This window comes from Faecalibacterium butyricigenerans (assembly GCF_020687345.1).
In the GTDB taxonomy this organism is placed as follows: Bacteria; Bacillota; Clostridia; order Oscillospirales; family Ruminococcaceae; genus Faecalibacterium; species Faecalibacterium butyricigenerans.
In genome coordinates this window covers 1-57,273 of record NZ_JAJEQL010000003.1, presented here as the reverse complement: position 1 = coordinate 57,273, position 57,273 = coordinate 1, and the positions used below count along the sequence as shown (strand labels likewise).

The 57,273-nt window shown below is 62.3% G+C and carries 49 protein-coding genes and 3 tRNA genes (1 of these 52 only partly in view); 24 read left to right on the top strand and 28 right to left on the bottom strand.

Annotated elements, in window-relative coordinates:
- From LKD23_RS02005 to LKD23_RS01985, 5 genes are all read right to left on the bottom strand, one after another.
- Positions 1-338 carry the 5' portion of a M48 family metallopeptidase gene (locus LKD23_RS02005; RefSeq protein WP_227620125.1) on the bottom strand. The gene continues 211 nt to the left of window position 1, outside the view, so 338 of the gene's 549 nt are visible here — the first part of the coding sequence; it begins with the start codon at positions 336-338; its stop codon lies beyond the left edge, outside the window.
- Positions 320-1,243, bottom strand: a complete 924-nt coding sequence (locus LKD23_RS02000) for a DMT family transporter (protein WP_227620124.1) — start codon at positions 1,241-1,243, stop codon at positions 320-322. Before LKD23_RS02000 ends, LKD23_RS02005 begins: the two co-directional genes overlap by 19 nt.
- Positions 1,240-1,773 carry a hypothetical protein gene (locus tag LKD23_RS01995; protein WP_227620123.1) on the bottom strand — a complete coding sequence of 178 codons (534 nt, stop codon included), beginning with the start codon at positions 1,771-1,773 and terminating at the stop codon, positions 1,240-1,242. The genes LKD23_RS02000 and LKD23_RS01995 overlap by 4 nt, the downstream gene beginning before the upstream one ends.
- Before the next feature lie 74 nt (positions 1,774-1,847).
- Positions 1,848-3,116 (bottom strand): glycoside hydrolase family 10-like protein, encoded by a 1,269-nt coding sequence (locus LKD23_RS01990; protein ID WP_227620122.1) that lies wholly within the window; start codon positions 3,114-3,116, stop codon positions 1,848-1,850.
- Positions 3,113-3,607: a conjugal transfer protein TraD gene (locus LKD23_RS01985; RefSeq protein ID WP_227620121.1), complete on the bottom strand. Its 495-nt coding sequence runs from the start codon at positions 3,605-3,607 to the stop codon at positions 3,113-3,115. Before LKD23_RS01985 ends, LKD23_RS01990 begins: the two co-directional genes overlap by 4 nt.
- 134 nt (positions 3,608-3,741) lie before the next feature.
- On the opposite strand from LKD23_RS01985, the gene LKD23_RS01980 reads away from it, so the two are divergent.
- The 7 genes from LKD23_RS01980 (at position 3,742) to LKD23_RS01945 (ending at position 14,442) form a co-directional block, all read left to right on the top strand.
- Positions 3,742-4,161, top strand: a complete 420-nt coding sequence (locus LKD23_RS01980; protein WP_227620120.1) for a hypothetical protein — start codon at positions 3,742-3,744, stop codon at positions 4,159-4,161.
- An 81-nt stretch (positions 4,162-4,242) separates the two neighbouring features.
- Positions 4,243-4,319, top strand: a tRNA-Ile gene (locus LKD23_RS01975).
- Positions 4,320-4,497: 178 nt separating this feature from the next.
- Entirely contained in the window at positions 4,498-6,408 is a 1,911-nt protein-coding gene (locus LKD23_RS01970; protein WP_227620119.1) for a 5'-nucleotidase C-terminal domain-containing protein, read from the top strand.
- Positions 6,409-6,430: 22 nt separating this feature from the next.
- On the top strand, positions 6,431-8,992 hold the full coding sequence (locus LKD23_RS01965) for a hybrid sensor histidine kinase/response regulator (RefSeq protein ID WP_227620118.1): 2,562 nt from the start codon (positions 6,431-6,433) through the stop codon (positions 8,990-8,992).
- A 335-nt stretch (positions 8,993-9,327) separates the two neighbouring features.
- Complete coding sequence (locus LKD23_RS12900; RefSeq protein WP_304999963.1) at positions 9,328-11,052, top strand: diguanylate cyclase domain-containing protein; 1,725 nt, start codon at positions 9,328-9,330, stop codon at positions 11,050-11,052.
- Positions 11,049-11,876: a substrate-binding periplasmic protein gene (locus tag LKD23_RS01950; RefSeq protein ID WP_227620117.1), complete on the top strand. Its 828-nt coding sequence runs from the start codon at positions 11,049-11,051 to the stop codon at positions 11,874-11,876. The genes LKD23_RS12900 and LKD23_RS01950 overlap by 4 nt, the downstream gene beginning before the upstream one ends.
- Positions 11,866-14,442 (top strand): hybrid sensor histidine kinase/response regulator, encoded by a 2,577-nt coding sequence (locus LKD23_RS01945; RefSeq protein ID WP_227620116.1) that lies wholly within the window; start codon positions 11,866-11,868, stop codon positions 14,440-14,442. Before LKD23_RS01950 ends, LKD23_RS01945 begins: the two co-directional genes overlap by 11 nt.
- Positions 14,443-14,550: 108 nt before the next feature.
- Here the strand turns inward: LKD23_RS01945 and LKD23_RS01940 are convergent.
- Together LKD23_RS01940 and LKD23_RS01935 are read right to left on the bottom strand one after the other, a co-directional pair.
- Positions 14,551-14,644: transfer RNA gene (locus LKD23_RS01940), tRNA-Ser, on the bottom strand.
- Between the two features lie 32 nt (positions 14,645-14,676).
- Positions 14,677-14,764 (bottom strand) — tRNA-Ser (locus tag LKD23_RS01935).
- Positions 14,765-14,985: 221 nt separating this feature from the next.
- On the opposite strand from LKD23_RS01935, the gene LKD23_RS01930 reads away from it, so the two are divergent.
- From LKD23_RS01930 to LKD23_RS01910, 5 genes are all read left to right on the top strand, one after another.
- The gene (locus tag LKD23_RS01930; protein WP_227620115.1) at positions 14,986-15,618 is read left to right on the top strand and encodes a LexA family protein; all 633 of its coding nucleotides are present in this window, start codon (positions 14,986-14,988) and stop codon (positions 15,616-15,618) included.
- A 70-nt stretch (positions 15,619-15,688) separates the two neighbouring features.
- The gene (locus LKD23_RS01925) at positions 15,689-17,047 is read left to right on the top strand and encodes a putative DNA modification/repair radical SAM protein (RefSeq protein WP_227620114.1); all 1,359 of its coding nucleotides are present in this window, start codon (positions 15,689-15,691) and stop codon (positions 17,045-17,047) included.
- Positions 17,026-17,814, top strand: a complete 789-nt coding sequence (locus tag LKD23_RS01920; RefSeq protein WP_227620113.1) for a TIGR03915 family putative DNA repair protein — start codon at positions 17,026-17,028, stop codon at positions 17,812-17,814. Before LKD23_RS01925 ends, LKD23_RS01920 begins: the two co-directional genes overlap by 22 nt.
- Positions 17,815-17,946: 132 nt before the next feature.
- Entirely contained in the window at positions 17,947-18,423 is a 477-nt protein-coding gene (locus LKD23_RS01915; RefSeq protein ID WP_227620112.1) for a peptidylprolyl isomerase, read from the top strand.
- A gap of 66 nt (positions 18,424-18,489) precedes the next feature.
- Positions 18,490-19,698 (top strand): MalY/PatB family protein, encoded by a 1,209-nt coding sequence (locus LKD23_RS01910; protein ID WP_227620111.1) that lies wholly within the window; start codon positions 18,490-18,492, stop codon positions 19,696-19,698.
- Positions 19,699-19,760: 62 nt separating this feature from the next.
- On the opposite strand, the gene LKD23_RS01905 is transcribed toward LKD23_RS01910, so the two are convergent.
- From LKD23_RS01905 to LKD23_RS01850, 12 genes are all read right to left on the bottom strand, one after another.
- Complete coding sequence (locus LKD23_RS01905; RefSeq protein WP_227620110.1) at positions 19,761-20,726, bottom strand: helix-turn-helix transcriptional regulator; 966 nt, start codon at positions 20,724-20,726, stop codon at positions 19,761-19,763.
- Between the two features lie 17 nt (positions 20,727-20,743).
- Complete coding sequence (locus tag LKD23_RS01900; protein WP_227620109.1) at positions 20,744-21,604, bottom strand: prephenate dehydrogenase; 861 nt, start codon at positions 21,602-21,604, stop codon at positions 20,744-20,746.
- Positions 21,594-22,871, bottom strand: coding sequence for a 3-phosphoshikimate 1-carboxyvinyltransferase (gene aroA / locus LKD23_RS01895; protein WP_227620108.1), 1,278 nt, complete (start codon positions 22,869-22,871; stop codon positions 21,594-21,596). Before aroA ends, LKD23_RS01900 begins: the two co-directional genes overlap by 11 nt.
- Before the next feature lie 153 nt (positions 22,872-23,024).
- Positions 23,025-24,041: a 3-deoxy-7-phosphoheptulonate synthase gene (aroF, locus tag LKD23_RS01890; RefSeq protein ID WP_227620107.1), complete on the bottom strand. Its 1,017-nt coding sequence runs from the start codon at positions 24,039-24,041 to the stop codon at positions 23,025-23,027.
- A gap of 33 nt (positions 24,042-24,074) precedes the next feature.
- Positions 24,075-24,539: a type II 3-dehydroquinate dehydratase gene (locus tag LKD23_RS01885; RefSeq protein WP_227620106.1), complete on the bottom strand. Its 465-nt coding sequence runs from the start codon at positions 24,537-24,539 to the stop codon at positions 24,075-24,077.
- Positions 24,520-25,782 carry a shikimate kinase gene (locus LKD23_RS01880; protein ID WP_227620105.1) on the bottom strand — a complete coding sequence of 421 codons (1,263 nt, stop codon included), beginning with the start codon at positions 25,780-25,782 and terminating at the stop codon, positions 24,520-24,522. Before LKD23_RS01880 ends, LKD23_RS01885 begins: the two co-directional genes overlap by 20 nt.
- A complete protein-coding gene (gene aroC, locus LKD23_RS01875; protein WP_227620104.1) occupies positions 25,782-26,924 on the bottom strand; it encodes a chorismate synthase in 1,143 nt (380 codons plus the stop codon). Before aroC ends, LKD23_RS01880 begins: the two co-directional genes overlap by 1 nt.
- Before the next feature lie 3 nt (positions 26,925-26,927).
- Positions 26,928-27,971, bottom strand: a complete 1,044-nt coding sequence (gene aroB, locus LKD23_RS01870) for a 3-dehydroquinate synthase (protein ID WP_227620103.1) — start codon at positions 27,969-27,971, stop codon at positions 26,928-26,930.
- Positions 27,968-29,038 carry a bifunctional chorismate mutase/prephenate dehydratase gene (locus LKD23_RS01865; RefSeq protein ID WP_227620190.1) on the bottom strand — a complete coding sequence of 357 codons (1,071 nt, stop codon included), beginning with the start codon at positions 29,036-29,038 and terminating at the stop codon, positions 27,968-27,970. The genes aroB and LKD23_RS01865 overlap by 4 nt, the downstream gene beginning before the upstream one ends.
- Before the next feature lie 193 nt (positions 29,039-29,231).
- The gene (locus LKD23_RS01860) at positions 29,232-29,396 is read right to left on the bottom strand and encodes a hypothetical protein (RefSeq protein WP_227620102.1); all 165 of its coding nucleotides are present in this window, start codon (positions 29,394-29,396) and stop codon (positions 29,232-29,234) included.
- 3 nt (positions 29,397-29,399) lie between these two features.
- On the bottom strand, positions 29,400-30,164 hold the full coding sequence (locus LKD23_RS01855; RefSeq protein ID WP_227620101.1) for a hypothetical protein: 765 nt from the start codon (positions 30,162-30,164) through the stop codon (positions 29,400-29,402).
- A gap of 26 nt (positions 30,165-30,190) precedes the next feature.
- Positions 30,191-30,916 (bottom strand): lysophospholipid acyltransferase family protein, encoded by a 726-nt coding sequence (locus tag LKD23_RS01850; protein WP_227620100.1) that lies wholly within the window; start codon positions 30,914-30,916, stop codon positions 30,191-30,193.
- Between the two features lie 227 nt (positions 30,917-31,143).
- Here LKD23_RS01850 and LKD23_RS01845 point away from each other — a divergent pair, with 227 nt between their 5' ends.
- The 7 genes from LKD23_RS01845 (at position 31,144) to LKD23_RS01815 (ending at position 39,094) form a co-directional block, all read left to right on the top strand.
- On the top strand, positions 31,144-31,974 hold the full coding sequence (locus tag LKD23_RS01845) for a DUF624 domain-containing protein (protein ID WP_227620099.1): 831 nt from the start codon (positions 31,144-31,146) through the stop codon (positions 31,972-31,974).
- Positions 31,975-32,007: 33 nt separating this feature from the next.
- A complete protein-coding gene (locus LKD23_RS01840) occupies positions 32,008-33,375 on the top strand; it encodes a hypothetical protein (RefSeq protein ID WP_227620098.1) in 1,368 nt (455 codons plus the stop codon).
- Between the two features lie 54 nt (positions 33,376-33,429).
- A complete protein-coding gene (locus LKD23_RS01835; protein ID WP_227620097.1) occupies positions 33,430-34,038 on the top strand; it encodes a cytidylate kinase-like family protein in 609 nt (202 codons plus the stop codon).
- Between the two features lie 132 nt (positions 34,039-34,170).
- Positions 34,171-35,574 carry an MATE family efflux transporter gene (locus LKD23_RS01830; protein ID WP_227620096.1) on the top strand — a complete coding sequence of 468 codons (1,404 nt, stop codon included), beginning with the start codon at positions 34,171-34,173 and terminating at the stop codon, positions 35,572-35,574.
- Positions 35,575-35,609: 35 nt separating this feature from the next.
- On the top strand, positions 35,610-36,311 hold the full coding sequence (locus LKD23_RS01825; protein ID WP_227620095.1) for an HdeD family acid-resistance protein: 702 nt from the start codon (positions 35,610-35,612) through the stop codon (positions 36,309-36,311).
- Positions 36,312-36,633: 322 nt separating this feature from the next.
- Complete coding sequence (locus LKD23_RS01820; RefSeq protein WP_227620094.1) at positions 36,634-38,043, top strand: NAD(P)/FAD-dependent oxidoreductase; 1,410 nt, start codon at positions 36,634-36,636, stop codon at positions 38,041-38,043.
- Positions 38,044-38,293: 250 nt separating this feature from the next.
- Positions 38,294-39,094 (top strand): MurR/RpiR family transcriptional regulator, encoded by an 801-nt coding sequence (locus tag LKD23_RS01815; RefSeq protein WP_227620093.1) that lies wholly within the window; start codon positions 38,294-38,296, stop codon positions 39,092-39,094.
- Between the two features lie 57 nt (positions 39,095-39,151).
- Here the strand turns inward: LKD23_RS01815 and LKD23_RS01810 are convergent, their stop codons facing one another.
- Both LKD23_RS01810 and LKD23_RS01805 read right to left on the bottom strand, forming a co-directional pair.
- Entirely contained in the window at positions 39,152-39,790 is a 639-nt protein-coding gene (locus LKD23_RS01810) for a hypothetical protein (protein ID WP_227620092.1), read from the bottom strand.
- A gap of 123 nt (positions 39,791-39,913) precedes the next feature.
- Complete coding sequence (locus LKD23_RS01805) at positions 39,914-41,935, bottom strand: AAA family ATPase (protein WP_227620091.1); 2,022 nt, start codon at positions 41,933-41,935, stop codon at positions 39,914-39,916.
- A gap of 136 nt (positions 41,936-42,071) precedes the next feature.
- Here LKD23_RS01805 and pulA point away from each other — a divergent pair, with 136 nt between their 5' ends.
- Complete coding sequence (gene pulA, locus LKD23_RS01800; protein WP_227620090.1) at positions 42,072-44,021, top strand: type I pullulanase; 1,950 nt, start codon at positions 42,072-42,074, stop codon at positions 44,019-44,021.
- Positions 44,022-44,097: 76 nt separating this feature from the next.
- Here the strand turns inward: pulA and LKD23_RS01795 are convergent, their stop codons facing one another.
- On the bottom strand, positions 44,098-45,516 hold the full coding sequence (locus tag LKD23_RS01795; protein ID WP_227620089.1) for a S1C family serine protease: 1,419 nt from the start codon (positions 45,514-45,516) through the stop codon (positions 44,098-44,100).
- 189 nt (positions 45,517-45,705) lie between these two features.
- Here LKD23_RS01795 and mnmM point away from each other — a divergent pair, with 189 nt between their 5' ends.
- The 3 genes from mnmM (at position 45,706) to LKD23_RS01780 (ending at position 49,569) form a co-directional block, all read left to right on the top strand.
- Positions 45,706-46,563 (top strand): tRNA 5-(aminomethyl)-2-thiouridylate-methyltransferase MnmM, encoded by an 858-nt coding sequence (mnmM, locus tag LKD23_RS01790; protein WP_227620088.1) that lies wholly within the window; start codon positions 45,706-45,708, stop codon positions 46,561-46,563.
- 286 nt (positions 46,564-46,849) lie between these two features.
- The gene (locus LKD23_RS01785) at positions 46,850-48,454 is read left to right on the top strand and encodes a peptide chain release factor 3 (protein ID WP_158395355.1); all 1,605 of its coding nucleotides are present in this window, start codon (positions 46,850-46,852) and stop codon (positions 48,452-48,454) included.
- Between the two features lie 131 nt (positions 48,455-48,585).
- Complete coding sequence (locus tag LKD23_RS01780; protein ID WP_227620087.1) at positions 48,586-49,569, top strand: aldo/keto reductase; 984 nt, start codon at positions 48,586-48,588, stop codon at positions 49,567-49,569.
- Positions 49,570-49,625: 56 nt separating this feature from the next.
- On the opposite strand, the gene LKD23_RS01775 is transcribed toward LKD23_RS01780, so the two are convergent.
- From LKD23_RS01775 to gpr, 6 genes are all read right to left on the bottom strand, one after another.
- Complete coding sequence (locus LKD23_RS01775) at positions 49,626-50,930, bottom strand: murein hydrolase activator EnvC family protein (RefSeq protein WP_227620086.1); 1,305 nt, start codon at positions 50,928-50,930, stop codon at positions 49,626-49,628.
- Positions 50,931-51,121: 191 nt separating this feature from the next.
- Positions 51,122-51,331, bottom strand: a complete 210-nt coding sequence (locus tag LKD23_RS01770; RefSeq protein WP_227620085.1) for a phosphatase — start codon at positions 51,329-51,331, stop codon at positions 51,122-51,124.
- A gap of 142 nt (positions 51,332-51,473) precedes the next feature.
- Complete coding sequence (mutY, locus tag LKD23_RS01765; protein ID WP_227620084.1) at positions 51,474-52,517, bottom strand: A/G-specific adenine glycosylase; 1,044 nt, start codon at positions 52,515-52,517, stop codon at positions 51,474-51,476.
- Between the two features lie 179 nt (positions 52,518-52,696).
- Positions 52,697-54,085: an asparagine--tRNA ligase gene (gene asnS / locus LKD23_RS01760; protein ID WP_227620083.1), complete on the bottom strand. Its 1,389-nt coding sequence runs from the start codon at positions 54,083-54,085 to the stop codon at positions 52,697-52,699.
- Between the two features lie 353 nt (positions 54,086-54,438).
- On the bottom strand, positions 54,439-55,563 hold the full coding sequence (gene spoIIP, locus LKD23_RS01755; RefSeq protein ID WP_227620082.1) for a stage II sporulation protein P: 1,125 nt from the start codon (positions 55,561-55,563) through the stop codon (positions 54,439-54,441).
- 54 nt (positions 55,564-55,617) lie between these two features.
- Positions 55,618-56,397 carry a GPR endopeptidase gene (gene gpr, locus LKD23_RS01750; protein WP_227620081.1) on the bottom strand — a complete coding sequence of 260 codons (780 nt, stop codon included), beginning with the start codon at positions 56,395-56,397 and terminating at the stop codon, positions 55,618-55,620.
- A 178-nt stretch (positions 56,398-56,575) separates the two neighbouring features.
- Between gpr and rpsT the strand changes: the two genes are divergently transcribed.
- Positions 56,576-56,836: a 30S ribosomal protein S20 gene (gene rpsT, locus LKD23_RS01745; protein ID WP_149793985.1), complete on the top strand. Its 261-nt coding sequence runs from the start codon at positions 56,576-56,578 to the stop codon at positions 56,834-56,836.
- Positions 56,837-57,273 lie beyond the last annotated feature (437 nt).

The window sequence follows — 57,273 nt, the reverse complement described above, 5'->3', positions numbered from 1 at the left end:
CTGCGCACCTTGATGGCGGGCTTCTGCCCGTTCAGGACCCCGGCAAAAGCCGGGTAGACCTTATCGCTCATGGCCGTGAAGTGGGCCAGCGCGACATCCTTGTCGGGCAGCGACGCCTGCCGCTTCTCGCGGGCGGCCTGCCGGGCCTGTGCCGCCCGTATCCAGTCCATCTGGCCGATGATATAGTGGTCCGCCGCCTCCGGCGATATGCGCAGAGGGGAGCTGAGGGCCACAGAACCGTCCCGCCGGACATGAAGGTTGAAGTATTTGACCTTCTTCCGCGTCAGCTCGTAGGGGATGCCCCCGGCCACCCGCAGCGTCACGCGCCCTTTTTGCATCCGCGCAGCTCCTCAAGCGGCAGCTGGGACAGCACGACGGCGGCAAAGATGAGGGCGCAGCCCGCACTCTCCCGCAGCGAAAGGCTCTGGTTCAGCAGCAGCCAGCCGCCCAAGGCGCTGAACACGCTTTCCAGACACATGATAAGGCTGGCGATGGCGGGGTTCAGGTTTTTCTGTCCCAAGATCTGGAGCGTATAGCCCGCACCGCTGGACAGTACGCCGCAATAGGCGATGGGCAGGAGATTGGCACCAAATTCCGCCAGCGTCGGCGTCTCAAAGAGAAGCGCCGCCGCCGTGCTCTCCACTGCGACTACGATAAACTGCAAGAGGCTCAGCCTCACGCCGTCCACCAGCGGCGAAAAGTGGTCGATGGACATGATCTGGAAGCTGAACAGCACCGCGCAGGAGAACAGGATCCAGTCGCTGGTCTCGACGCCGCCGAAGCCGTTCTTCATGCAGAGCAGGTAAAGGCCCACCACAGCGATGACCATGCTGGCCCAGAGCTGGGCGCTGCCCTTCCGGCCCAGAAACAGGCCGAACACCGGCACCAGCACGACGTACATGGCCGTCAGGAAGCCCGCCTTGGCCGTGGAGGGGTTGATGGTGATGCCGATCTGCTGGGCCGCAGAGGCTGCGAACAGAAGGGTGCCGCAGACGAGGCCCGCCGTCAGCAGAGTCATCCGCTCCGCTCTTTCCTTGGGCCAGCCGTAGGCCGCGCCCTGCTTTTTGCGCAGGGCATCAAAGGCGGCCATCGTCGGGAGCAGCACGAGGACAGCCAGCCAGCTCCGCCCCGCGAGGAAGGAATAGGCCCCCATGCCGGAGCCTGCGCTCTGGGCCACGAACGCCGTGCCCCAGATGAAGGCGCAGAGCATCAGCATGAGCGAATTTTTCGTCTGTGTCTTCATGCCGCGATGCCCTCCACCTTGAGTCCGCCGTAGAGGTAGTAGCGGCTGGAATCGTAGGAGATGGTCAGCCGGTAGCTGGCCGCCGGGTCCAGCCCGGAGATGACGCAGCGGTAGTTCTGGCCGTCGGTCTTGAAGTAATAGGTGCTGTCGTTGACGTACTGTGCGCCGCCGGCCACCTTCTGCCAGACGGATATTTTATACCGCTGGGTGCCCTCGGCGGTGCCATAGCCAGTGATGGTCAGGCTGCCGCCCGGGACGGTGAAATAGTCGGTCTGGCGGCTCCAGATGCCGTTGAACACAAGATTCAGGCTGCCGTTCACCGCCGCCGAGGCATATTTGGCCGAGCCGTCGGCGATGCCCTCGAGGGTGAGCGGGTCGCTGGTCAGCTCGGCCCAGCGGGTGCTGTCCTCCTCCTGCACCTCCGTGGCGGCGCTGTTCTTCAGGTCCAGCACGGTCTTTCCCGCATACGCCGCCAGCAGCAATACCACCACCGCCAGAACGAGCAGTACGATTCGCTTTGTCTTTTTCATGACTTTTTATCCTCAAAACATTGTTTTTGCACGATTGCTATAGTATACCGCATTTTTATTTTCCATACAAGGCCTTAGCCCACAGTCAGCGCGGCCAGCGCAGCCCGCTCGGCGGCGGCAGGCTCCGGCTGGGCAGGCCGGAAGAGCGAATCGTACCGGTAGAGCGCCCATCCCCCCGCACCGAGACGGCGCAGGTCGCCCACCTGCCGGGCAAGGGCGCTGCCGGTGCACCACTGGCTCAGGCTGTCCTCGTTGGCTCCGCCGTCGCCGCTGCCCACACGGTAGGCCCCCAGCCCGAAATAGAGGGCCGTGGACGCCGCCCGGGGCATGGCCAGCCACTCGGGCACGATGTTCTCGAAGGCGAAGCGGGTGCTGCCGGACCGGAGAGTGTAACCATAGCCCCAATAGACCTGCGGGCAGAGGTAGTCCACCACGGCATCCTCCCCCTCTGCCGTCAGCCATGCCCGGACGTCGCTGTACTGCTCCGAGAGATCGTTGTCGGGGTTGCCCTGCGGGCTGACCCCGAAGCGGAGGGTGGCATCGGCGGCTTTCACGGCGTCGTGGGCCGCCTTGACCAGCGCCGTGACATTCTGCCGCCGCCATTCGTCCAAGTTCCCCGCGCCGCTGGAGGCGAACTGGGCCGCGTCCAGCGCCGGGTCGGTGGTGGGATAGAAATAGTCGTCGAAGTGGATGCCGTCCACGGCATAGTTCTGCACCAGCTCGGCCACGCCCTGCACCACATAGTCCGCCGCCTCGGGGAGGGCCGGGTTCAGGTACAGCCCCTCGCCCACAGCGCAGACCCACTCGGGATGGGTGTTGGCGAGGCTGCTTTCGGCCAGCACGGCGGGCATCTTCGCCGAGGAACGGAGACGGTAGGGGTTGACCCACGCTTCCAGCGAAAGCCCCCGGCTGTGGGCCTCGGTGATGAGGACGTCCAGCGGGTCGAAGCCGGGGTCTTTCCCCTGTTCCCCGGTGCAGACATGGCTCCACGGGAAGAGTCTGCTGCGGTAGAGGGCATCCCCGAAGGGCCGCACCTGCACGATGACGGTGTTCAGCCCGATGGACAGGCAGTTGTCCATCAGCGCCGCTGCCCCGGCCCGGAAGGCTTCTTCCGAGGAAAAATCCATCCCGGCCCATTCCAGATAGCTCACCCAGACAGCCCGCCACTCCCCGGCGGGCAGAGCAGCGTTCGGCTCTGCCTCCGGGGCAGGCACCGACAGGGCCGAGACGGTCTGCCCCCGGCGCAGCATCAGCCCCGCGCCGGCCAGCGCGGCACAGCCTGCCCCCGCCAGAAAGGCCCGCCGCCCGAAGCGGCAGCGGCGCTTTCTCCGCCGCTGCGTCATGCGTCCTCCTGCATCTTGTAGAGGCTCAGTGCTGCCCAGCCCCGGGCGCAGGCCAGCAGCACCCAGAGCAGATTCGTCCAGAAGCCCAGCGCGGCCATGCCGCCGTATTTTGCCATCAGCAGGAAGAGCAGGTGGAGGGCCTCCGCCGCACCCACCAGCTGGAGCTGGCGCTGGACAGCCATCCCCCGCTTGTACTCGGTGCTCAGCAGCAGCGGCCACGCCAGCGCCGAGCAGAGGTAGCCTGCCCAGCCGTTGATCATGTAGCTGACCATCAGCAGAACGAACACACCGGTGAAGTTCCGCTTCTCCCAGCCCGCCGAGCCTTTCTCGGCGGCGAGGAAGAGGGCCGAGATGCCCGCCATCGCAAATGCGATCTGCTCGATGAGTCCGAAGCTGTTCCCGCTCAGGACGGCAAAGCCGTTGAGCATGGAGGCTGCGGCCGAAGCCAGCAGCAGGAAATACCATGTCTTGCGCGTGAATCTGAGTTTCATATCGTCCCTCCCGCCCGCAGAAAGGGCGCAGGCTCCCCATCAGTTTTTGGAATTTTTCAAATATTATAACACAATTTAGGGCGGGTTGTGTTACAATAAGGAAAACATGATTCAAATTCCATCGGAGGACATCCATGAACGCTGTTTTTTCCATCCTGCTTCTGGCCGCCATCCTCGGCTTCATCGTCTTCCTGCTGGCAAAGCAGGACAAAGGCCGCCGCAGCCAGTACGGCCCCAGCGGCCTTTCCGAGTTCCGCACCGACCTGCCGCTGGACGACTGCTTCGACCGGCTCGACCAGCACAGCCCCGACGACCTTTTCGCCTACGAGTGCCGCCGGGAGAACGACGGCGGCTTCACCCTTCACCTGACCCTCCACCAGCCCACCCAGCAGCCGCTGGACACCCTCTACACCCTCCGGCTGGACCCGGGCCGTCAGACCGTCGTGACCCTCATCTTCATCCGGGAGGCCTTCGGCTACAAGGAGCCGCTGTTCCAGCCCGAGATGCTCGATGAGTTCATGCTGGGCAAGCTCGACGCCCGCCGCACGAAATAAATTCGCCCGGAGGGCTTTGCATTTCCGGATTTTTTTGGTATACTTATAGTCAGTCCACACGCGGCAGCGCGCCGCGTTTGCGGGCCAGTAGCTCAGTTGGTCAGAGCTGGCGGCTCATAACCGCTTGGTCGCGGGTTCAAGTCCTGCCTGGCCCACCACAAAGCACGAAGGTTTCGGCCTTCGTGCTTTTCTTTTTGCCCCTCCGAGCTGCTGACGCAAAAGGAGGGCGGAGAGGGCCAAAAGAGGCCGCGCGCGCGTCTTTTTTTGGCAAAAACGCTTGAAACACCTCTATTATAATGATAAACTTAAAAATATTGGAAATGTGAGGAGCATCCTATGATGAACAAAATCTCTCGCCGCTCTTTTTTGCAGGCCGCCGGCGTCGTGGCTGCTGCGGCAGCGCTGACCGCCTGCGGCGGCAAGACCGAGGCTGACAAGGGCAGCAGCCAGAACGGCAAGATCCAGATCACCTTTTACCTGTGGGACCGCTCCATGATGAAAGAGCTTACTCCGTGGCTGGAACAGAAGTTCCCGGAGTATGAGTTCAACTTCATTCAGGGCTTCAACACCATGGACTACTACCGCGACCTGCTGAACCGTGCGGAGCAGCTGCCGGACATCATCACCTGCCGCCGCTTCTCCCTGAACGATGCGGCTCCTCTGGCAGAGTACCTGATGGATCTGAGCACGACCGAGGTTGCAGGCACCTTCTATTCCAGCTACCTGAACAACAATCAGGAGCCGGACGGTGCGATCCGCTGGCTGCCCATGTGCGCCGAGGTGGACGGCACGGCTGCAAATGTCGATCTGTTTGCTCAGTACAATATCCCTCTGCCCACCAACTACGCCGAGTTCGTGGCGGCCATTGATGCCTTTGAGGCTGTCGGCATTAAGGGCTATCAGGCAGACTGGAGATATGACTACACCTGTCTGGAAACCATGCAGGGCTGTGCTATCCCGGAGCTGATGAGTCTGGAGGGCACCACATGGCGCATGAACTACGAGAGCGAGACCGAGGACGGCTCCACCGGTCTGGATGATGTGGTGTGGCCGAAGGTCTTTGAAAAATACGAGCAGTTCCTCAAGGATGTGCGGGTGCAGCCCGGTGACGATCGGTTGGAGTTGAACCCCATTGCCAAGCCTTTCTATGCGCGGCAGACCGCCATGATCCGCACCACGGCAGGCATAGCGGATGTAATGCTCGACCTGCACGGCTTTAACGCATCCATTCTGCCCTATTTCGGCGAGACCGCCAATGATAGCTGGCTGCTGACCTACCCCATGTGTCAGGCAGCAGTTTCCAACACGGTAGCACAGGACGAGGCAAAGCTGGCTGCTGTGCTGAAAGTCCTTGGGGCCGTGTACAGCGCAGAGGGGCAGAGCAAGCTGGCCGCTGGCGGCGCGGTGCTCTCTTATAACAAGGAGGTAAACATCACCTCCTCCACCTCTCTGGAACACGTTGCGGATGTCATCAGCGCAAATCATCTGTATATGCGTCTGGCCTCCACCGAGATCTTCCGCATTTCGGAAGATGTGGGCCACAAGATGATCACCGGCGAATACGATGCCAAGGCCGGATACGAGGCGTTCAACGAGCAGCTTGTCACCCCCAAAGCAGACCCCGAAACCGAGATCCTGTTCACCCAGAATACCGCATACTCCATCGACATGACCGACCACGGCAGCGCTGCGGCTTCCTCGCTGATGACCGCCCTGCGCACCACCTATGATGCGTCTATCGCAATCGGCTACTCGCCGCTGGTGTCCACTTCCATCTACTGCGGCGATTACAGCAAGCAGCAGCTTTTGTGGGTGATGGCAGGAAACTACGCCGTTTCGCAGGGAGAATATACCGGTGCAGAGCTGCGGCAGATGATGGAGTGGCTGGTGAATGTAAAGGACAACGGTGCAAACCCCATCCGGCACCGGAATTATATGCCCGTGACCAGCGGCATGGAATACAAAGTGACCGAATACGAGCAGGGCAAGTTCCGTCTGGAAGAACTCACCGTCAATGGTGCGCCGCTGGACGATACGGCCACCTATACCGTATTTGTGGCGGGCACCGATGTGTGGATAGAGAACGAGGTCTACTGCAGCTGCCCCATGCCGGAAAACCTGAAGACCAAGCGAACGGAATATGCCATTGAAGGGGCAGACAGCCGCTCCTGCCTGAAGGATTCGCTGGCGGTCAGCAAGCAGTTCCCCGCCCCCTCCGAGTATCTGACCATTGTACAGGGAGAATAAGCTCTTGAAGAACGAAACTAAGATGCAACGCTCTGTAAAAAGCCGTATCCTCGCGGTCATAGCAATGCTGCTGCTCGGCATCAGCATTCTGACGAGCCTCGTTGTCTTTACGGATTTTATGGAGCACACCATCTACGAGGAAAGCACTGCACACCTTACCGAGATCTATCATCAGGCAAACCAGACCCTCTACAATAAGGTATCCTTCAACTGGGGCGTCATGCGGATGTGGGCGCCCTATCTGGAAAGTGCGCAAAGCGATGCCGATGTCTGCTCTTTCCTTTCACAGGCAAAGGGAGAATACCATTTTACAGACTTTTTCTTCGTTTCGCGGGATGGCTCCTATGTCACACTGGATGGTGAACGAGGCTATCTTGATCTGGGTCGGACGCTGTCGCAGCTGATTCTGGAGCAGCAGCCTATCGTGGCAAACTCGGTCGTGCCGGACAAGCCGGAGATCATGGTGTTTGCAGTCCCCACGGAAAAAGGCAGCTATCAGGGCTTTGATTACGAAGCCATTGCCATCACCTATAACAACAGGGATCTGGTGGACTCCCTGAAGATCTCTGCCTTTGAAGGGCACGGCAGCACCTTTGCGGTGCTGCCGGATGGCCGTGTGGTACTGGACAGCAGCAGCGCGGACATGAGCGGTGTGCACAATATCCTTGCCCTGCTCAAAAACTCGGCTGGTTTTACGGCAGAACAGGTCGATGCCCTGCAAGATTCTTTTGCTGCCGGGGAGGGCGGCAACCTTGAGTTTTCCATCAATGGCGTCGGCTATTACATGGTTTATGGTTCTGCCGCCTTCCAGAACTGGACGATCCTTGGCATTGCTCCCAAAAGCGTTGTGAACGCCAATATGAACCGGCTGCAATACACCACCATGGCCGTGATGAGCGGTATAACGGGTATGCTGGCTGTTGCCGCTCTGCTGCTGGTGGTGCAGAGCAACCGGCAAAAGCTGCGGAAAAAGGACCAGCAGCTGCTGGCACGCGAGGAGTTGTTCTCGAACCTTTCCCGCAATGTGGACGACGTGTTCCTGATGATCGACACCGAAACCAGCAAGGCGGAATACGTCAGCCCCAATGTCCAGCGCATTCTGGGCCTCTCCCCCGAGGCGGTGCAGGAGGATCTCCACGTTCTATACCCTGCCGGAGACGACAGCGGTGCATCGCGGCTGGAAAGTCTGATGCAGATGGAACAGGGCGTCCAGCAGGAATGGGAATGTGAATTTGTCAATCAGGAGACCGGTGAGCCTCGCTATCTCCATGTGACCGGCTTCCTCAATGATGTGCAGGGCGCAAGAAAGTGCATCGTGGATATGTCCGACCGCACGGGCGAGCACCAGACCACGCTGGCTGTGGAAGCCGCACTGGAAGTAGCCGAAAAGGCCAGCAAAGCCAAGACCGACTTCCTCTCCAATATGTCCCACGACATCCGCACCCCCATGAACGCCATCATCGGCATTACTACCCTGATGAAAAACGAGCTGCACCAGCCGGAAAGGCTGGCCGAACATCTGGGCAAGCTGGAAACTTCCGGTCGGCTGCTGCTGGGCATCATCAACGATATTCTGGACATGAGCCGCATCGAGAGCGGCAAGACCACCCTGAACATCGAAAAAATGAACATTTCCCAGCAGGTCAGCCAGCTGGACAGCATTATCCGGCAGCAGGCCAGCCAGCGCAGCCAGACCTTTACGGTGGAGACCCATATGCAGCACGAAAACGTGCTGGCCGACCCCAACCGTCTGAATCAGGTGCTGATGAACATCCTCTCCAATGCGGTCAAGTATACGCCCCAAGGCGGACACATCCGGTTGGCGGTGGACGAGCTTACCCATACCGAGCACTACGCCAAATACCGGTTCATCGTGCAGGATGACGGCATCGGCATGAGCGCGGCCTACCAGAAGACCCTCTTCGACCCCTTTACCCGGGAGGAGAAATCCGGCACCAACAAGGTGCAGGGCACGGGCCTCGGCATGGCCATCACCAAGAGCATCGTAGACCTGATGGGCGGCACCATCCGGGTGGAGAGCGCCACCGGCAAGGGCACCCGCTTTGAGGTCGTGCTGGAATTTCCCATCGACGCCGAGGCGGACAAGGTGCAGACGGCACCGGCCCTCCCGGAGGAGGCCGAGGCCGTCTCGCCCCTGTCCGGGATGAACTTCCTCTGCGCCGAGGACAACGCCATCAACGCCGAAATTCTGGAGCTGCTGCTGGAGACCAAGGGTGCGCGCTGCACCATCTGCTCCAACGGTCAGGAGATCGTGGACGCTTTCGCCAGCGTCAAGCCCGGCGAGTACGACATGATCCTGATGGACGTGCAGATGCCCGTCATGGATGGCCTCGAAGCCACCCGGCGCATCCGCAGCGGCGAAAATCCGCTGGGACGCACCATCCCCATCCTCGCCATGACCGCCAACGCATTCCTTGAGGATATGCAGAAGAGCCGGGACGCCGGGATGGACGAGCATCTCTCAAAGCCGGTGGACATCAACGCACTGGAGCAGACGGTAAAGCGCTTCCGCGTTACCCCCCCCCCGAAAATAAATAGTGGAATCGCACGGTTTCGCAGATGACCGACACTCACGACCTAGCAGGGCCACCCATTTGCGGCCCAGCTCTTTTTTTGTGAGAGAGCGATCATGATGAATCAAAGTATTGGATGGTATTGCGTATGGAACAACAGCCAAATAAAATCCAGCCTATGTTGCTATCGGCACTTGCCCAATTGAGCACCTGCCTGATCGTCTGGAATTTTCATATTCCAAATCCAAATATCCTGCTTTTTGTTGTTCTTTCTGCTGTGCTCGTGAAATACGGCTATGCAGCAGGAATCGTAAGCGGCCTCATTGCATTCCTATACTCCGCGTTTTTCTTTTCTACCGACCACAGCTTTTTTCTTTACACCTCTTTGAACCTTCAAAAGCTCATCGTGATCGGCCTTGGTATCGCTGCGAACATTCTACTGATCGGTCGCCTGCAATGGCAGTTCGAGCGCTCCAGCATGGAAGAGATGCAGGCCGAAGCCGAGGAAAAGCTTCAAGAAACAACAGAGAGCTACCGTGCAAAACTTTACTACGATGTCCTGACTGGCGCATACAACCGCCGCTACTATGAGGATATCGCATCCCGTATCGTCGGCCCCACAGGCATCGCGCTGATGGATGTGGACGATTTCAAAATCTGCAACGATACCTATGGGCATTACGCCGGTGATATGGCGCTGAAAGCGGTAGCCGCCGCCATCCGCTCCTGCATCCGGGATTCCGACCTGCTCATCCGCTACGGCGGGGACGAGTTCCTGCTGGTGCTGCCCGGCATTCCGAGCGACATCCTGCAAGCCAAGCTGGAGCAGATCAGAGCCGCCGTGCAGCAGGCTACTGTACCCGGTTATTCGCATTTTCGCCTCTCGCTGAGCATCGGCGGAACGATGCAGGCCATCACCGACCCGATGGAGAATGCGGTTCGCCGGGCAGACCGGCTGATGTATCAGGCAAAGTGCCGCAAGAACGCCGTCATGGCGGAGGTTCCGGGGCATAGTCTTGCAGCGCTGGAAAAACTTTTACAGAATAAGTCGCAGATCTTACTTGTGGATGACTCCGCAATGAACCGCATGCTGCTAAAGGAGATCCTGGGCGGCGATTACAGCATTCTTGAAGCAGAAAACGGACAAGAATGCCTGGAAAAAATGCAGGCGGAGGCCGGGAACATCGCACTGGTGCTGCTGGACATCAACATGCCGGTCATGGATGGCTTCGAGGTGCTCAAGGCCATGAACGCCAACCACACCATCGAGGACATCCCGGTCATCATGATCTCCAGCGATGACTCTAACGCTGTAATTCGGAAGTCCTATGAACTAGGCGCGAGTGATTATGTCAATCGACCTTTCGATGCACGCATCGTATACCGCCGCGTGACCAACACCATCAAGCTGTATGCCAAGCAGCGGCGGCTGGTGAAGATGGTGTCCGACCAGATCCGCGCCCGCGAAAATAATACGGATACGCTGGTGGGTGTGCTGAGCCATATCGTAGAATTCCGCAACGGCGAAAGCGGTGCTCATGTGCGGCATATCCGTATCATCACAGAAATGCTGCTCCACCGCCTATTGGAGATCAGCAACAACTACTCGATTTCTGCAGAACAGCAGGATCTGATTCCGCTGGCCTCTACCCTGCACGACATCGGCAAAATCGGGATCGACGAAAAGATCCTCAACAAGCCCGGCAGGCTGACCCCGGAGGAATTTGAGGTCATCAAGACCCACAGTATGCTGGGCGCGGAGATGCTGCAAAAGCTGGAAAATTTCGGCGAGGAGCCGCTGCTGCAGACCGCCTATGAGATCGCCCGCTGGCACCACGAGCGCTGGGATGGCCGGGGCTACCCGGATGGGCTGAAGGGCGACGACATCCCCATCAGCGCACAGCTGGTCGCGCTGGCCGACGCGTACGACGCCCTGACCAGCGAGCGCTGCTATAAAAAGGCTTTCTCCCACGAGAAAGCGGTGCAGATGATCCAGAACGGCGAATGCGGCGTGTTCAACCCGCTGCTGCTGCAATGCCTGACGGACACACAGGACGAACTGAACGAAAAACTGCATCCGCAGATGCAGGAAAAACAGGAGAAGGAATGAAACACAGAATCTCACGCCGTGCCTTTCTGCGCGGGTGCGGGCTGCTGGCGGCCTCTGCGGCCGCCGGGGGCCTGACCTCCTGCGGAGAGACGAAAGCGAAGGACGGCGGCCTCCCCCAGATCGTTGTGGGAAGCGACACCTATCCTCCCTATATTTATCTGAACAACGACGGCGTTCCCGCCGGGATCGATGTGGAGATTGCCACCGAAGCGTTCCGCCGCATGGGGTATTCCACCCGGTTCGAGCCGATCGACTGGGAGCAGAAGACCACCCTCGTGGAGAGCGGTGCCATCGACTGCATCTGGGGCTGCTTTTCCATGGAGGGGCGCGAAGCGCTCTACCACTGGGCCGGACCTTACATGGTGAGCCGTCAGGTGGTCGCCGTGAATGACGACAGCAGCATCCAGTCCCTCAGCGACCTTGCCGGAAAGAGCATCGCCGTCCAGAGCACCGGCAAGCCGGAGGAGCTTTTTCTCAGCGGCTCCGACCCCCGCCTCCCGCAGGGGGTCGATGTGTTCAGCATCGAAGACCGCAGCGTCCAGTATGCGCTGCTGGGCTGCGGCTACGTGGACGCCATCGCCTCCCATGAGACGACCATCCTGCAATATATGAAGGACAACTCCGTGGCGTTCCGCATCCTGTCCGAGCCGCTGCTCGTCACCGGGCTGGGCGTGGCCTTTGCAACGAACGACAGCCGGGGGCTGGACAGCCAGCTGAACGATACCTTTGCGCAGCTGCGCGAAGACGGCACGCTGGAGCAGATCGTCGGCAAATATCTCGAAAACCCTTCGCAGTATCTGGAGGTGGACGCCATTGGAACATAAAAATAAGCCCACTCCGGCTGCGCGGATCTGGGCGCTCTATCTGATCGTCGGCGTGCTCTTCATGGCAGGCGTCGTCTTTTTCTCGAACTGGAAAGCGCTGTGCACAACGGAAGAGCGCTTTTGCCAGATCCTCAATTTTGTCAAATCGCAGTCCACCCGCTACGAAAAATACAACGATACCGTTGCAGCGAAGACCCTTCGCCGCACAGCGGTCTCGGTGCAGGCGCTGGTCGATGACCCCGCGCTGGACTTCTCCGACCCGCAGTGCCTGAAAAAGGAAGCCGAACGGCTCTGGCTCACCGGCATCTCCGTCCTTGACCCGGAGGGCACGCTCCTCTGCGAGTATACCGCGAACGGGATCGGCTATGCCCGGTTTGGCGACCAGCTCAGGACCGATGCCGCTCTGGATGTCTTCCGCTACCCGCAGAAGACCTATATGAAGCGCGTCCTGCTGGAAGACGGGTCTGTCGTGGATGTGACGGCACACCGGGCAGGCAGCGGCGCGGCCATCCTGCTCACCTATCGGTACACTCCGGCGGCGCTTGTCGAAGGGACGGCGCTGTCGGTCCAGAGCATTCTGGATGGCTACCCGGAAGAGACCAGCGGCACCCTGTTCATCGTGCAGAACAATCAGGTCATCGCCTCCAACCGCCCGGAGCTGATCGGGCAGGACACCACGGACAGCCCGACGGTACAGGAGATCCGCAAAGTCGGGGTCGCGGAGATGCTGACCCACACCCGCGGCTGGGACGGCTCCGGCTCCTATTTCGGGATGTACAGCCACGGGCGTACCTTTGACCTCTATGCGTATACAGATGGCAGAACGATCTTCCGTGCGTCCGTCTCCACCATCCTGATGGCACTGGCCGGTTATATCCTGCTCGTGGTCGTCCTTCAAACGCTGCGCAGGCGCTCGGCACAGGAGATGGAGCAGCAGAAAAAGGAGCAGGAGAAGAAGTATCAGGCCCAGCTGGAGGAGCAGAACCGCAAGCTGGAGATCGCGCTCCAGCACGAGGGGGCGGCAAACCGCGCCAAGCGGGAGTTCCTGTTCAACATGAGCCACGACATCCTCACCCCGATGAACGCCATCATCGGCTTCACCTCTCTGGCTGCGACCCACATCGACAACCGGGAGCAGGTGTTGGACTACCTGAAAAAGATCTCCACTTCCAGCCAGCACCTCCTCTCCCTCATCAACGATGTGCTGGATATGAGCCGCATCGAGAGCGGAAAAGTAAAGCTCGAGGAGCGCGCGGTGCATCTGCCGGATCTCGTCCACGATGTACGCTCCATCATCCAGCCCAATGTCTCGGCCAAGCGGCTGTCGCTCTTCATCGACACCATGGATGTGGAGAACGAGGACATCATCACCGACCCGCTGCGGCTGAATCAGGTGTTGCTGAACATTCTGTCCAACGCCATCAAGTTCACCCCCACCGGCGGCACGATCAGCCTCCGCATCGCCCAGAAGAACGATGCGCCCACCGGGCGTGCCCGCTATGAGTTCCGCATCAAGGACAATGGCATCGGCATGAGCGCGGAGTTCCAGAAGCACATCTTTGAGGAGTTCAGCCGGGAGGAAAGCTCCACCGTCAGCGGCATTCAGGGCACCGGCCTCGGAATGTCCATCACCAAGAACATCGTGGACCTGATGGGCGGCACCATCGCCATCGAGAGCGAGCCGGGCAAGGGCAGCGAGTTCATCGTGGACCTCTGCTTTGCACGCTGTGAGCAGAAGGTGGAGCAGCGGCAGCTCCCGCAGCTGGAAGGGTTGCGCGCACTGGTGGCGGACGACGACACCGACACCTGCCTGAGCGTCAGCACCATGCTGTCCAAGATCGGGATGCGGCCGGAGTGGACGATCTCCGGCAAGGAGGCGGTGATCCGCACCAAGTACGCGGTGGAGCGGGGCGATGAATTTAGCGTCTACATCATCGACTGGCTCATCCCCGATATGAACGGCATCGAGATCGTGCGTCAGATCCGCAAGGTGATCGGGCACAACTGCCCCATCATCATCCTGACCGCCTACGATTGGGCCGACATCGAGGAAGAAGCCCGCGCTGCTGGAGTGACCGCCTTCTGCGAGAAGCCGCTGTTCCTTTCCGAGCTGCGCAAGATCCTGTCTGAGCCGTTCTCTGCCGAGGTGTCTCCCCGCCTGCCGGAACCGAAGGCTTCCGCCTTTCAGGGGAAAAAGCTCCTGCTGGTGGAGGACAACGAGCTGAACCGCGAGATCGCAATGGAGTTTCTGACGGAAGCGGGCTTTGTGGTGGATTCTGCCGAGGACGGCGCGATCGCCGTCCAGAAGATGGAGCAGGCCGCGCCCGGCCAGTATGACCTGATCCTGATGGACATCCAGATGCCCAACATGGACGGCTACGAGGCGACGCGGCGGATCCGCGCCCTGCCGGATGCGAAAAAGGCCGGCATCCCCATCTTTGCCATGACGGCGAACGCCTTTGAAGAAGACCGCCAGAACGCGCTGAAGGCCGGCATGAACGGCCACATCGCAAAGCCGCTGGACGTCCCCCGCCTGCTGAGCATCCTTGCCGATGTACTGAAATGACCCTGCGCTCCGGGGCGCAAAAGCAGCCCTCCGCGCTCCGAAGCGCTGCAAAAACCGTATAACAAAGGAAAAAGCCCGATGGTTTCAATGAACCATCGAGCTTTTTCTTGGCGGAGTAGGAGGGATTTGAACCCTCGCGCCGTTGTTTAGACGACCTACGCCCTTAGCAGGGGCGCCTCTTCGGCCTCTTGAGTACTACTCCAGAGCAAAGTGCGTTACACTTATTTAAAAAAATGGCGGAGAGAGTGGGATTCGAACCCACGGTACGTTGCCGTACGGCAGTTTTCAAGACTGCTTCCTTAAACCACTCGGACATCTCTCCTCGTGGGCACTCGCACACGCCGTACCGAATGCCTATTTAATTTACCAGATTTTCGCCGTTCTGTCAAGCCTTAATTTCAACTTTTTCAGACATTCCCGCAGACCCCCGCCCATCGACAACCTTTTTTTGGCGAATCCCTCATTTTTCTCTTTACAAAAACATCTTTTTGTTGTACAATAGAGATGCAAGATTTTAACCTCGGAGTAAAGGAGTGTACGACCATGTCGTTTTCAGAGCTTTTGAAGCAGTGCCGCAAGCAGAAGGGGATCAGTCAGGCGGAGCTGGCATCCAAACTGGGAGTGACCCAGCAGGCCGTCGGCAAGTGGGAAAGCGGCAAATCCTCCCCCGACCCCGCCACGGTGGCCCGCATCGCCGAGATCCTGAGCACCACGGCAGACTTCCTGCTGGGGCTTTACCGCCCGGTGTCCAACGCAGCCACCCCCGAGGAGCGCTTTTTCGGCAACTACGCCGAGAGCCTCATCCCGGTCATCGGCACCGTGAAGGCCGGATACGGCGCGCTGGCCTTTGAGGAGGATTACGGGCAGGAGTACGCCCGCGTCAAGGACCCCTCCAACTATTTCTACCTCGTCGTCCGGGGTGACAGCATGGAGCCGCGCATTCAGGACGGCGACCTCGCCCTCGTCCACAAGCAGGACACGCTGGAAAACGGCGATCTGGGCGTACTGGTCTACGGCGACGAAGGCGAAGGCACCCTCAAGCGGTATATCCAGCGGGGCAACTGCGTCGTGCTGCAGCCCTTCAACCCCGCCTACAACGAGCTGGTCATCAAGGGCGATGACCTGAACCGCCTGCACATCGCAGGCCGTGTGGTCGAGACGAAGGCCAAGTGGTGAGCCTCGCCCCTCTCCCCGGGCATTTCCGTGGGGGTAAGGGGGTCGTATCCCCTTCGGGAGGTGGAGTTTTATGGAACAGTCGCTGATGGACAAGCTCACCATTCTGGCCGACAGTGCAAAATACGACGTCGCCTGCACGTCCAGCGGCGCGTCCCGTGCGGCGAGGGCCGGTACTCTCGGCAGCTGCTACGCGCCGGGCTGCTGCCACGCATTCACCGCAGACGGCCGCTGCGTCAGCCTGCTGAAGGTCCTGATGAGCAACTGCTGTGCTTTTGATTGCAGCTACTGTGTCAACCGGAAGTCCAACGACGTGCCCCGGGCCACCTTTTCGCCCCGGGAGCTGGCCGAGCTGACCATCGAGTTCTACCGCCGCAACTACATCGAGGGGCTTTTCCTGTCCAGCGCCGTGCTGGGCACCCCCGACTACACCACCGAGCGGATGCTCTCCGTCCTGCGGCTGCTGCGGAACGAATACCATTTCGGCGGCTATATCCATGCCAAGACCATCCCCGGCACAAGCCCGGAGCTGATCCGGCAGATGGGCTTCCTCGCCGACCGCCTCAGCGTCAACGTCGAGCTGCCCAGCGAGCAGAGCCTCCATCTCCTCGCCCCCGACAAGGGCCGTCACTCCATCTTCCGGCCCATGAAGCAGATCTCGGTGGCGGGCGAGGAGAGCAAAAAGGAGCTGACCCTCTACCGCCACGCTCCCAAGTTCGCCCCTGCCGGCCAGAGCACCCAGATGATCGTCGGCGCATCGCCCGAGACAGACTACCACATTTTACAGCTCTCCGAGGGGATGTACCAGAAATACGGCCTCAAGCGGGTGTTCTACTCGGCCTACATCCCGGTGTCGGACGACACCCGCCTGCCCGCACTGGACACAAAGCCGCCCCTGCTGCGGGAGCACCGGCTCTATCAGGCCGACTGGCTGCTCCGCTTCTACCAGTTCAGGGCCGACGAGATCTTGGATAAAGACAACCAGAACTTCAACCCCTATCTCGACCCCAAGTGCAACTGGGCCGTCCAGCACTACGGGCTGTTCCCGGTGGACATCAACCGTGCCCCCTTCGAGATGCTGCTGCGGGTGCCGGGCATCGGCCCCAAGAGCGCCCGCCGCATCCGGGAGGCGCGGCGGCTGTCCGACCTCGGCCTCGACGAGCTGAAGCGGATGGGCGTCGTGCTCAAGCGGGCACAGTATTTCATCACCTGCCGGGGCTTTTCGGGGGCGCACCCGGGCCGGGGCAGCGCCGGACGGGAGCGCATCACCCGGGCACTCATCGACCCCAACGTCTTCAGTGCCGGGGCCGAGCAGCTGAGCCTCTTCGCCCCGCCGGCGGTGGACCGGCTCGTTGAACAGGGCGTGCCGCCCCGGGCGGCCCAGCGGATGGTGCGGGAGGAGGCAGTGCAATGTCTGGCGAGAGCGTTGTGACCCCGCCGAAGGCCCGGAAGCTCCACGACGCCGATGTGGTCTACCTCTACGACGGCAGCTTCGAGGGCTTTCTGTGCTGCGTGTTCGAGAGCTTTGTCCAGCACGAGATCCCCTTTGCGGTCTGGACGCCCCAGCGGGAGACGGCCACCCTCTACCCTGTCCGGGACATCGAGACGGACTCCACCAAGGCCCGGCGGGTCTTTTCCAGCCTTGGGAAAAAGCTGGGCCGGGAGACAGAGTACCTCGTTAGCCGGGATTTTCTCTCCGGACAGGAGGAGAAAGAGCTGCTGCTCATCCGCTTTCTGCATCTGGCCTTCGCCCTCGGCCCCGGCACGGTCAAGCGGATGGGCCACCCGGACGTAGCACCCCTTTACGAGATGAAAAAGAGCCTCGACTGGGAGGTGGACAAGTTTCAGGGCTTCGTCCGCTTCGAAGAGCACGACGGGATGCTGGGTGCGGTCATCCACCCCAAAAACTACATCCTCCCCCTGCTGCGGGGGCATTTCTGCGCCCGCTTCCCGGAGGAGGACTTCATGATATACGACGCCGTCCATCAGGCGGTATTACTCTATCAGGGCCACGAGGCCAAGCTCCTCGAGCTGGCCGCACCGCTCACCCTTCCCCCGCCCAGCGCTCGGGAACAGGAGCTTCAGGCGCTCTGGAAGCAGTTCTACGACACGCTGGAGATCAAGGCCCGCCACAGCGAAAAGGGCCGGATGAGCCACTGTCCCAAGCGTTTTTGGCAGGATATGGTGGAAATGCGGTGATTCTTTACAAAAAGGTTGCATCTGCGCCGTTGCGCTCTGCAAAAGGTATGGTATACTAAAGGGGAGCTTCGGCAGAGCATCTGCCGCACCCACCCCGAAACGGGCTATGATAAAAGGAGCATTGTGAAAACTATGGTTCGCATTACTATGGAAGACGGCGGCGTCATCGACATCGAGCTGAACGAGGAAGCTGCCCCCATCACCTGTGAGAATTTCAAGAAGCTGGTCGGTCAGGGCTTCTACAACGGTCTGACCTTCCACCGCGTCATCCCCGGCTTTATGATCCAGGGCGGCTGCCCGCTGGGCAACGGCACCGGCGGCCCCGGCTGGAACATCAAGGGCGAGTTTGCTGCCAACGGCGTCAACAACCCCATCAAGCACACCCGCGGCGTCATCAGCATGGCCCGCAGCATGAACCCCAACAGCGCCGGCAGCCAGTTCTTCATCATGCATGAGGACGCACCCCACCTCGACGGCCAGTATGCCGCCTTTGGCAAGGTCGTCTCCGGCATGGATGTCGTGGACAGGATCGCATCCGTCCCCACCGACTGGAACGATAAACCCAAGACCGCTGTCAAGATGAAGACCGTCGAGCTGCTCGAGGGCTGATCTTCTGCACCTATGGCTTTCTCTTCGGAGGAAGCCTTTTTTTGCATCCACAGGAGGAAGTGCCGCATGAAATACGATTTCACCACCCTGCCCGACCGTCATGGCCGGGATGCCATCGCCGTAGACGGACTGGGCAAGGGCTTTGCGCCCGATGCGCCCCGGCCCGGGTTCGACGCCATCCCCATGTGGGTGGCGGACATGAACTTCGTCTGTCTGCCCACCATCCAGCAGGCCGTCATCGAGCGGGTGCAGCACCCGGCCTTCGGCTACTTCGACCCGACGCCCGAATATTATGACTCCATCATCCGCTGGCAGTCTGTGCGCAACAGCGTCACCGGCCTGACCGCCGAGGCCATCGGCTACGAGAACGGCGTTCTGGGCGGCGTCATCAGCGCGCTGAACTGCGTCTGCTCCCGGGGCGATAAGGTGCTGGTGCACAGCCCCACCTACATCGGCTTCACCCACTGCCTGACCGACAACGGTTATGACATCGTCCACTCCCCGCTGGTGCAGGACGAAGCCGACGTCTGGCGGATGGACTACGCCGACATGGAGAAGCATCTGGCCGAAGAGCACATCCATGCCGCCATCCTGTGCAGCCCCCACAACCCCTGCGGCCGCGTCTGGGAGCGGTGGGAGCTGGAAAAGGCGATGGAATTGTACAAAAAGTATAACGTCTACGTCGTCTCGGACGAGATCTGGTCGGACATCATCCTCTCCGGCCACAGGCACATCCCCACCCAGTCCATCAGTGAGGACGCCCGGATGCGGACTGCCGCCCTCTACGCCCCCTCCAAGACCTTCAACCTCGCCGGTCTCATCGGCAGCTACCACATCGTCTACGACCCGTGGTGGCGCGACCGCATCGCAAAAGAATCCTCCCTCTGCCACTACAACTCCATGAACGTCCTCTCGATGCACGCTCTCATCGGCGCCTACCGCCCCGAGGGCTATGTCTGGGCCGACGAGCTGTGCGAGACCCTGACCGGCAACGTGGACTTCGCCTGCGATTATATCGCCCGGCACTTCAGAGGCGTCCGTGTCGCAAAGCCCGAGGGCACCTATATGCTCTTTGTGGACTGCACCGATTGGTGCGCCGCCCACGGCAAAAGCATTCAGGACGTGGAGAAAGCCTGCTGGGCCGTCGGCGCAGCAGTGCAGGACGGTGTGATGTTCCACGGCCCCTGCCATCTGCGCATCAATCTGGCCTCGCCCCGCGCCCGCATCGAGGAAGCTTTCCGCCGGATGGACCAGTATGTGTTCAACGCGAAGTAAATCAATATAAATTTTATACAGCAAAAGGCCCTGAATCCACGGATTCAGGGCCTTTTGCTGTATTACTCATGTATTTTTGCCAGCCGCTCATTCAGCTTCCGCAGACCGTCCCGCACCTCGGCGGGCGAGACCACTTCGACCTTTCCGCCGAAACCGCAGACCCAGCCATAGAACTGGTCGCTGACGCAGACGGGCACGTCAAAGTGGAAGCTGCCCTTCCCTTCCGGCACAAAGATGGGCGAGGCGCCGAAGCGCTCCCGCATAGCCGATTCGAGGTCAGAAGTACACCGCAGGGTGACGCGGTGCTCCGGCCCGCCGAACATCTGGAAGTGCTTTTTCAGGTAGGAGGGCAGGTCGAAATCGGCAAACTGCTCCCTGCCCCGGCGCGGCTCGTCCAGCACCGTCACCCCGGCCATCTTATCCACCCGGTAATGGCGGATGCCCACCGGCTCCTTCTCGTCCTGATAGGCGATGAGATAGTAGCAGCCGTTCTCCCACGCCATCTGCCACGGGCTGATGGTGTAGGGGGCGGGACGTCCCGCTTTTTTGTAGCGGAAGCGCACCATTTTTCCGGTGTTGATGGCCGCGAAGAGGGCATCCACGCTGTAGGGCAGGTCCTTGTTGTCGCTTTTGGGGCGGCCATCGACATAGACCTGACGCTGGAGCTGGGTGCCCTGATACCGGGAGGCCAGCCCTTCCAGCTTATGGATGAGCTTGTCGCTGGAGGTCTTGGAGATGACCCGGCTGGACTGGACGGCGTCCACCAGAAGCTTCAGTTCGGCCAGTTCGAAGGGCCTCGTCGCCATCCAGTAGCCGCCGCTGCGGCCCCGGCGCAGCCGGATGTCGTAGCCCAGCACATTCAGCGCGTCGATGTCGCTGTAGACGCTCTTGCGCTCACAGAGGATGCCCTGCCGGGCCAGCAGCTCCACCAGCTGGGGCACATTGAGCAGATGTTCCTCATCGGTCTGCTGCTCAAAGATGCGCAGCAGCGCCAGGAGTTTGGATTTTTGTCCTTCCTGCTTGGGCATGGGCGGCCTCCTTTCGGTCACGAGTCCTTCTTGTCGAATGCGGCGCGGCGCTGGGTGGACAGGCGGAACATCTCTTCCAGTTTGTCCCGGTCGTCGGCCACGAGGGCGTCCCGCAGCTGGGCGAGGGCCGCGTCGAACTGGTCGATCTCGGAGATGAGGTTCTCCTTGTTCCAGAGGAACAGCTCAGTCCACATCTTTTCGTTGATGCGGGCGATGCGGGTCAGGTCCCGGAAGGAATCGCCTGTGTACTCGCAGAGCGAGGAGTTGTCGTTGGCGCACATGAGGCTGACGGCGATGGCATGGCAGAGCTGGCTGACGTAGCCGATCATCTTATCGTGCTCCTGCACGGTCAGGGTGCAGATGTGGCGGAAGCCCAGCACCTCAGCCAGCTCTTTCGCCCACTGGACCGCCTCGGGGGTGTTCTTCTCGGTGGGGGTGATGATGAAGTTGGCAGGGGCAAAGTTGACCTCCGCCGCGTGTTCGACGCTGGAGGTCTCACGGCCCGCCATCGGATGGCTGGCGATGAACTCCACCCCTGCCGGGCACATCGCCTGCACCGGCTCCACAAGGCCGGTCTTGACGCCGGAGACATCGGTAAAGATGCAGCCGGGCTTGAGAAGAGAGCCGTACGTCCTGAACCAGTCGATGAGGGCCGTGGGGTACAGACCGAAGATGATGTGGTCGGCCTGTGAGACAAGATCCTCGAAATCGTGGGTCTTGCCGCTGGCGATATAGCCGTGGTCGAGGGCGTATTGTAAATGCCCCTCGCTGCGGTTGATGCCGTCCACATGGAACCCGGCCTTGGAAAGCTCGAGGGCGTATTTGCCGCCCAGCAGGCCGAGGCCCACCACGAGATAACGCTTCGATTTATCCAGCATATTCTACCTCCGCGCCTAACGGCTTGATGGCTTCAAAGAAATGGGGCCAGCTCTTCTGCACGGCCTCCGCGTCGTCGATAGAGAGGGGCAGCCCGGCGGCCAGCGCCAGCACCGTGAGGCTCATGACCACCCGGTGGTCGTTGTGGCCATGGAGGGGCGCGGCGGGGGCGTGGAGCTTCCCTGCGCAGCCGTGGATGGTGATGGTGCCGCCCTCGCTTTCCAGCACGCCGCCGCAGGCCCGCAGCTCGGCTTCCATGGCCGCGATGCGGTCGCTCTCCTTGATGCGGAGGCGCTCGGCGTTGCGGATGGTGGTGGTCCCCTCGCAGAACAGGCCCAGCACCATCAGCACGGGGCCAAGGTCGGGGCAGTCGGCAAGGTCGATGTCGGTGCCGCGCAGGGGAGCTTTCCCGAGCCGGATGCCCTCATCGGTGACGGACAGCTCCGCCCCGCAGCGGCGCAGGATGCCGAGGATGGCCGCATCACCCTGTAAGGTGTCGGCGGACAGGCCCTTGAGGGTCACGCCGCCCTGCACCGCCCCCAGCACCGCCGGGAACGCCGCCTGACTGTAATCTCCCTCCACCGTGTAGTCGCAGGGGGCATACTGCTGCCCGCCCGGGAGGAAGAGGGTGTTCTCGTCCTGCCAGCGGCTCTCGACGCCGAAACGGCGCTGTGCCGCCCGGGTCATCTCGATGTAGCTGCGGCTCTCCACCGGCGGGATGAGATGGAGGGTGCTGTCCCCTGCCAGCAGGGGCAGGGCGAACAGCAGCCCGCTGATGAACTGGCTCGACACATTGCCCGCCAGCTCGTACTCGCCGCTTTTCAGAGCGCCCTCGACGGTCAGGCCCGCCGGGGATGGCTCAAAGCGGAGAGACTGCTCATGATATAACGCCTCGTACACCGACTGGGGCCGCTCCATCAGTCGGCCCCGGCCCACGAAGGTCACCCTCTGCCCGGTGAGGCTGGCGATGGGGATGAGGAAGCGGAGGGTGCTGCCGCTCTCGCAGCAGTCCACCGGGGCTTCGACGGGGAGGAACTGTCCCAGACCCTCTACCACGGCGTTGTCCGGGCCGGTGCGCACTTTGGCGCAGAGCTGTCCGGCGGCGGAGAGGGTGGCCGAGATGTCCTTGCTGAACTCGAGGTTCCCGATGTGAGAAGTACCCTTCGCCAGCGCAGCGCAGAGCACCGCCCGGTGGGCCATGCTCTTGCTGGGCGGCGCAGTGATGGCCCCGCCGATGCCGCCGGGGGCTTGCTTTATCGTTACCAACATAATAATCCTTCCGGCGGCTTGCCCTCTCCGTCATTGCTCACGCAATGCCACCTCTCCCAAAGGGAGAGGCTTTGGCCTCACGGTCACGTTTTTGGCTCTCCCTTTGGGAGAGCTGTCACCGAAGGTGACTGAGAGGGCAAGGCTGCTTCTCATTTACATATCCCTTCCGATGGCCCATGCGACCTGACGGCACTTTGCCATGGCCTGCGCAAAGGCCTCCGGAGTCAGGCACTGCGCACCGTCGCTCCATGCGTGGCGGGGGTCATAATGCACCTCCACCTCGAGGCCGTCGGCACCGGCGGCCACGGCGGCGATCATCATCGGCTCCACAAGGTTCGCCTTGCCGGTGGCGTGGCTGGGATCCACGATGACGGGCAGATGGGTCTTTTCGTGGATGATGGGCACAGCGGAGAGGTCGAGGGTGTTGCGGGTGTACTTTTCAAAGGTACGGATGCCCCGCTCGCAGAGGATGACCTGCTCGTTGCCTCCGGCCATGATGTACTCGGCGCTCATGATCCACTCCTCGATGGTGTTGCAGAGGCCGCGCTTGAGCAGGACGGGCTTATGCATCTTGCCCACGGCCTTGAGCAGCTGGAAGTTCTGCATATTGCGGGCACCGATCTGCACCACGTCCACATACTCCTCGAACTCGGGGATGCGGTCCTCGCTCATCAGCTCGGAGACGATGGGCATACCGGTGGCCTCCCGGGCCTTCACCATGTCAAGGATGCCCTCGGTCTCGAGGCCCTGAAAGGAGTAGGGCGAAGTGCGGGGCTTGTATGCGCCGCCCCGGAAGAGGGTCGCGCCGCCCGCCTTGACGCCCTGCGCGATGCGGAGGGCCTGCTCCGCGCTCTCGATGCTGCACGGGCCTGCCATGACCGCGATCTTCTCCTTGCTGCCGATCTTGACGCCGCCGCAGTCGATGACGGAGTCTGCCGGGTGGAAGAGGCGGTTGGCCCGCTTATAGGGGGCAGAGACGCGGGTGACGTTGTCGATCCAGGGGTTGGCGAGGACGTCCCGCTCGTCGATCTTCGTCGTGTCGCCCACGAGGCCGAAGACATTGTAGTCCTTGCCGGTGATGAGGGTGACGTCGAGGCCCTGCTTTTCAAAGCGGTCCACGATCTTTTCCAGTTCTTCCTTGGGGGTGCCCTTTTTGGTGGAGATGATCATAGAATTTCGTTCCTTTCACTCTTTCTTTTCCGCTCACATGACCAGATGGGTGTGTGCGCTGCCGTCCAGACGAAGCAGCTGGGTCAGATAGGCCGCAGCGTGCAGATAGCCGCTGATGCCCTCACCGATGAAGTGTCCCTGACAGCCGAAGGAGACGATGTCCGTCTTGCGGAACGGCTCATGCTCGTCCGGCTCGCTCAGCAGCACCTCCACGGCAGGCACGCCGCAGAGCCGCAGCGCGTCGAGGATGGCGACGCTGTAGTGGGCATATCCGCCGGGGTTCAGGATGATGCCGTCTGCCCGGCCTGCGGCAGACTGGATCTCATCGATGAGGTCGCCCTCGTGGTTGGACTGAAAAAACTCCACCTCGAGGCCCATCTGGGTGCAGCACAGCTCGAGATAATCCAGCAGACCGTTGTAGTCCAGCTGGCCGGCCACGCCCGGCTCGGTGAAGTGCATCATATTGAGGTTGGGGCCGTTAATGACTAAAAATTTCATCCAGAGCCTCCATTGCGGCGGCCACGGCGTCCTCCACCGTGCCGCTGTTGGGGATGACGGCATCTGCCGCCGCGAGATACAGGGGGCGGCGCTCCGCCTCCATCTGCCTGAGCGCCTCGGGGCTGGACGAGAGAGGCCGTCCGCCGCCCACCGTCAGCGCATCCAGAGGCCGGTCGATAAAGAGCACGACGCCGTTCTGGTGCAGGGCGCGCAGATTTTCGCCCCGCTTGATGATGCCGCCGCCGCAGGAGAGCAGCTGACGGCCCTCTTTTGCAAAGCGGGCGGTCTGGGCCGACTCCCTCGCCCGGAAGCCGTCCTCGCCCTCGGCGGCGAAGATGTCCGGGATGCTGCGGCCGTCGGCCTTCACGATCTCCTCGTCGAGGTCGATGAACCGCTTGCCCAGCTTGTCTGCCAGCAGGCGGCCCACCGTGGACTTGCCGCTGGAGGGCATCCCGATGAGGGCCACATTCAGCATATCGCGGCGGAGCGCGGCAGTGACGCGGCGGATCTCCCCCGCCGCATCGTCGAACTTCCGGCTGAGGAAGTATTCGGCGGCGTACACCGCCTGCGCCACCAGCATCTCGAGGCCTCCCACGGCCACCGGGACGCCGGCCTCCTCGGCCCGCAGGATGAGTTCGGTCTTATCCGGGTTATACACCACGTCCAGCACCGCTTCCAGCCCGGGCATTCGGGCAACGTCCAGACTGCACACCCCTACGTTGGGGTACATCCCGGCGGGGGTGGTGTTGATGACGATCTGTGCGCCGCTGGACACAGCTTCCTCATAGGAGAGCTGGCCCTTGGCGGCGTCGGGCGTCCGGCTGACGGTCAGCACCTTCGCCGCGCCCTTGTCCCGGGCGACGGCACTGGTGGTGTTATGGGTGCCGCCGGTGCCGAGGATGAGGACGGTCCTGCCCGCGAAATCGACGCCGTGGGCGTCACACAGATGGGCAAAACCGAGATAGTCGGTGTTGTAGCCGTAGAGCAGGCCGTTCTTGTTGACGACGGTGTTCACCGCGCCGATGGCCTTGGCCCGGGGGTCGATGTAGGTGCAGTACTCCATCACCAGCCGCTTATAGGGGATGGTGACATTGATGGCCTTGAACTGCCGCTTGGTGAGGAAGGCCCGGGCCTCCTCCTCGGTGGGCAGGGGGCAGAGGTCGTAGCGGTAGCCGCAGAGCATCTCGTGGATGAGCTTCGAGTAGGAGTGGCCCAGCTTCGAGCCGATGAGTCCGTATTCCATCACAGTCCCTCCCTGCGGTAGCTGGTGGGCCGTTCCATCCATGCCGTGCCGTAGCGGGCCGTCAGCAGGTCGCCCACAGCCAGCGCGGCGGCGCAGGTCTGAACGATGGCGGCACGGGGCACGATGCAGGGGTCATGGCGGCCCTGAATGGAGAGGGGTGCATCCTGCTTTGCAAGATAGTCCACCGTCTCCTGTTCCTTGTAGATGCTGGGCGTCGGCTTGACGGCGGTGCGGAAGACCACGGGCATCCCATTGGAGATGCCGCCGTTGACCCCAGCGTTGTGGTTGGTGGCGGTAACGATGGTGTTCCCCTTCATCCGGAAAGCGTCGTTGGCCTCCGAGCCTTTCAGGTCGGCGAAACCGAAGCCGGTGCCGAACTCGATGCCCTTGACGGCAGGCACGGAGAAGGCCATGTGGGAAAGCAGGCTCTCCACGCTGTCAAAGTACGGCTCGCCCACACCGGCAGGCAGGCCGAGGATAGCCGTCTCAAGGATGCCGCCCACGCTGTCGCCCTCCGCCCCGGCGGCGCGGATGGCCGCCTTCATCGGCTCTTCGACGGAGGCATCCAGCAGCGCGAAGCCTTCGCCCTTATTTTCCAGCACGCTGACCTGCGCGGCCAGCGCAGCGGTATCGTCCAGCGCAAAAGGGGTATCGGAGAGGCCGGCACAGCGGGCGATGTGGGTGGTGATGTCGATGCCGGCGCGGCCCAGCGCCCCCAGCACGATGGCTCCGCCCGCCACCAGCGCGGCGGTGATCCGGCCCGAGAAGTGCCCGCCGCCCCGGGCGTCCTGAAAGCCGTGGTATTTGGCATAGGCGGTGTAGTCCGCATGGCCGGGGCGGAGCAGGTCGGCGGTCTTGGCGTAGTCGCCGCTGCGGGTGTTCTGATTTTCGATCATGAGGGCGATGGCTGTGCCGGTGGTGTGGCCGTTCACGACGCCGGAGAGCAGCTGGACCCGGTCGGCCTCCACCCGGGGGGTGGAGAGACCGTCGCCCCGGGCGCGGCGCCTGTCCATACAGGCGGCGATGAACGCCTCGTCCACCGGCACCCCTGCGGCCATGCCGTCCAGCACGCCGCCGATGGCCCGGCCATGGCTCTCGCCGAAGATGGTCAGCGCCAATGCGCTGCCAAAGGTGTTTTTCATGGCTCAGTCCTCCATGCCCAGCAGAGTGCGCAGGCCCTCCACCGGGATGGTCTCGGCACGCCAGCAGCCCAGACCCGGCACCTTGATGACGGTGATCTGTCCGCCCTGCGCCTTCTTGTCGTGGAGCATCTCGGCGTAGACTTTATCCTTATTGTAGGCGGTGCGCAGGGGCAGGCCCAAACGGCGGTAGACCGCCCGGACGCGCTTCTGCAATGCCTTGGATTCGATCATGGGCAGCATCCCCAGCGCCACGCATTCGCCGTGGTAGAGGCCCACGGTGCGGCGTCCCCTGACGCCCTTGACGGCCTCGATGCCGTGGCCGATGGTGTGGCCGAAGTTGAGGGCCTTGCGCATCCCGCGCTCGGTCTCATCCTGCTCCACGATGCTCTTCTTGAAGCGGAGGCTGCGATAGATGATCTCTCCGATCTGCTCGTCGATGTCGCCCTTTTCAAAGATAGCGAACAGCTCCGGGTCGGCCAGAAGGCTCGCCTTCACCGACTCGGCCAGACCGTTGATGTACTGGCGGCGGGGCAGGGTGGCGAGGGTGCTGGGGTCCACGATGACCAGCTTGGGCTGCCAGAAGGAGCCGACGATGTTTTTCGTCTCGCCCAGATCCACCGCCGTCTTGCCGCCGATGGAGGAGTCGATCATGGAGAGCGTGGTGGTGGGGCAGTTGATGAAGTCGATGCCCCGCATATAGATGGAGGCGGCAAAGCCCGCCAGATCGCCCACGACGCCGCCGCCCACGGCGATGACGAGGTCGCCGCGTCCCATATTGAACTCCAGCATCTGGCGCAGGACACTTTCCAGAATCTTCATGCTCTTGCTGGCCTCACCCTGCGGCACGGTGATGATCTTTGCGTCGCGGCACTGGTCGGCCACCCGCTGGGCATACTCTGCCGGGACGCCTGCGTCCGTCACCACCGCCACACGGCGGTCGAGGCGGGCGAACTGGTACAAGTTCTCCAGTGCGCCGTTTTTCAGGATGATGTCATAGCTGCGCTCACCCAGATTCATGGTGAGCTTTGTGCCGATAAATCCACTCATTTCGTATACACTCCTAACAGCCGCACGGTGCGGCAGGTATGATCCAGCTCGCGCAGCAGCGCGGCGGTCTCGTCGTCGGCGGGGTCTCCCACCAGCTCGACGTAAAAATAGTAATCGAAGGGAACATGGGGCAGCGGACGGCTCTTGATGGATTCCATGTCGTAGCCGAACCGGCCGATGACCTGAATGACCTCGGCCAGCTTGCCGGGCTTGTTGTCCAGCGTGAAGAGCAGCGAGAAGCGGTTGCCCCCGGTGGGCTTTTCGCGGCTGAGGACGATGAAGCGGGTGGTGTTGTCGCCGTCGGTGTTGATGCTGGGCACAAGGACCTCCAGCCCGTAGAGGGCAGCGGTCTCCGCGCTGGCGATGGCGGCTTGGGACGGGTCGCCGGACTCTGCCACGAACTTTGCCGCCATGGCCGTATTCGGCATGGCTGTGGCGGGCAGATGGAACTGCTTTAAGAACGTCTCGCTCTGGGCGATGGCCTGCTGGTGGCTGTAGACGTGCCGGAGCTGGGCCAGCTGGGTGCCGGGCAGGACGAGCAGGTTCTGGGAGATGGGCAGGTCATAGACGTCCACCACCCACAGCTCCGGGTAGTTATAGCACAGGTCCAGCACGGCGGAGACATCGCCCGCGTGGCTGTTCTCGAAGGGCACGACGCCGTGGGCGGCGTCCCCCCGCCGGACGGCCTCGAAGACCTCGTCCCATGTCGGGTAGCTCACTGCCTCCGCGTGGGGGAAGAGCGCCCGCAGCGCGATGTGGGCAAAAGCGCCCTCCACGCCCTGATAGGCGGCGCGATTCTCGCCCAGCACCTCCGCCTCGTACTGCTTGGCGACGTCCATCATGTTCTGGACATGATCTCTGTAGTAGGGCCGGAGGGCGGGGTCCTGAATGCGGGCCGCAGCCTTTTCCAGCACCACCGCCTCCCGTGCGGCGTCATAGACCGGCAGGCCGTGGGCCTGCTTGTATTGGGCGACGCTGAGCACGGCGGCCATCCGCCGCTCAAACAGGGCGGCCAGCTGCGCATCCACCGCGTCGATCTCAGCGCGGGCCTGTTCCAGTGTGTCCATCTGTTCCACATCCTTCGGGTAAAATTTCAGCTCCTGTTGGGACGATACCTAGTAAGTATACCATAACCCGGACGAGGAAACAACAAGCGCCACTCCCTTTGAGGGTGGAGAATATTTCAAATCCGGGGCCGTCAACGCGAAGAGATTGCAACAAAAAAGCCCTCTCCGAGGCGGTCGGAGAGGGTCATTTCATTTATCTGTCCTGTTTGCGCAGGTCTTCCCTGCTGCGGGGGGTGCCGAACACCCGGCCATAGGGGTTGTCGAGGTCGGCGGCTTTTAACGGCACCGCCTTTTTCTCGGGCTTTTCGGGGACGCTGATGTGCCCCGCCCTGCCCTTGCGCCGAACGCGGAACCGCATGGCTCAGCCCTCCGGCGCAACGGTGGAGACAGCCCCCGCCGTCAGCTTCTGCCACAGCTCCTCACCTCCGGCGAGGTTGTCGGCGGTGCCGCTGTTCCATGCGCCCCGCATCCCGACGTAGAACTGGGACATATACTCCTGACTGGACCCACTGCGGCTCTGGGTGGTGTCGGGGCCGTAGCTGCCGAGGTCGAGGCCCGCCAGCACGGGGCAGTCGCTCCACTTATAGACCATGTTCCACCAGTCCTCGTCGCTGTCGGCGGCGGGCAGGCTGCCGTCCAGATACCGCAGCGAGCCGGTGCTCTCCTCAAACCCTGCCGGGTCCCAGAGCAGAAAGACGGAGCTCAGGCCGCCCTGCACATCGGCGGCAAGCTTGGTGGTGCCCGCCATGGTCAGGTAGGCGTCGCTCTCGGTCTGGGTCTCGCCCTCGGCGTAATCGAGGGTGTAGACGTTCAGGGTCACGACCACCTTGCCGTCGCCGTTGCGGTCCTCGCCGTAGTCCGCCAGAGCTTCCTGCAAGGCGTTCACGGTGTCCTCGGGCAGGTAGTAGGGGGCCACCACGGCCACGTTGTAGTCGGGCTTGGTGACGAAGAAATACTGCCCGATAAAGTTATAGGCCACAAAAACCACGGCGATGCCGATAAGGATGACCCACTTGAGGTTATAGTCCCACCAGTTGGCCCAGCGCTCCTTGCGGGTATACTGTTTTTCCCTGCGGGGGGCGATGTCCTTCGGGTCGATGTCGCGCTCGTAACGGTAGCTTGCCATGCGGCAGTGTCCTCCCAGTTTTTGTGTTACAGCTGTGCCAGAATGGTCTGGCGGACGGCGGCGGGCAGTTCCTTCTGCTCAGCGCGGCTCATGCCCGCCGTCTGGATGGGCGGCAGCACCCGGATGCGCACCGTGCCGGGCGTCGTCCGGTTGCCGTGGGCCTCGAACAGCCCCCGTGCGCCGGAGATCGCCACCGGCACCACCGGGGTTTCAGTCTTCACAGCGATGCGGAAAGCACCGGCCTTGAACTCGCCGGCGCCGCCCTCCTCGCCCTTGTAGCGGGTGCCCTCGGGGAAGATGATGAAGCTCCTGCCGCTCTCTACGATAGCGGTGGCGTCGTTGAGGGCGCGCACCGAGGCGCGGACGTCATCGCGCTGGACGAAGACACAGCCCAGCAGCTTCATCCAGCGGCTGAGCAGGGGGATCTTTTCCAGCTCCTCCTTGGCGAGGATGCCGTAGGGCCTGTCGAGGCTGGCCAGCAGCAGGGGGATGTCATAATAGCTGCGGTGGTTCGCCACAAAAACGCAGGGTCCCTCTTTCGGGATGTTGTCCAGCCCCTCGACGCTGAGCCGGACGCCGGTGATGTGCAGGATGCCCCGGCTCCAGTGGGGGATGTGCTGCTCCACCAGACGGCGCACCGTCTCGGTGTCGCCGGCGGCCTGTGCACGCTCGGCTTTGCGCAGCACGCCGTAGTGGACGATCATGTAGCCAAACAGATAGGTGAACATCGCAATGGTGCGGAAAATGCTCACAGAGAGATTCCTCCTTTCGGCTGAAAAGCCGTCTCTATTGTAACACACTCCGCCCCAAAAAGGGAGAGGAAACACTTTTTTTACATTTCGGGGGCTTTGCGGCTTGCAAAATCCACAAAATCCGGGTATATTTATAATCAGAAAGCCAGCACAATGGTGTTTTATGCCAAACCATGCTGTGCAATGTGAGCTGTCCCAGAGACAGCGAGAGAGGATATTCACATACCATGAGTCTGTTCCCTTCTGCAAACGATTTCAAGTCCGGGCCGGGCGTGGAAAAGGACGCCCCCCGCAAGACCGGCGTCGGCCGCTTCTTCGAGCTGGTGGGCCGGGATATGAGCGGGATGTTCCTTGCCAACCTGCTCACCTGTCTGGGCTTTCTGCCGGTCATCTGTCTGGTGTACATCGGCTTCCTGATGAACAGCCTGCCGGTCATGGTCCTCAGCGCCGCCGTGGGCGGCATTCTGGCCGGACCGGTGCTGGCGGGGATGTACGACACCGTCCTGCGCGCCCTGCGCGACGAGGCCGGCTACTGGTGGACCACCTACCGCAAGGCCTTCCGGCAGAACTTCAAGGCCAGCATCCTGCCGGGGATGCTCTACTGCGTCGTGGTCACGGTGCAGGTTTTTCTCGTCTACTTCTGCTTCAATATGCTCTACCACGGCACCAACGTCGGCGTGGGGATGTGGGTGGCCACGGTGCTCAACCTCATCCTCTTCCATATGCTCTTCTCCTATCTGTGGCCCCAGATCGTCCTGCTGGACCAGCCCCTCGGCCAGACCCTCAAAAACAGCGTCAACTGCATGATCGCCTTCCTGCCCCACGCGCTGGCGGCGTCCCTCGTGACGGTGCTGTTCTGGGGCCTCGTCATCCTCTGTATGCCGCTGGGCCTTCTGCTCATGCTGGTGTTCGGCTTCTGGTTTCAGGTGGAGATCACCAGCCAGATCGTCTACGGCGACCTCGACCGGGTGTTCCACATCGAGGAGAACATCCGCAAGCTCCACGACGCCGAGTACGAGGCCGAGATGGCCTCGGAGCGCAGCGACGGCGAAGAATAAACAGCGCAATGACGCGGAAAGGGGATGCGTGCAATGGAACAGCGGAACAATCTGGTGCTGCAGGGCACGGAGACGTTTTCCCGCGGGCAGCTCGATAATGTGGCGCTGGACAACGGCAGCGTCGTGCTGGACAGCGTGGCCGGGCGGTATCTGCAATACGGCAGCTATACCACGCCTGAGTTCGCCATGCCGGCCTTCTGTAATCTGAACGTCAGCTGGAACGCCCACGCACCCCAGAACACCATGGTGGAGGTGCGCTGCCGGGTCTACGCAGGCGGCAACTGGACGGGCTGGATGAGCTTCGGAAAGTGGGCGCCCGATTACCCCCGGAGCAGCATCAACGCCCACAGCGACGACGGCCTCATCTTCCTGATGGGCGACACCGTGACCGTGGCCCTGCCCGGCGGCGGCACCGGCGTCCAGCTTCAGGTGAATCTCTCCACCAACGACGACAAAGTCACCCCGGCGCTCCGGCTGCTGTCGGCGGCGGTCCGCCCCCTCGCGTGGGAAAAGCAGGACGGCCACCCCATCAACCGCCGCCTCTACTTACCGGAGTACTGCCTCTCCGCCCACGACCCCAGTTTCGGGCGGGAGATGGACCTGCCGCTGGTGATGGCGGCGCTGATGAACCGCTGGGGCGAGGACATCCTGCCCGAGGAGGTGGCCCACATCATGGCCGACAAGGCCACCGGCAGCACCGGCAACGCCGCCTTTGCGGCGGCCGCAGCGGGCTGCTGCGGCTACCCCTGCTGGCAGGCGTGGATGGATCTGAAAGACCTGCGGGAACAGATCCACGACGGCTGCTCGGTGGCCGTCCGCATCGAGCGCCACATCCGGGGCCAGCGCGACCCGGTGGGCGTCTGGATGGGCCTGCGGGGCTTCGGCCATGACGACGCCGTCCTCGCCGACTTCGTCCTCCTCAACGACCCCACCGCCGACAGCGACGGGGCGGTGAACTGCACGATGGCGGTGACAGACTTTGCCCGCTACTTCACCGGGCGGGCCATCGCCCTCCGCCCTAAGCCCCGGGACATCGAGGCCGACCGGCCCCGGCGCGTCCCCTGCAGCTTCGAGTACAGCACCGAGGACGACTGCTGGTATCTGTCCCTCCGGGGCCAGCGCCAGCTCCTCCCGGCCGAGTTCTCCGGCTGGGCGGCCTGCAGCCCCCACGACGGCGTGGCCCATGCCACCACCGCCCACCGCACCTTCCGGCGGATGGAGCGGACGCGGACGGGGGGGTTCCGCTTCCCGCCCGAGCAGACGGCCAGCGGCGGACGCTGCAGCATCTACATCATCGACCAGACCGGCACCATGCAGTTTGCCGAAGTGCGGCTGCCCACCCCGCCGCCGGCCCCGTCGGCCCCCGAAGCCAACCAAAGCACTCTGTCCCCTGCCCCCTGAGGGGCACACCAGACGCTTTCAATGGATAAATCATCAATATGGGAGGAATACATTATGGCAAAGACGATCATCACTTTGGGCCGTGAGTACTGCACCGGCGGACGCTACATCGCAAAGGACGTGGCGCGCGCACTGGGCATCAAGCTCTACGACAAGGAGCTGATCACCATGGCAGCCAAAAATTCCGGACTGTCCGAGGAGGCCGTGGCCGCCAGCGAGAAGCGGCACACCCACAGCCTGCTCTACAGCCTGTATACGATGGGCAACGACCTTCCTCTGGGCGATCAGGTCTTCATCCTGCAGAGCCGCATCATCAAGCAGCTGGCCGACGAAGGCCCCTGCGTCATCGTGGGCCGCTGCGGCGACTATGTCCTGCGCGACCGCAAGGATGTGCTGCGCGTCTTTGTCTACGCCCCCAAGGAGTGGCGTCTGGCCTACGGCAAGGAGAACAATATGCTGCAGGCCAAGGACGAAAAGGGCATCAAGGATGAGGTCGAGAAGACCGACCGCAACCGCGCAGCCTACTACAATTACTACACTCAGAACCGCTGGGGCGATGCCCACAACTACGATCTGGCCATCAACGCCGCACTGGGCCACGACGCCTGCGTGCAGATGATCCTTGCCGCCGCAGAGGCCAAGGAAAAGTCGATGGAGGGCTAAAGGCCCTGTCTCCCCGGAGAGGTAGAACAAAACAACGATGCTGCGTGGGTAGGGCGCTTTTGCGCTCTGCCCACGTTTGCGGCATAGAAAAAGCACACAACCCCCAAGTTATCAACAGCAAAAGGAGAAACCGTGGAAAACAAGCAGCCCCAGACCGCTCCCGCAGATGTGCGGGAAAACATTATGGGCACGATGGACATCAATCCTCTGCTCATCAAGCTCAGCGTACCGATGATGATATCCATGCTGGTGCAGGCCCTCTACAACGTGGTGGACTCCATCTTCGTGTCCCACGTCAGCGAGAACGCCCTGACCGCCGTTTCGCTGGCGTTCTCATTGCAGAACGTCATGATCGCCGTAGGCGTCGGCACCGGCGTCGGCGTCAACGCCCTGCTCTCCAAGAGCCTTGGCGAAAAGGATCAGGCGCGGGCCAACAAGACCGCCGAAAACGGCATTTTTCTGTCCCTGTGCAGCTACGCCGTCTTCCTCCTCATCGGCCTCACCTGCATGAAGCCCTACTTCTACGCCCAGACCTCGGACATGGACATCGCCCGGCAGGGCATCCTGTATCTGAGCATCTGCTGCGTCCTCAGCCTCGGCCTCTTCACCCAGACCACGGGCGAAAAGCTGCTGGCCGCCACCGGCCGCACCCACCTCAGCATGATCAGCCAGCTGGTGGGCGCTGTGGTGAACATCGTGCTGGACCCCATCTTCATCTTCGGCTACTGCGGCGAGGCCCTGTCCGGCACCACCGGCGCTGCTGTGGCCACCGTCATCGGTCAGTTCTGCGGCGCGGGCATGACGCTGTACTTCAACCTCAACAAAAACCCCGACATCCAGATCAGCTTCCGGGGCTTCCGCCCCAGCGCCAAGGCCATCGGCCGCATCTACACCGTCGGTCTGCCCAGCATCGCCATGCAGTGCGTGGGCAGCGTCATGACCTTCTTCATGAACCAGATCCTGATGGCCTTCTCGGCCACGGCGGTGGCGGTCTTCGGCGTCTATTTCAAGCTGCAGAGCTTCGTCTTCATGCCCATCTTCGGCATGAACAACGGCATGGTGCCCATCATCAGCTACAACTACGGCGCACGCAGGCCGGAGCGGGTCAAAAAGACCATCCGCCTCGCAGTCTTCTACGCCGAGTGCATCATGCTGGTGGGCTTCTGCATCTTCCAGTTCCTGCCGGATAAGCTGCTGAGCCTCTTTGCCGCCAGCGACGCCATGTTGGCCATCGGCATCCCGGCTCTGCGCATCATCTGCCCCCACTTCCTGCTGGCGGGCGCGGGCATCGTGCTCAGCTCGGTGTTTCAGGCACTGGGCAACGGCGTGTTCAGCCTCACCGTCTCCATCTGCCGCCAGCTGGTGGTGCTCATCCCCGCCGCATGGCTGCTGAGCCGCACCGGCGAGGTGAATATGGTCTGGTGGTCCTTCATCATCGCCGAAGTGGTCAGCCTGACCCTGAGCCTCATCTTCATGGCCCGCATCAACCGCACCGTCATCGTCCCGCTCTATGAGGAGCAGGACGCGGCTGTATAAAAACTCCCCTCGTGGACGAAAGGAACGTGAACTCTATGGCAAAAAAGCTGAAGTGGAACCTCATCCTCATGAGCCTGCTCTATCTGGCACTGGGCATCTTTTTGCTGATGGTGCCCGGCACGGCCCTCAACGTGGTCTGCTACGCACTGGGCGGCGTGGTACTGGCCTGCGCAGCCGTGCAGCTGGTGCGCTATTTTGTCGTAGAGCGCGGCGTGTTCCAGAGCCAGCTCACCCTCATCTCGGGCCTCGTCTGTCTGGCGCTGGGCGCGTTCCTCATCATCCGCAGCGACATCGTCGTCCGGGTGCTGCCCATCGTGTTCGGCCTGTTCATCATCTTCGACAGCCTTGGCCGCGTCCAGAACGCCCTTGAGCTGCGCCGGTGTGAGTATTCGAGCTGGAAGGTCTTCCTGCTGCTGGCGGTGCTCAGCGTCATTCTGGGCATCGTGATGGTGGTAGACCCCTTCGGCACGATGGAGACGCTGGTCATGGCCATCGGCCTCATCCTCATCCTCGAGGCCGCCCTCAACCTGCTGAGCGCGCTGTACACCATGCTGGCCGTCCGGCGCTTCATGAAGCTGCACCCCGAGACCCAGTCGATGCTGGAGGCCGTCACTGGCAAGGACCTGAACGGCGACGGCGTCATCGCCCCGGACATCGCCCACGCCGACGCGGAGGCGACCGCCGTGGAGTTGGACCATGTGGACGAGAGCGCCGAGGTGGAGCAGGAGGAGGAATAACTTCAGGCGGCTTGCCCTCTCCGTCTGCTCCCGCTGGTCGCATCCACTGCCCGGGTTGCGGCACCCAGCATCCACAGCGCTTCGCGTGCGTCTTGCTGGCCGCGGCCCCAACAATGATTTCCTGCTTCCGCCACTGGCGGCGGTCATCATTGTTGCTCCCAAAGGGAGAGGCAGAAAGCCTCCCGGCAGGCCAACGGCTCTCCCTTTGGGAGAGCTGGCATTGCGAAGCAATGACTGAGAGGGCAAGCCCGCTGCCCGCAGACCAAACCGTTACCGAAATATAAGCCCCAAACATCATAACACAAAAGGAAAAAAGAGAGCTATGGAAAAGTACGATCTCATCATCGTTGGTGCCGGCCCGGCCGGTATCTTCACCGCCGTGGAGCTGCTGCGCCGCGGCAGCAAGAAGCACATCCTGCTGGTGGAAAAAGGCAAGCCGGTGGAAAAGCGCCACTGCCCCAAGGCAGAGCTTGGCCACTGCGTCAACTGCCGCCCCACCTGCGCCATCACCACCGGCTTCTCCGGCGCAGGCGCATTCTCCGACGGCAAGCTGAGCCTCTCCTATGAGGTCGGCGGCGACCTGCCCAGCCTCATCGGCGAGGAGTTTGCGCAGGAGCTGATCGACTACACCGACAAGATCTACCTCGAGTTCGGCGCAGACCCCCACGTCGAGGGCATCTACACCGGCGAGGACATCAAGGAGATCCGCAAGAACGCCATCCACGCCGGTCTGAAGCTGGTGGACTGCCCCATCCGCCACCTCGGCACCGAGAAGGCACAGGAGCTTTACCTCGCCATCCAGAACTATCTGGCCGACAACGGCGTGGAGATGCTCTTCTCCACCGAGTGTGAGAACATCATCCTCGAGAACGAGGAGTGCAAGGGCGTGCTGCTGCGTCAGGGCAGTGGCGAACCCCGGGCCGTCTACGGCGACACCGTGGTCATCGGCACCGGCCGCCGCGGCGCCGACTGGCTCGAAAAGATCTGCGCCGAGCACCACATCGCCCACAAGCCCGGCACCGTGGACATCGGCGTCCGCGTCGAGTGCCGCAACGAGGTCATGGAAAAGGTGAACAAGGTACTCTATGAGTCCAAGCTCATCGGCTACCCGAAGCCCTGGAAAAACAAAGTGCGCACCTTCTGCCAGAACCCCGGCGGCTTCGTGGCGCAGGAGAACTACGACAACGACCTCGCCGTCGTCAACGGCCACAGCTTCAAGGAGAAAAAGAGCGAGAACACCAACCTCGCCATCCTCGTCTCCCACAACTTCACCGAGCCGTTCAACCAGCCCATCGCCTACGCCCAGAAGGTGGGCGAGCTGACCAATATGCTGGGCGCAGGCCACATCATGGTCCAGCGCTACGGCGACATCCTCGACGGCAAGCGGACATGGCAGAAGGAGCTGGCCCAGTCCAACGTCAAGCCCACCCTGAAGGACGCCGTGGCCGGCGACATCACCGCCGCCATGCCCTACCGCGCCATGACCAACATCATCGAGTTCATCAAGATGCTGGACATGGTCGTGCCCGGCTTTGCCGCCAACGAGACCCTGCTGTACAGCCCCGAGCTGAAGTTCTACTCCAACAAAGTCAAGATGGACGCAAACCTCGACACCAACATCAAGGGCCTGCACTGCCTCGGCGACTCCTCCGGCTGGACCCGCGGCCTGATGATGGCCTCCGTCATGGGCGTGCTGATGGGCCGCAAGCTGGCCGAGAAGGAAGGCTGCTGAGCTGCCATTCTGCACTAAGCTGCGCTGAATATTTGTTTCCCGACGCCCCTCCGCCCCCTGCGGAGGGGCGTTTTTGCGTCCGTTTTCAACAAAACCGTATGGAATACAAAAGCGGTCATAAAAAGTCCATCTCCGCCATATAAAAATTTTATTGGAAATTGAATTGATTTTCTTGGTCAAAACTGCTACAATCTTAGAAAGAAGTCTAGGCGGAATTGTATCTTGCGCATAATGCAAGGAGGGATCACTTATGTGCGAAGCCCCCGGAAGCGTAGTAACTCTGCTCTGTTCCGGCATCCAGCTTTACAGCGCCGAGCGGCGTATTGCGGACTGCATTCTTGCAGATGTAAAGCGGGCGTCCATGTGTACGTCGGCCGAGCTGGCCCGTCTAAGCAGTTCGTCCGAGGCCACCATCACCCGGCTGTGCCACAAGCTGGGCTTCGAGAACTACCGCAAATTCCAGCTGGCGCTGGCGCGGGATGCCATGGAGCAGCAGGAGACCGCCCGGCGCACCCGGGAGGAAGGGCAGGACGAGCTGCGTCAGGCCCTGCTGGACATTCAGGCCAACCGGGAAGAGGAGCTGCGGGCCACCATTCAGGCCATCGACACCCGGCAGCTGCGGCGGGTGCTCTCGCTGCTGCGCAGCTGCGAGGTCATCGAGGTGGTGTCTGAGGGCAGAAGCCTTCCGGTGGCGCTGGATGCATCCATCCGGTTCGGTCATCTGGGCAAGCGGTGCGTCGCCAGCGCCCTCCACGAAAAGACGCTGGCTTTTGCGCAGACGCTGACCCCGAAAGACCTCCTCATGGCGTTCTCCACCTCCGGGCGGGATACCGGGCTGGAAGAGGTGATCTCTGCCGCCAAGGTGAGGGGTGCGCCGGTGCTGCTCATCACCTGCGACAGCCACAGCCCGCTGGCCCATCTGTCCGACTATGTGATGACCGCCTCCAACCGCGAACAGCGGCTCATCGAGGGCAGCCACGCAGCGTCCCTCCTCTCGCCGAACATCCTCGTGGAGGTGCTCTATTATCTGCTCCGGATGGAGAAAGCGTGAAATGAAAAAGGCAGAGCCTCGGGCCGATGGCCCGAGGCTCTGCTGTTGTTTTGGGGTTTATTCTGTGGTCGCGTCAGAAGATGGGTCGCCAGAGGCGTTATCGTCACCCTTATTCGGATAATGAGCGGCAACTCTGCTGGGAATCCGGAGCATCGACACCATGCACTCTTTGCCGCCGATGACACCCTCAATGACGCATACACCGGCATCGCTCGGCCATCTTTCCGGAGCCTGTTCCCAAATATAGCTGCGAATCTCGCACTGATCGCTCGCCAATACCGCTGCGATCAAAGCCGTTTTGCCCTGATTGAAAAGGTCAGTCCGATACGTCTCATTCACAGATGCACAGCTGACACAGTAGAAATAGCCTTCCTTCAGCGTGACGCTACTCATCCACCCTTTCCGAGTATTTTCGTCCGCATTCTCGATAATAGCCGAGAATGCCTCTCGAAGCGCCATGCCGTTATATTCACTCTTGCCAATCTGAGAGTTCACATAAGCCAGTACAGCCTGTGCCGCAGTCTCCATTGACCGCTCCTCTGTTGCCTGATAACCCGCCGCCGTGTAGAGGTCGAGGATATAGTCTGTGACAGTATCCTTCGTCAGCGGCCCTGCACTACCGGAACAGGCCGTCAGAACGGACAGTGCCAGCACACCGGCCAGCAGAACAGCGACTAATTTTTTTGCCATCTTCATTGCAACTCCTCCATGATTCCGGGTCTCCCCGTTTTTCCATATTTTACCCCCCCTACGTGTTTTGTCAATCCTCAGACGCAAAAAACCCCGGGCCGTCGGCCCGGGGTCTTTTGCGGTATTTTCTTATTCCTCTTCCAGCTCCAGATCGCCGGGCAGGATGACGTCCAGCGCGGCGGCTGGCTCGGCCACGAGGCGGCGGCTCTGGTGGAAGATGGCCTTTTCCAGCGTGTTGCGGGCGAGGCGTCCGTTGCCCGCCGTGCGGGCGTCCTGCGCCTGACGGCGCTGGTAGTAGCCCAGAAGCGGCGCATTGCAGCTCTCGTCCAGCTGGTAGCCCCTGCCCTCGGCCAGCCGGTGTGTGATGTCCAGCAGCTCGGCGGCGGTGTAGTCCGGGAACTCGATCCGGTTCGGGAAGCGGCTGGCAAGGCCGCTGTTGGCGGTGAGGAAGTGTTCCATCTCCCGCGTATAGCCCGCGAGGATGACCACCAGCTCGTCCCGATGGTCCTCCATCCCCTTCACCAGCGTGTCGATGGCCTCGAGGCCGAAGCTGTCCTGCTCGCCCCGGTAGAGGCTGTAGGCCTCGTCGATGAAGAGGACGCCGCCCAGCGCGCTCTCGATGACGCTGTTGGTCAGGGGGGCGGTGTGGCCGGTGTACCGGCCCACGAGGTCGCCCCGGCTCACCTCCACCAGCTGCCCGCCCTTGAGGGCACCGATGGCTTTGAGGTACTTTGCCACCAGCCGGGCGATGGTGGTCTTGCCGGTGCCGGGGTTGCCGGTGAAGATCATGTGCATCGAGAGGCTGGCGGTCCTGCGTCCCGCCGCCGCCCGGCGCTGCTGCACCTCGAGGTTGTCGGCGAGGCCGAAGACGTATTCCTTCACCGGCCCGAGGCCCACGAGGCTGTTCAGCTCTTTTTTGATCTCCTCCACCGCGCCGGTGTAGGCGGCGGGCAGCAGGTCGAAGAGCTTCTGCGCTTCGCCGCCGTTGAGGGCGAAGTCGATGCCCCCCTCCCGGGCAGTCAGGGACACCGTGCCGGTGAGGGCCGCGTCGGTCTGCAAACAATACTCGCTGAGGGCGCGGAACATCCGGTCACAGCAGGCGGTCAGCCCCGCCACGCCCTGCTGCGGGCTGCACTGGTCGGCCACATAGTCCCGCACGTCCGCCCCTGCCGCGAGGGTCAGCCCGAGGCGGGTTTTCACCTTCGCAGCCAGCGCGTTGAGCTGCTGGGCCGCCAGCGCGGCGAGGTCTTCCCGGGCAAAGGGGGCCGTCTCGCAGACGTCGCCCAGCGCCGAGACGAAGGGCGCACCGAACCTGTCGGCCAGCGCCGCCCGGCCCTTCCGGGAAAAGAAGACGAGGTACTTGCCGCAGGGGGTGATGCGGCTCACCGCCCCGGGGGCAAGGGCGGTCCCGGCGTCCACCAGAATGCCCTCCTTGTTGACGAGATACCGGCTGGACAGGGGCGCACTGCCCCTGACGGCAAGGTCGGCCAGCGTCTTTAAAAAGCCCGGGCAGCAGCTCTCGTAGTGCTCAAAGACCACGATCTCGCCCGGCGCGTGGAGGGCGGCGTACAGGTCCTGCAAAAAGAGCTTTTCTGCCCCGGAGCCGGGGTAGAGGGCAAGATCCATGACGGCCAGCCTGTCGCTCTTCAGAAGCCCCCGCGCGGCCATGCAGCGGGCCGTCTCGGTGAGGGTGAAGTGCCGCCCCGTGCCCGGTGCGCCGCAGAGGAGGATGACGTTCCGGGCTGTCGGCGGCTCTGTCCCCAGCACAAAGGGGCGGCACATGGCCCGCACGACCCCGTCCACGAAGGCGTCCTGCCCCAGCACCGTCTTTTTCACCTCAGCGGCCAGCCCCTCAAAGCTGCCCAGATGCTCCTGCCCCACCTCTGCCGTGCCCTTGGCCAGCAGGCCGTCGGCCTCCATCTCCTCCAGCATCTTCCGGCTCTGGGCAAGCGTCTCCTGCGCCGTGCCGCCCCGCAGCGCGGCGTTCTGCTTTTTGATCATCTCATCGAGTTTTTTCTGCTGCTCAAGAAGAGCCGCGTTCAGGTCGGGCAGGCCGGTTTTCTCCGGCGGCTTCTGCACATCATAGCGCAGCTTTCCTCCCGGGCCGAACACTCCGTTCATCAAGCTCTCCCAATCGTCGGTGTATCCCATTGCGCCTGCCTCCGTCCTGCGTTTTTTTCAGTATAGTGTACTTTGCCCCCTTTTGCAAGAAAAGTCTTGAAAATCCGCAGCCGGGCGGGTACACTAATTTTATATCATCTGATTCATGAGAAGGGAATGGAGTAGAATGAAAACGCCCGCAGAGTGGAAAACGCTGTTCGAGAGCAGCGCCTTTGCACGGCAGACCAATTACAGCGGCCCGCTGGGGCCGGAATACAACCCCTCGGGCACCCGGCTGCGGCTCTGGGCGCCCACGGCGCAGAGCGTCTCGGTCAACCTCTACCGCCGGGGCGACGGCGGAGCCTGCATGGGCAGCCTGCCGCTGGAACCGCAGGGGCAGGGGCTGTGGTCAGTCTACCTGCCCGGCGACCAGCACGGGCGCTACTATACCTTTACCGTGGAGGTGGAGGGCACGCAGCACGAGACGGGCGACCCCTACGCCCGGACGGCGGGCGTCAACGGTCTGCGCAGCATGATCCTCGACGCCCCCCGCATCGACCCGCCCGACTGGAGCCACGACCACCGCCCGGCCATCCCGGCCTCCCGCCGGACAGTGTGGGAGGTCAGTGTCCGCGACTTCTCCCAAGACCCGGCCTCCGGCGTGCGGACCGGGTGGCGGGGCAAGTTCATGGCCTTTACCCAGAAGGGCACGACCCTCTCTTCGGCGGGCACCTTCCCCACCTGCCTCGACTACCTCAAACGGCTGGGGGCGGGCTATGTCCAGCTGATGCCCATTTTCGACTTCGGCAGCGTGGACGAGAGCCGTCCCCTCACCCGGCAGTACAACTGGGGCTATGACCCCACCAACTACAACGTCCCCGAGGGCAGCTACTCCACCGACCCCTCCAAGGGCGAAGTGCGGGTGCGGGAGTGCAAGGAGATGATCGCCGCCCTCCACGCGGCGGGCATCGGCGTCGTCATGGATGTGGTGTATAACCATATGTACCGCAACGAAAACCCGCTGAACAGCACCGTGCCCTACTATTTCTTCCGGCAGAACCCGGACGGCAGCTTCTCCAACGGCAGCGGCTGCGGCAACGAGTTTGCCAGCGAGCGGCCCATGGCCCGGAAATACCTCATCGACTCGGTGCTCTACTGGGCGCAGGAATACCACATCGACGGCTTCCGCTTCGACCTCATGGGCCTCTACGATGTGGACACCATGAACGAGCTGCGGGCCGCGCTGGACGCCCTGCCCGGAGGCCGGGACATCCTGATGTACGGCGAGCCGTGGCAGGGCGGCGGGAGCCAGCTCCACCGCTACGAGGCCAACAAAGCCAATCTCGCCATGCTCTCCGACCGCATCGGCATCTTCTGCGACAGCACCCGCGACGTCATCAAGGGCGGCTGCTTCGACGCCCGGGAGCCGGGCTATGTGGAGGGCAGGCCGGGCAGCTTCTGGGACATCGGCGGCGCGGTAGCCGCGTGGTGCCGCAGCGACAAGCTGCCCGCCCACTCGCCCGCCCAGATCGTCAGCTATGTGTCCGCCCACGACAACTTTACCCTCTGGGACAAGCTGCTTCTGGTGCGGTATGCCCGGCCCGAGTACACCGCCGCCGACTCGGCGGCACTGGCCCAGAACCGGCTGGCGGCGGGCATCTACCTCACCTGCATGGGGATGCCCTTCCTGCTGGCCGGCGAGGAGTTCGCCCGCACCAAAAAGGGGAAGGGCAACAGCTACCGCTCCTCCCCCGCCCTCAACCGTCTGGACTGGAAGCGGGCGGCGCAGTTCCACGGCCTCGTGGACTATTACCGGGGGCTTCTGGGCCTGCGGGCGCGGTTCCCCCGCCTGAGCGCCCCGGACGCCGCCAGCCCGGCGGCCATCCGCTTTTTCTCGCTGGAGCAGCCCCTCGTGGGCTGGACGCTGCCCGCCGCCCCCGACGACGGTGCCGAATGGCGGGCGCTCTGCGTTTTTTATAACCCCACCGGAGAGGAAAAACGGGTCAGCCTGCCGGAGGGCCAGTGGAAGCTGCTGAGCGACGGTGTTTCCTCCGCTCTCTGGAAAAGCCCCAGCCGGGTCTGCGGCGGCGAGGTGACGCTCCTCCCGTGCAGCGCCACCATCTTCGGGCGCGTATGACAAAAAAGCGGCCCGCCGCATCACACGGCGAGCCGCCCAACAAGAAGAAAGGAACTTCTGGGGGATGTCTTGACTTTTAGCCCTGCGGGTCCTGCTGGGGTGCAGACTCACTGGGCGTCTCCTGACGGGCTGCGCCGTTGGTGCTGGCGCTGCCGCTGTTGGAGGCGTTCTTTTCGCCCAGCGTCAGGCTCACCGTCTGCATCTGGCCATCGCGGGCGATGGTGATGGAGAGGGTGTCCCCGGCGGAGTGCTCCTGCATCAGGGTGCCGAGGTCGGTCTTTTGGGCCACCTCGGTGTTGTCGATGCTGATGATGCGGTCACCGGCCTTGAGGCCCGCCTGATCGGCAGGGCCGCCGGAGACGACATCCACGACATAGATACCGTAGGCGTTGACGCCCAGCTGCGCCGCCGTCTGGGCGTCGGTCACAGCCAGATAGGTGATGCCCATATAGGGGCGTCCGGTGACATAGCCGTTCTCCAGCAGATCCTGTGCCACCTTGATGGCGTCGTTGATGGGGATGGCGAAGCCCAGACCCTCAGCGTCGGAGCTGGAGGACTTTGCGTTGACGATGCCCACCAGCTCGCCGTTCATGTTGAACAGGCCGCCGCCGGAGTTGCCGGGGCTGACGGAAGCATCCATCTGGATGAGGGACATGGTGTTGACGGCGCTGGAGCTCTGGATGGAGACGCTGCGGTTCAGGGCGCTGACGATGCCGCTGGTGACGGTGCCGCCCAGCTCACCCAGCGGGTTGCCCACAGCCAGCACATTGTCGCCCACGGCCAGCTTGTCGCTGTCGCCCACGATGGCGGGGGTCAGGCCGTCGGCCTCGATCTTGATGACTGCGATGTCGCTGGTGGAGTCCTCGCCGATGATGGTGGCGGGATAGTCCTTGTCGCCGATGGTGACGGTGATGTTGGAGGCACCCGACACGACGTGGTCACAGGTGAGGATATAGCCGTCCGAGCTGATGATGACGCCGCTGCCGGCGCCGCTCTCCACCTGACTCTGGCCGTACCACGACCACTGGGAGTAGACCACCTGCTCGGTGGTGATGACAACGACGCTGGGGCTGACGGTCTTGGCCACCTGTGCGGTGGTCATGCCGCTGGAAACAGAGGTGCCCTCTGCGGCGCTCTCCGAGTCTGCCGCAGCGCTGTCCGAGCGCTCCACCTGCTGGATGACGACCTTGCTGCCGCCGCCGAAGCGTGCGCCCACAAAGCCGCCCATAAAGCCCATCGCTGCGGCCAGCACCAGAGCGACGATGCTCTTTGCGGCCTTACCGGCGTTCTTTTTCGGCTTTTTCGGGGCTGCGGGGGCAGCGTTCTGCGGCTGGGCGGGAGGCGGCGTCGCGCCGCCGGAAGCACCCGTGCTCTCGCTGAAGCTGGACGCGGTGTTGGCAGTGTTCATGCCGCTGGAACCCACATTGGGATAGCCGGTATCCCCGGCGGAATTATTGGAAGAGGAATAGTCATATTCCCATTTGTTTTCATCCATCGTGATTACTTCCTTTCGAAGGGATCGGGAAGCTGTCCCCGCCGGAACGTACCGGCCATGGAAACAGCTTCGGTCGGGAGGGAGCATTCTGCCGCTCCCCTCTGGCACGATTTTATTCTATCTGCTAATTGTGAAAATCAATCGTTTCCCCCGTGAAGAATGTGTGAAATAAGGTCCAAGGAGACATCCATGAAGCTTTCTGTGACTGCGGGCGGCTTCGCCCTTTATAAGGAGTCCGACATCATCGGCCAGTGCAGCGTCACCCCCGCCCCCAAGGGCGCGGACATCGCCTCCCTGTCCATCCTGCCCCAGTGGCGGCGGAAGGGCTATGGCTCCTATTTACTGAAAGAGATCTTGCGCCGCTTCGGCGGCTATGACCGGGAGGCCGCCACGGTCTTCACTGCGCCGCTGCCTGCCGACGAGGGCGAGGGGCTGTTCTGGAAAAAATTCGGCTTCGTCCCCGAGGGCGGGCGGCTCTGCCGCCGCCGCACCCCCGACCTGACGGCAGTGCGCTTGGTACAGGACTATCTTGCGGCCCACCTGCCCCATGCCGCCCTGTGCATCGACGCCACCTGCGGCAACGGCGGCGACACGGCCTTCCTCTGCCGCCTCGTCGGCCCGGAGGGGCGGGTGCTGGGCTTCGACATCCAGCCCGAGGCCATCGCTTCCACCCGCGCCCGGCTCGAAACGCAGGGCCTCGCCGCAGAGCTTTTCTGCGACAGCCACGCAAACCTCCTGCACCATGTCCGGCCCGGCACGGCGGACATCGTGATGTTCAACTTCGGCTGGCTGCCCGGGGCCGACCACAGGGTCTTCTCCACCGCCGACAGCAGCATCCCCGCGCTGGAAGCAGCCCTTACGGCCCTGCGCCCGGGCGGCGTGCTCAGTGCCATCCTCTACAGCGGCCGGGTCATCGGCACCGGCGAAAAACAGAGCATCCTCGGCTGGCTGCGCGCCCTTCCTCTGGAAAAATATACCGTACTGGTGTGCGATTTCGCCAACTGGGCCGATACAGCGCCCCTACCCTGCCTTGTTCTGAAAAAATAGCAAAAACTCTTGCATCCATGTGTATTTTCTGCTAAAATAAGCGTTGTATGTAATTTAACCTCTCAGTCTCGCTATCGCTCGACAGCTCCCCTACCGAGGGGAGCCTCTGGCGAAGAGATGAAGTTTTCCGTCATGCCAAGGCCTCCCCTCGATAGGGGAGGTGGCACGCCGCAGGCGTGACGGAGAGGTTTTCAGCAGGAGATTTCCTATGTAAAACAAGACATTTCTTTGTTTATACATCCACCCGGCCCTTCTCAGGGCCGCATCTCAGGAGAACGAAACTTATATGACAAATCGTGAAGAAATCGAGCGCCGCCGGACGTTTGCGATCATCAGCCATCCCGACGCCGGCAAAACGACGCTGACCGAAAAGCTGCTGCTGTACGGCGGAGCCATCAATCAGGCCGGCTCTGTCAAGGGCAAGCAGAGCGCCAAGCACGCCGTGTCCGACTGGATGGACATCGAGAAGCAGCGCGGCATCTCCGTCACCTCCTCTGTCCTGCAGTTCAACTACGCCGGAAAGTGCGTCAACATTCTGGACACCCCGGGCCATCAGGACTTCTCGGAGGATACCTACCGCACCCTGATGGCAGCCGACTCGGCGGTCATGGTCATCGACGCCGCCAAGGGCGTCGAGGCCCAGACCATCAAGCTGTTCAAGGTCTGCACCCTGCGCCACATCCCCATCTTCACCTTCATCAACAAGATGGACCGCGAGGCCCGCGACCCCTTCGAGCTGATGGAGAACATCGAAGAGATCCTTGGCATCAAGACCTACCCCATGAACTGGCCCATCGGCTGCGGCAAAGAGTTCAAGGGCGTGTTCGACCGCAACACCCGCAAGGTGCTGGCTTTCTCCAGCGACGGCCGCGCCAACGGCGTCAAAAAGGTCGAGGAGACCGAGGCCGAGCTGGGCGATGCCGCACTGGACGAGCTGCTGACCCCCTACCTGCACCAGCAGCTCGTGGACGAGATCGAGCTGCTGGACGGCGCTGCCGAGGAATTTGACCTCGACCGGGTGCTGCGCGGCGAGCTGAGTCCCGTCTTCTTCGGTTCTGCGCTGACCAACTTCGGCGTCGAGCCCTTCCTCGAAAACTTCCTCCGCCTCACCCCCACCCCGCTGGCCCGCGTGGACAGCCTGACCGGTGAGGCCGTTGACCCCTGCCGGGACGAGTTCTCGGCCTTCATCTTTAAGATCCAGGCCAACATGAACAAGGCACACCGCGACCGCATCGCCTTTATGCGCATCTGCTCGGGCAAGTTCGAGCGCGGCATGGAAGCCTACCATGTGCAGGAGGGCAAGAACATCAAGCTGGCCACCGGCACCCAGCTGATGGCGCAGGACCGCGCCATCGTGGACGAGGCCTATGCAGGCGACATCATCGGCCTGTTCGACCCGGGCATCTTCTCCATCGGCGACACCCTGTGCACCGGCAAGAAGAAGGTCGAGTTCGCCGGCATCCCCACCTTCTCTCCCGAGCACTTTGCCCGCATCGAGCAGAAGGACACCATGAAGCGCAAGCAGTTCGTGAAGGGCATGGAGCAGATCGCTCAGGAGGGCGCTATCCAGATCTTCCGCGAAGTGGGCGGCGGCATGGAGGAAGTCGTGGTCGGCGTCGTGGGCGTGCTGCAGCTGGAAGTGCTGGAGTACCGTCTGAACACCGAGTACAACGTGGAGATCCGGATGCAGCAGCTCCCCTTTGAGCAGCTGCGCTGGATCCAGAACGACCCCGACACCTACGTCCTGCGCGACCTCGACCTCACCAGTGACACCAAGGCCGTGGAGGACATGAAGGGCAACCGCCTGCTCCTCTTCACCTCCGATTGGGCCATCCGCTGGGCCGAAACGCACAATGAGACGTTAAAGCTGAGCGAATTTGGCAATATTTAAGTTACAGGTTTCCAAGAGCTGCTGTGCAGAGCACCTGCGCAGCAGCTCTTTTTGGAATACACGAGAAATACAACAATGAGTCCCAGTAGTCCCCTCTCGGGGGCACTGCTGGCAAAGAAGGTAATGGATCTATGGAAAAACGTAATATTGGCAAAAGCGGCCTTTCTGCCCCCTTTCTGGGGCTGGGCACATGGGCCATCGGCGGCGGACGCTGGTGGGGCGACAATGACGATGCCCTGTCGGTAAAGGCCATCGAGACTGCTGTGGAGCAGGGCATCGTCTGGATCGACACTGCCCCCATCTACGGCCTTTACCACAGCGAAGAGGTGGTGGGCGAGGCTTTGCGCCACATCGACCGGGACAAGGTCATCCTCTCCACCAAGTGCGGCCTCGAGTGGCGGCACGAAAGCCCTGTTCTCCACAAGGTCGTGGATGGTGTGCAGACCTACCGCGACCTCTCCGCCAAGAGCATCATCGAGGATGTGGAAGATAGCCTGCGCCGCCTCGGCACCGACCATCTGGACGTGCTGTACACCCACTGGCAGACGCCGGACCTCTCCATCTTCCCGCTGGAAGAGACCGTCGAGGCCATGATGAAGCTCAAAGAGCAAGGCAAGATCCGGGCCATCGGTGCATCCAACACCACCGCCGACCTCATCCGCGGCTACTGCAAGTACGGCCAGCTGGACGTCATTCAGGAGAAGTACAGCCTGTTGACCCGCCGCATCGAAAAGCAGCTGCTGCCCACCTGCAAGGAGCTGGGCGTGTCCATTCAGGCCTACTCTCCCTTGGAGCAGGGCCTGCTCACCGGCAAGGTGACGATGGACACCACCTATCCCGAGGGCAGCACCCGGAACACGAACCCCTGCTTCCAGCCTGCCCGCCGGGCACAGGCCATCCACCTGCTGGACAGCTGGGGCGACCTCTGCGAGAAGTACCACTGCACCAAGGCGCAGCTGGTCATCGCCCTGACGGCCCGGATGATCCCCGGCCTGCACGTCCTGTGCGGTGCACGGACGCCCGAGCAGGCCATCGACAACGCCGGTGCGCTCCACATCACGCTGGAGGGCGCCGACGCCGTCCAGATGAAGTGGGACGTGGACGCTATCTCCTGAAGCTTTTCTATAACAAAAGGGACTGCTGCGCTGCAACAGTCCCTTTTGTATTTTCTTCATCCATTCTCTTTCCAGAACAGCCCCCCGCTGGTCTGGAACAGGGGCCACGGGTTCACGCTCTTGCTGCCGAGCTTGAAATCCATCGTCATCTCCTCGCCCAGCGCGCCCACAGCCTGCCCCCGCTCGACGCGCTGGCCAGCGCTGACCGAGAGGGCATCCAGCCCGTAGAGGTAGCTGCGCAGCCCGCAGCCGTGGTCGATGACGACGGTGTTTCCGGTGAGGGCGAGATATTTCGCCAGCACCACGACGCCCGCCGCCGGGGCGCGGCAGGGTTCGCCCGGGATGGTGTAGAGTTTTGTGGAGTTGGACCTGCTGCCCTGCTTGCCGCCGGTGACTTTCACCTGCCCGAAATCCACGAGGGTCATGTAGTTCTCCGCCGGGCAGACAAAGCCGCCGCTCCACAGCTTTTCGCGGGCGGGCTGCTCGTAGAGGGGCCAGACGATGTTGCGGAACTCGGCGTTGGCCTCCTCGGAGGCCTCCGGCCCGGCCTCCACCTCGACGGTGCCGAAATCCTTCGGGATGACGGTGATATTCTTCGTCACCGTCTCGCCGCCCACCGTAAAGGTCACTTCGTGGGCACCGGCGGAGGCATTGTAGGCCGCCGGGATGTAGGCACGCCACCCGCTGCCCAAGCGGACGGCCTGCACGCTGCCGAGGTCTGTTTCCACGGCAGGGGCGGTGTCGCCCACCATGCCGGTGAAGGCCGCCGCTATCGTGCCGCCCTGCTCCACCCGGTCGGCAGAAAGCTCCACTCCGGCGCTGGCCTGCAAGGTGAACCGAAAGGAGTAATAGTACCAGCCCGTGGGCTTTGCGGGCTTCTCCAGCCGGGGATTTCGCCGGAGCTGACCGGTGCTGCCGCCCTCGAATTGGGTGGCCAGCATCGTCTCCGGCATCCGCCAGAGCGTCAGCTCGGCTTTGTAGTCTCCGTTGGCCGGGAAGAGGAAGTCCTCGTAGGCGGGCACTGTGCCCGTGAAGACCACATTGCCCGCGCTGTCGGTGATGGTCAGAGGGCCGTAGCTGAACCAGTCGGGCAGGGTGAAAGCCGGATGGGCGTCGTAGAGAACGCCCAGCTTCTGCACCGTGAGGGTGCGGGGGCTGGCGAATACCTTATCCAGCTGACCGCCCAGCAGCGGCACCTGCCAGCACCAGCCGTTGGGTTCCAGCTCCTGCCCGGCGAACTGCACCGCAGAGGCAGGCTTCGCCCCCTCCGAGGTGAACGAGTAGCTCACGCTCATCACCGCCGCCAGCAGCACCGCGACGCCCAGCGCCACGCCGATGAGCCATAATAAAAGTCGTTTCATGCCATGTACCCCTTTTCTGCGCAGCACTCCTCTATTTGGCTTCCCTCGATCGGGGAGCAGTCCGCGCCAAAGCGCGGACTGAGAGGTTTTCTTTTAAATCCTGTGCTGCGGGTAAGAAAAAGGCGCACCGCCACAGCCCTGTTACAGACTGCCGGTGCGCCCTCTGGTGTTTTGTTCTGTTTCGGCCCGCGTTATTCGGCAGTATCCTCAGCGGGAGCTGCCTCTTCTTCGGCCTCGGCAGGCTCTTCCTCAGCGGGGGCGGCGGTATCCTCGCCGAACAGCAGGCGCTCGTACTCGTCCAGCTCCTTCTCCCGGCGGCGCAGATAAATAGCCACAGCGGTCAGCGCACCCGCTACAGCGGCCAGCGTTGCGGCAACAGCGATCAGACAAGAATTCTTCATAGGTTCAGCACACTCCTTTTTGGTCGAACCAGCGGTCCAGCCATTCTCAGCGGTCATTCCGCGGCACAGACTCGGTCTATTCTGCAACTATTATACCCGTACTGCGCGAAAATTACAACCAAAAAGGCAAAATTTTGCTTTTTCAGAGCCCCATCCGCTTTCTGTAGGCCTTGAATGCGCCGGGCAGGGTGTATTCGTCCTGCATCTGTTCCCGGCTGGCCCAGACGCAGCCTGCCGGGGCATAAACTGTGCCGACGCGGACGGCATATCCCTTCATCCGCCACTCGATGTGGCTGAAGATGTGCTTTGCCTCCGGCAGGGCTTCGGCACCCGCGCAGCCGAGGCCCAGCTCTTCCAGACGGGCGAGCACTTCCCCGGCGCTGAGGGCCTCGCCCTCCCATAAAAGGGGCTGCCACAGCCCGGCCAGCAGGCCCTTCCCGGGCCGCTGCTGTAAGAGGAACCGTCCCTCGGCATCCTCGGCCAGCACCACCGTCACCGGTTCCACCCGCCGGGCCTTGGGCGCGGCCTTGCGGGGCAGCTCCAGCATCGTGCCAGCCGCCCGGGCGGCGCACAGCGCTGCCAGCGGGCATTGTCCGCACAGCGGCGCACCGTTCGGCAGGCAGACCAGCGCCCCCAGCTCCATCAGGGCCTGATTGTAGTCGCCCGCCTTTTCCGGAGGCTGATGCTCCATGACCCGGGCTGTAAAGGCCTTTTTTACCCCCGGTTCTGTAATAATGCCCGAGTCATTATACAATCTGGAAAACACCCGCAGCACATTTCCGTCCACAGCAGGCACGGCCAGCCCGAAGCTGATGGACGCGATGGCCCCCGCCGTGTAGTCCCCGATGCCGGGCAGGGCGCGGAGGGCGTCGTAGTCGGCCGGAAGCTCGCCGCCGTACTCCTCGCAGACGATGCGGGCGGCTTTCTGGAGGTTGCGCACCCGGCTGTAGTAGCCCAGACCCTCCCAGAGCTTGTGCAGCTTTTCTTCCTCACAGGCCGCCAGCGCCGGGATGTCCGGCAGCGCCGCCAGAAAGCGCTCGTAATACGGCAGCGCCGCCGAGACGCGGGTCTGCTGCAGCATGATCTCGCTCAGCCAGACGTGGTAAGGGCTGGGGTCGGTGCGGAAGGGCAGGATGCGCTGGTTCCGGTAAAACCATTCCAGCAGGGCCGGGGCGATGTTTTCCACTTGTTTGGGCCTCCTTGTTGAAAAAACAAAGAAACCTCTCCGTCATTGCTCCGCAATGCCACCTCTCCTACCGAGGAGAGGCCTTGGCAAAATGGGAAACTTTCCCTCTTCGCCAGAGGCTCCCCTCGATAGGGGAGCTGGCAAAGCCGACAGGCTTTGACTGAGAGGTTTTTTACTACTTAGAATCCGTAAGCCGTGCGGGGGAAGGGCAGCACGTCACGGATGTTCTGGATGCCCGTGAGGTACATGATCATCCGCTCGAAGCCCAGGCCATAGCCTGCGTGCTCCACGCCGCCGAACTTGCGGAGGTTCAGATACCAGTCGTAGCTGGACTTGTCCAGACCCAGCTCGTCCATACGGGTCACGAGCTTGTCGTAGTCCTCCTCACGCTGGCTGCCGCCGATCAGCTCGCCGATGCCGGGCACCAGCATATCGGCTGCGGCCACGGTCTTGCCGTCGGCGTTCTGCTTCATGTAGAAGCTCTTGATCTCCTTCGGGTAGTCGGTGACGAAGACGGGCTTCTTGAACACCACCTCGGTCAGGTAGCGCTCGTGCTCGGTCTGGATGTCCACGCCCCACTCCACGGGGAACTGGAACTTCTTGTTGTTCTTCTTCAAAATCTCGATGGCGTCGGTGTAGCTGATGCGGCCGAACTCGCTGCCTGCCACCAGCTCGAGGCGCTCGATGAGGCCCTTGTCGATGAACTGGTTGAAGAAGGCCATCTCATCGGGGCAGTTGTCCAGCACATAGCGGATGACGTACTTGGTCATGGCCTCGGCGGTATCCATGTAGCCGTTCAGGTCGCAAAAGGCCATCTCCGGCTCGATCATCCAGAACTCGGCGGCGTGGCGGGTAGTGAAGCTCTTCTCGGCGCGGAAGGTAGGGCCGAAGGTATACACCTTGCCGAAGGCCATGGCCATGGCCTCGGCCTCCAGCTGGCCGGAAACGGTCAGGTTGACCGGCTTTTCAAAGAAGTCCTTGGTGTAATCGACGGTGCCGTCCTCGTTCTTGGGGACGTTGTCGAGGTCGAGGGTGGTGACGCGGAACATCTCGCCGGCACCCTCGCAGTCGGAAGCGGTCAGCAGCGGGGAGTGGGCGTAGACAAAGCCGTTCTCCTGAAAGAACTTATGGATGGCATACGCCGCCACGCTGCGGACGCGGAAAGCAGCGTTGAAGGTGTTGGTGCGGGGGCGCAGGGTGGGCATGGTGCGCAGATACTCCATGCTCATCTTCTTTTTCTGCAGCGGGTACTCGTCGGCGGGGCAGTCGCCCAGAATTTCCACGCTGTCGGCGTTCAGCTCGAAGGGCTGCTTTGCCTGCGGGGTCAGCACGATGCGGCCCACGACGCGCAGGCTGCTGTACAGGCCGGTGTGGACGACCTCATCGTAGTTTGCCAGCTTGCCGGCTTCCAGCACGACCTGCAGGGTCTTGAAGCAGCCGCCGTCCGACAGGGCGATGAAGCCGATGTTCTTGGAGTCGCGGATGTTCTTTGCCCAGCCGCATACGGTGACGACCGTACCGTCGGCGGGGGTGTTCTTGTACAGCGAAACGATCTCAGTGCGTTCCATTTTCAGATTACCTCCGGTATAAAATAAAAAGACAGCTTTTCTCCCTGAAAGTTCAGGGCGAACAAGCTGTCTTGTAATGTCCGCGGTGCCACCTGAATTACCGGAAGTGTCCGGTCGCTCACGCGCTCATGGTAAAAGCGCTGCCCCGTTAACGCTGGGCCTGCGGCGCACCTACTGGCGGCGCTCGGTCGGATAAGACCGCGCCCTGTTCAGCCTGCTGCTCCCGGGTGTTCGTTCACGCACCGTCCGCGCACGGCTCCCAGCTCTGCCGCGCTCTCTGTGGCATTGTGATGCGCTACTTTTCCCGCTCATTGCATTTACTTTTTAAAATATAGCACTTTGCCGCCGTTTCGTCAAGCATCCGGCCCCAGCAGGGCCTGCACGAGGCCATTTGCGGCCAGCTGCCCGGCGTAGAGGGCCTCATTCAGGTTATTGCCGTGGCCTCCGATCTCGATGAGGAGGCTGCCGGTGGTCAGATCCTGATTATAGAAGCGGTAGCTGAACAACACAGGCCGGGTGAAGCCGGGGTACATCCCCTCCATGCTGCGCTCCCACGCGGCGGCAAAGCGGAGGTTCTGCCGCCAGTCTGGCAGCTGAACGCTGCCGCCGTTGTCGCAGCCGCAGATGATCATGACCTGCGCCGCCTGCCGCCCGTCCACGGTGCAGACGGGGGCCATCCGGGAGCCACCCTCCGTCTCGATGGCGTCCCGGTGGACGTCCAGCACCACCTTGATGCTGGGGTACTGGGCCAAGTACCGCTGGACGACGGCCCGGCTGTTCGCATAGCTGCCGGTGTAGCTGGGGTAGTCGTTCAGGGTCTCGTCGTGGAGGGTGTTCAGCCCGGCGGCATTGAGGGTGTCGGCCATCACACGGCCCACGGCGCACATATTGAGGTTCGTGTCGGTCGTGCGTGCGCCGTCGCCGGGCGAATACCACAGCCCCGCCGAGAGGCGGTAGTCCTCGGTGGCGTGGGTGTGCATGATGAGGATCTGCGGGTCGGGGCTGTCCTTTTCGACCCCGAAGGGCAGCGGGGCCTCGATCTCTGCCGCGATGTCCGCCACGCTCTGGCGGGTGTTATTTTTGATGCTGCCCGCGCCGCAGGGGACATACTTCCCGCCGCTGCCCTGCGGGTAGTTCTTTTCGAGGACAGTGCCCGCATTCTCAGGCCGGGCGTCCTCGCCCAGAAGCTCCACAAGGTAGCCCTCGATGCCTCCCGCCGGAGCGGCGGCTTCGGGTTGTGAAGGGGCAGATACAGCGCTTTCCGGGGCGGCCTCGGCGGCAGACGCCGCTTCCTGCGTCCCGCTGGCGACAGCCTTCCGGCTCAGGGAAAGGGCGGTCTGTGCCGCCGGGACAGGCCCGGCGATGATCGCTGCCAGCCCCAGCACAAGGCTGTGGGCCGTGATGGTCAGGGCCGCAAAAAGGGCCGCAGCGCCCAGAAACGGCAGCATCCGGCTCTGCCCGGCCTCTCTGCAGCGCATAGACTTCCCCCTCCCCTTCTGCTTTGTCTTTACAATATGACGGAGGCTCTGGTTTTATCCCGCCAGCCAGCAGAGCTGGGCGATGCTGAGCCTCGGCTGCAAGGCCCGGTTGATGGCCGCGCCCAGCAGCGCAGCCCCGTGGGCGATGACGCTGTCCAGCTCCCGGGGCGTCACGACGAGGTCTTTGCCCTCCCGCGCCGCCATCAGGGTCGGGATGCCCGCCGCGATGACCGGCAGGCCCAGCCGGGCCGCGTTCAAGTGTCGGGTGCTGCCGGGCTGGGCGGGGCAGAGGCCGGCGTCGGAAAATTGCAGCGTCCGGCCCAGCCGCTGCGGCTCAGAAGAACAGAGGCTGTCCACGCAGATGAGGGCCGTAGGCCTCACCTCCCTCACCAGCGCCCCGGCCAGCTGCTGTAAGCTCAGACCAGTGGAGGCCGAGACCCCCGGGGCGACCGCTGCCACGGGGCGGATGCCCTGCACCGGCGGACGGCCCGCCCCCATCGTGACGAAAATTTTCTGGGTCGTCCTCGGCCCGAGGGCGTCGGCTGTGACCCGGCGGTTGCCCACGCCCAGCACCAGCACCGGCCCTTCCGGCGGCACAAGCGCCCGCAGCTCCTCCGCCGCCTGCTCAATGACTTCGGCGTCCCGCTCGTCCAGCACGCTGACGCTGGGCACTTCCAGCGTGACGTACCGCCCCCGGGGCTTTTCGAGACCCTCCCGGGCGATCTCCACCCGCGTCACCGTCACGCCGCCCCGCCGCGCCGTGGCTGTGCGGACGCCGCCGGGCAGGTCTGCCGCCGCGGCATACAGCTCGTCCGCCATATCGGTCAAGCGCATCGTTTTCCCTCATTTCTGTTCCATTTTTCGCCAAAAAGCCGTTTTTGGGGCCTTGCAGCACAAAAAGTATGGGAAAATCAAAACTTTTTGAAACAAAAATCGAAAAAATGCTTGCGCTGGAGCGGCAAATATGGTATCATAAGGTGCGCTGTTATAGGTAGCCAAGGAGGTGGAACGAATGCCTAACATCAAATCTCAGAAGGACCGCGTCGTGCAGGCTGTTGCAGAGCAGGCTCACAACAAGGCCATTAAGACCAACCTGAAAACAGTCGTCAAGAAGGCAGACGCTGCCATCGATGCGAATGCCGCTGACAAGGACGCAACCGTCCTGGCTGCTGTTTCCGCGATCGACAAGGCTCGCGCTAAGGGTGTCATCAAGAAGAACACCGCTAGCCGCAAGATCAGCCGTATGGCAAAGCGTGCGAACAAGAACGCTTGATCGCAGTTTGACTGACGAACAAAACCCCTGTACCGGGACCCCGGTGCGGGGGTTTTTGTTTTTTATTTTTCCGGGCGCGGGGTCGGTCCGATCGCTGTTGCAGCAGGGCTGATTTTTTCTTTAAGTGGGGTTTCGCGCTGGTGGCGCGGGGGTCAGAACACTGTTGCAGTAGGGCCGGATTTTCTTTAAGCAGGTTCGCGCGCTGGTGGCGCGGATTAAGTTTTTTCTTGAGGTCAAGCGGCTTGCGCTCCGCGCGGGCCAGAGGCAGGGAGGGGTGTTTCGACTCCCCCCTCCCTACCTCTGGACTCCACTCTCCCCGCAACGAGTTAAGGGCTGCTCGCCCTTAACAATTCCAATGTGGAAGTCGAAACGGAAAAAAGCTAGCCGCTGCGCTAAGACGGGTTGCGGTGCCCAGCGTCCACTTCGTGCCTTGAGCG

Excerpts from the sequence above, each read along its gene's own strand:
- LKD23_RS01775 (WP_227620086.1), bottom strand. The coding sequence starts at position 50,930 with ATGAAACGACTTTTATTATGGCTCATCGGCGTGGCGCTGGGCGTCGCG.
- LKD23_RS01880 (WP_227620105.1), bottom strand. The coding sequence starts at position 25,782 with ATGGAATACGGACTCATCGGCTCGAAGCTGGGCCACTCCTACTCGAAG.
- aroF (WP_227620107.1), bottom strand. The coding sequence starts at position 24,041 with ATGATCATCTCCACCAAAAAGGGCACCCCCAAGGAAGAACTGGAAAAG.
- aroC (WP_227620104.1), bottom strand. The coding sequence starts at position 26,924 with ATGAAAAACACCTTTGGCAGCGCATTGGCGCTGACCATCTTCGGCGAG.
- LKD23_RS01995 (WP_227620123.1), bottom strand. The coding sequence starts at position 1,773 with ATGAAAAAGACAAAGCGAATCGTACTGCTCGTTCTGGCGGTGGTGGTA.
- aroA (WP_227620108.1), bottom strand. The coding sequence starts at position 22,871 with ATGTTGGTAACGATAAAGCAAGCCCCCGGCGGCATCGGCGGGGCCATC.
- pulA (WP_227620090.1), top strand. The coding sequence starts at position 42,072 with ATGAAAACGCCCGCAGAGTGGAAAACGCTGTTCGAGAGCAGCGCCTTT.
- LKD23_RS01950 (WP_227620117.1), top strand. The coding sequence starts at position 11,049 with ATGAAACACAGAATCTCACGCCGTGCCTTTCTGCGCGGGTGCGGGCTG.
- LKD23_RS01785 (WP_158395355.1), top strand. The coding sequence starts at position 46,850 with ATGACAAATCGTGAAGAAATCGAGCGCCGCCGGACGTTTGCGATCATC.
- mnmM (WP_227620088.1), top strand. The coding sequence starts at position 45,706 with ATGAAGCTTTCTGTGACTGCGGGCGGCTTCGCCCTTTATAAGGAGTCC.
- LKD23_RS01900 (WP_227620109.1), bottom strand. The coding sequence starts at position 21,604 with ATGCTGGATAAATCGAAGCGTTATCTCGTGGTGGGCCTCGGCCTGCTG.
- LKD23_RS01965 (WP_227620118.1), top strand. The coding sequence starts at position 6,431 with ATGCAACGCTCTGTAAAAAGCCGTATCCTCGCGGTCATAGCAATGCTG.
- LKD23_RS02000 (WP_227620124.1), bottom strand. The coding sequence starts at position 1,243 with ATGAAGACACAGACGAAAAATTCGCTCATGCTGATGCTCTGCGCCTTC.
- LKD23_RS01930 (WP_227620115.1), top strand. The coding sequence starts at position 14,986 with ATGTCGTTTTCAGAGCTTTTGAAGCAGTGCCGCAAGCAGAAGGGGATC.
- LKD23_RS01855 (WP_227620101.1), bottom strand. The coding sequence starts at position 30,164 with ATGGCAAGCTACCGTTACGAGCGCGACATCGACCCGAAGGACATCGCC.
- spoIIP (WP_227620082.1), bottom strand. The coding sequence starts at position 55,563 with ATGCGCTGCAGAGAGGCCGGGCAGAGCCGGATGCTGCCGTTTCTGGGC.
- LKD23_RS01920 (WP_227620113.1), top strand. The coding sequence starts at position 17,026 with ATGTCTGGCGAGAGCGTTGTGACCCCGCCGAAGGCCCGGAAGCTCCAC.
- LKD23_RS01825 (WP_227620095.1), top strand. The coding sequence starts at position 35,610 with ATGGCAAAAAAGCTGAAGTGGAACCTCATCCTCATGAGCCTGCTCTAT.
- gpr (WP_227620081.1), bottom strand. The coding sequence starts at position 56,397 with ATGCGCTTGACCGATATGGCGGACGAGCTGTATGCCGCGGCGGCAGAC.
- LKD23_RS01840 (WP_227620098.1), top strand. The coding sequence starts at position 32,008 with ATGGAACAGCGGAACAATCTGGTGCTGCAGGGCACGGAGACGTTTTCC.
- LKD23_RS01980 (WP_227620120.1), top strand. The coding sequence starts at position 3,742 with ATGAACGCTGTTTTTTCCATCCTGCTTCTGGCCGCCATCCTCGGCTTC.
- LKD23_RS01990 (WP_227620122.1), bottom strand. The coding sequence starts at position 3,116 with ATGACGCAGCGGCGGAGAAAGCGCCGCTGCCGCTTCGGGCGGCGGGCC.
- aroB (WP_227620103.1), bottom strand. The coding sequence starts at position 27,971 with ATGAGTGGATTTATCGGCACAAAGCTCACCATGAATCTGGGTGAGCGC.
- rpsT (WP_149793985.1), top strand. The coding sequence starts at position 56,576 with ATGCCTAACATCAAATCTCAGAAGGACCGCGTCGTGCAGGCTGTTGCA.
- LKD23_RS01820 (WP_227620094.1), top strand. The coding sequence starts at position 36,634 with ATGGAAAAGTACGATCTCATCATCGTTGGTGCCGGCCCGGCCGGTATC.
- LKD23_RS01835 (WP_227620097.1), top strand. The coding sequence starts at position 33,430 with ATGGCAAAGACGATCATCACTTTGGGCCGTGAGTACTGCACCGGCGGA.
- LKD23_RS01915 (WP_227620112.1), top strand. The coding sequence starts at position 17,947 with ATGGTTCGCATTACTATGGAAGACGGCGGCGTCATCGACATCGAGCTG.
- LKD23_RS01925 (WP_227620114.1), top strand. The coding sequence starts at position 15,689 with ATGGAACAGTCGCTGATGGACAAGCTCACCATTCTGGCCGACAGTGCA.
- LKD23_RS01905 (WP_227620110.1), bottom strand. The coding sequence starts at position 20,726 with ATGCCCAAGCAGGAAGGACAAAAATCCAAACTCCTGGCGCTGCTGCGC.
- LKD23_RS01845 (WP_227620099.1), top strand. The coding sequence starts at position 31,144 with ATGAGTCTGTTCCCTTCTGCAAACGATTTCAAGTCCGGGCCGGGCGTG.
- asnS (WP_227620083.1), bottom strand. The coding sequence starts at position 54,085 with ATGGAACGCACTGAGATCGTTTCGCTGTACAAGAACACCCCCGCCGAC.
- LKD23_RS01865 (WP_227620190.1), bottom strand. The coding sequence starts at position 29,038 with ATGGACACACTGGAACAGGCCCGCGCTGAGATCGACGCGGTGGATGCG.
- LKD23_RS01810 (WP_227620092.1), bottom strand. The coding sequence starts at position 39,790 with ATGAAGATGGCAAAAAAATTAGTCGCTGTTCTGCTGGCCGGTGTGCTG.
- LKD23_RS01780 (WP_227620087.1), top strand. The coding sequence starts at position 48,586 with ATGGAAAAACGTAATATTGGCAAAAGCGGCCTTTCTGCCCCCTTTCTG.
- LKD23_RS01985 (WP_227620121.1), bottom strand. The coding sequence starts at position 3,607 with ATGAAACTCAGATTCACGCGCAAGACATGGTATTTCCTGCTGCTGGCT.
- LKD23_RS01860 (WP_227620102.1), bottom strand. The coding sequence starts at position 29,396 with ATGCGGTTCCGCGTTCGGCGCAAGGGCAGGGCGGGGCACATCAGCGTC.
- LKD23_RS01970 (WP_227620119.1), top strand. The coding sequence starts at position 4,498 with ATGATGAACAAAATCTCTCGCCGCTCTTTTTTGCAGGCCGCCGGCGTC.
- LKD23_RS01815 (WP_227620093.1), top strand. The coding sequence starts at position 38,294 with ATGTGCGAAGCCCCCGGAAGCGTAGTAACTCTGCTCTGTTCCGGCATC.
- LKD23_RS01805 (WP_227620091.1), bottom strand. The coding sequence starts at position 41,935 with ATGGGATACACCGACGATTGGGAGAGCTTGATGAACGGAGTGTTCGGC.
- LKD23_RS01910 (WP_227620111.1), top strand. The coding sequence starts at position 18,490 with ATGAAATACGATTTCACCACCCTGCCCGACCGTCATGGCCGGGATGCC.
- LKD23_RS01885 (WP_227620106.1), bottom strand. The coding sequence starts at position 24,539 with ATGAAATTTTTAGTCATTAACGGCCCCAACCTCAATATGATGCACTTC.
- LKD23_RS01795 (WP_227620089.1), bottom strand. The coding sequence starts at position 45,516 with ATGGATGAAAACAAATGGGAATATGACTATTCCTCTTCCAATAATTCC.
- LKD23_RS01770 (WP_227620085.1), bottom strand. The coding sequence starts at position 51,331 with ATGAAGAATTCTTGTCTGATCGCTGTTGCCGCAACGCTGGCCGCTGTA.